Annotated in this window: 44 protein-coding genes, 1 tRNA gene and 1 pseudogene (1 of these 46 cut by a window edge); 21 read left to right on the forward strand and 25 right to left on the reverse strand. The window is 63.8% G+C overall.

Annotated elements, in window-relative coordinates; translation table 11 throughout:
• From VGN46_RS18865 to VGN46_RS18880, 4 genes are all read right to left on the reverse strand, one after another.
• Window positions 1–483, reverse strand: partial view of an AAA family ATPase gene (locus VGN46_RS18865; RefSeq protein ID WP_331646096.1) — the beginning only. It extends 873 nt beyond the left edge of the window; the window shows 483 of its 1,356 coding nt (coding positions 1–483); it begins with the start codon at window positions 481–483; its stop codon lies off the left edge, out of view.
• The gene (locus VGN46_RS18870) at window positions 480–1,352 is read right to left on the reverse strand and encodes a hypothetical protein (RefSeq protein ID WP_331646098.1); all 873 of its coding nucleotides are present in this window, start codon (window positions 1,350–1,352) and stop codon (window positions 480–482) included. Before VGN46_RS18870 ends, VGN46_RS18865 begins: the two co-directional genes overlap by 4 nt.
• 79 nt (window positions 1,353–1,431) lie before the next feature.
• Window positions 1,432–4,410, reverse strand: coding sequence for a MobF family relaxase (gene mobF, locus VGN46_RS18875; RefSeq protein ID WP_331646100.1), 2,979 nt, complete (start codon window positions 4,408–4,410; stop codon window positions 1,432–1,434).
• Window positions 4,407–4,814: a hypothetical protein gene (locus tag VGN46_RS18880; RefSeq protein WP_331646101.1), complete on the reverse strand. Its 408-nt coding sequence runs from the start codon at window positions 4,812–4,814 to the stop codon at window positions 4,407–4,409. Before VGN46_RS18880 ends, mobF begins: the two co-directional genes overlap by 4 nt.
• Window positions 4,815–7,995: 3,181 nt before the next feature.
• Here VGN46_RS18880 and VGN46_RS18885 point away from each other — a divergent pair.
• Window positions 7,996–8,334 carry a hypothetical protein gene (locus tag VGN46_RS18885; protein ID WP_331646103.1) on the forward strand — a complete coding sequence of 113 codons (339 nt, stop codon included), beginning with the start codon at window positions 7,996–7,998 and terminating at the stop codon, window positions 8,332–8,334.
• A gap of 643 nt (window positions 8,335–8,977) precedes the next feature.
• Window positions 8,978–9,256 (forward strand): BPSL0761 family protein, encoded by a 279-nt coding sequence (locus tag VGN46_RS18890; RefSeq protein WP_331646105.1) that lies wholly within the window; start codon window positions 8,978–8,980, stop codon window positions 9,254–9,256.
• A 396-nt stretch (window positions 9,257–9,652) separates the two neighbouring features.
• Here VGN46_RS18890 and VGN46_RS18895 read toward each other — a convergent pair whose 3' ends face one another.
• From VGN46_RS18895 to VGN46_RS18930, 9 genes and pseudogenes are all read right to left on the reverse strand, one after another.
• Window positions 9,653–9,928 carry a hypothetical protein gene (locus tag VGN46_RS18895; protein ID WP_331646107.1) on the reverse strand — a complete coding sequence of 92 codons (276 nt, stop codon included), beginning with the start codon at window positions 9,926–9,928 and terminating at the stop codon, window positions 9,653–9,655.
• Window positions 9,929–9,967: 39 nt separating this feature from the next.
• Window positions 9,968–10,186: pseudogene (locus VGN46_RS18900) on the reverse strand (transposase); the annotation flags it as partial.
• 58 nt (window positions 10,187–10,244) lie between these two features.
• Window positions 10,245–11,123, reverse strand: a complete 879-nt coding sequence (locus VGN46_RS20410; protein WP_414675276.1) for an HNH endonuclease — start codon at window positions 11,121–11,123, stop codon at window positions 10,245–10,247.
• Between the two features lie 54 nt (window positions 11,124–11,177).
• Window positions 11,178–11,624, reverse strand: coding sequence for a DNA mismatch endonuclease Vsr (locus tag VGN46_RS18905; RefSeq protein WP_331646109.1), 447 nt, complete (start codon window positions 11,622–11,624; stop codon window positions 11,178–11,180).
• Between the two features lie 9 nt (window positions 11,625–11,633).
• Entirely contained in the window at window positions 11,634–17,180 is a 5,547-nt protein-coding gene (locus tag VGN46_RS18910; RefSeq protein WP_331646111.1) for a hypothetical protein, read from the reverse strand.
• On the reverse strand, window positions 17,177–18,709 hold the full coding sequence (locus tag VGN46_RS18915; protein ID WP_331646113.1) for a hypothetical protein: 1,533 nt from the start codon (window positions 18,707–18,709) through the stop codon (window positions 17,177–17,179). Before VGN46_RS18915 ends, VGN46_RS18910 begins: the two co-directional genes overlap by 4 nt.
• A complete protein-coding gene (locus VGN46_RS18920; RefSeq protein ID WP_331646115.1) occupies window positions 18,706–20,838 on the reverse strand; it encodes a hypothetical protein in 2,133 nt (710 codons plus the stop codon). Before VGN46_RS18920 ends, VGN46_RS18915 begins: the two co-directional genes overlap by 4 nt.
• Before the next feature lie 25 nt (window positions 20,839–20,863).
• Complete coding sequence (locus tag VGN46_RS18925; RefSeq protein WP_331646117.1) at window positions 20,864–22,225, reverse strand: DNA cytosine methyltransferase; 1,362 nt, start codon at window positions 22,223–22,225, stop codon at window positions 20,864–20,866.
• A gap of 198 nt (window positions 22,226–22,423) precedes the next feature.
• On the reverse strand, window positions 22,424–23,020 hold the full coding sequence (locus tag VGN46_RS18930) for a DUF6088 family protein (RefSeq protein WP_331646119.1): 597 nt from the start codon (window positions 23,018–23,020) through the stop codon (window positions 22,424–22,426).
• A 560-nt stretch (window positions 23,021–23,580) separates the two neighbouring features.
• Here VGN46_RS18930 and VGN46_RS18935 point away from each other — a divergent pair.
• Both VGN46_RS18935 and VGN46_RS18940 read left to right on the forward strand, forming a co-directional pair.
• Window positions 23,581–24,711, forward strand: a complete 1,131-nt coding sequence (locus tag VGN46_RS18935; protein WP_331646121.1) for a PIN domain-containing protein — start codon at window positions 23,581–23,583, stop codon at window positions 24,709–24,711.
• A gap of 133 nt (window positions 24,712–24,844) precedes the next feature.
• Window positions 24,845–25,147 carry an antibiotic biosynthesis monooxygenase gene (locus VGN46_RS18940; RefSeq protein ID WP_331646123.1) on the forward strand — a complete coding sequence of 101 codons (303 nt, stop codon included), beginning with the start codon at window positions 24,845–24,847 and terminating at the stop codon, window positions 25,145–25,147.
• Between the two features lie 196 nt (window positions 25,148–25,343).
• Here the strand turns inward: VGN46_RS18940 and VGN46_RS18945 are convergent.
• Window positions 25,344–25,420, reverse strand: a tRNA-Pro gene (locus VGN46_RS18945).
• A 150-nt stretch (window positions 25,421–25,570) separates the two neighbouring features.
• Between VGN46_RS18945 and hisS the strand changes: the two genes are divergently transcribed.
• Both hisS and VGN46_RS18955 read left to right on the forward strand, forming a co-directional pair.
• Window positions 25,571–26,959, forward strand: a complete 1,389-nt coding sequence (gene hisS / locus VGN46_RS18950) for a histidine--tRNA ligase (protein WP_331646125.1) — start codon at window positions 25,571–25,573, stop codon at window positions 26,957–26,959.
• Window positions 26,960–27,067: 108 nt separating this feature from the next.
• Window positions 27,068–28,966, forward strand: coding sequence for an HAL/PAL/TAL family ammonia-lyase (locus tag VGN46_RS18955; protein ID WP_331646127.1), 1,899 nt, complete (start codon window positions 27,068–27,070; stop codon window positions 28,964–28,966).
• On the opposite strand, the gene VGN46_RS18960 is transcribed toward VGN46_RS18955, so the two are convergent.
• Window positions 28,963–29,754, reverse strand: a complete 792-nt coding sequence (locus tag VGN46_RS18960; protein WP_331646129.1) for a response regulator — start codon at window positions 29,752–29,754, stop codon at window positions 28,963–28,965. The two genes, VGN46_RS18955 and VGN46_RS18960, sit on opposite strands and share 4 nt — an antisense overlap.
• Before the next feature lie 164 nt (window positions 29,755–29,918).
• On the opposite strand from VGN46_RS18960, the gene VGN46_RS18965 reads away from it, so the two are divergent.
• From VGN46_RS18965 to hisIE, 9 genes are read left to right on the forward strand one after another with little or no spacing between them, the layout of a single operon-like run.
• The gene (locus VGN46_RS18965) at window positions 29,919–30,236 is read left to right on the forward strand and encodes a YerC/YecD family TrpR-related protein (protein WP_331646131.1); all 318 of its coding nucleotides are present in this window, start codon (window positions 29,919–29,921) and stop codon (window positions 30,234–30,236) included.
• Window positions 30,233–31,126 carry an ATP phosphoribosyltransferase gene (hisG, locus tag VGN46_RS18970; RefSeq protein ID WP_331646133.1) on the forward strand — a complete coding sequence of 298 codons (894 nt, stop codon included), beginning with the start codon at window positions 30,233–30,235 and terminating at the stop codon, window positions 31,124–31,126. Before VGN46_RS18965 ends, hisG begins: the two co-directional genes overlap by 4 nt.
• Window positions 31,123–32,430, forward strand: a complete 1,308-nt coding sequence (gene hisD / locus VGN46_RS18975; protein ID WP_331646135.1) for a histidinol dehydrogenase — start codon at window positions 31,123–31,125, stop codon at window positions 32,428–32,430. The genes hisG and hisD overlap by 4 nt, the downstream gene beginning before the upstream one ends.
• Window positions 32,427–33,491 (forward strand): histidinol-phosphate transaminase, encoded by a 1,065-nt coding sequence (gene hisC / locus VGN46_RS18980; protein ID WP_331646137.1) that lies wholly within the window; start codon window positions 32,427–32,429, stop codon window positions 33,489–33,491. The genes hisD and hisC overlap by 4 nt, the downstream gene beginning before the upstream one ends.
• Complete coding sequence (gene hisB, locus VGN46_RS18985; protein WP_331646139.1) at window positions 33,488–34,552, forward strand: bifunctional histidinol-phosphatase/imidazoleglycerol-phosphate dehydratase HisB; 1,065 nt, start codon at window positions 33,488–33,490, stop codon at window positions 34,550–34,552. The genes hisC and hisB overlap by 4 nt, the downstream gene beginning before the upstream one ends.
• Window positions 34,552–35,142, forward strand: a complete 591-nt coding sequence (gene hisH / locus VGN46_RS18990) for an imidazole glycerol phosphate synthase subunit HisH (protein WP_331646142.1) — start codon at window positions 34,552–34,554, stop codon at window positions 35,140–35,142. The genes hisB and hisH overlap by 1 nt, the downstream gene beginning before the upstream one ends.
• Window positions 35,139–35,891 carry a 1-(5-phosphoribosyl)-5-[(5-phosphoribosylamino)methylideneamino]imidazole-4-carboxamide isomerase gene (gene hisA, locus VGN46_RS18995; RefSeq protein ID WP_331646144.1) on the forward strand — a complete coding sequence of 251 codons (753 nt, stop codon included), beginning with the start codon at window positions 35,139–35,141 and terminating at the stop codon, window positions 35,889–35,891. Before hisH ends, hisA begins: the two co-directional genes overlap by 4 nt.
• Entirely contained in the window at window positions 35,885–36,655 is a 771-nt protein-coding gene (gene hisF / locus VGN46_RS19000; RefSeq protein WP_331646146.1) for an imidazole glycerol phosphate synthase subunit HisF, read from the forward strand. Before hisA ends, hisF begins: the two co-directional genes overlap by 7 nt.
• On the forward strand, window positions 36,652–37,245 hold the full coding sequence (hisIE, locus tag VGN46_RS19005) for a bifunctional phosphoribosyl-AMP cyclohydrolase/phosphoribosyl-ATP diphosphatase HisIE (RefSeq protein WP_331646148.1): 594 nt from the start codon (window positions 36,652–36,654) through the stop codon (window positions 37,243–37,245). The genes hisF and hisIE overlap by 4 nt, the downstream gene beginning before the upstream one ends.
• An 18-nt stretch (window positions 37,246–37,263) precedes the next feature.
• Here the strand turns inward: hisIE and arsC are convergent, their stop codons facing one another.
• The 4 genes from arsC to VGN46_RS19025 form a co-directional block, all read right to left on the reverse strand.
• On the reverse strand, window positions 37,264–37,605 hold the full coding sequence (gene arsC, locus VGN46_RS19010) for an arsenate reductase (glutaredoxin) (protein ID WP_331646179.1): 342 nt from the start codon (window positions 37,603–37,605) through the stop codon (window positions 37,264–37,266).
• Complete coding sequence (locus VGN46_RS19015) at window positions 37,602–39,203, reverse strand: pseudouridine synthase (protein ID WP_331646150.1); 1,602 nt, start codon at window positions 39,201–39,203, stop codon at window positions 37,602–37,604. Before VGN46_RS19015 ends, arsC begins: the two co-directional genes overlap by 4 nt.
• Window positions 39,200–39,958 carry an SMC-Scp complex subunit ScpB gene (gene scpB, locus VGN46_RS19020; protein WP_331646153.1) on the reverse strand — a complete coding sequence of 253 codons (759 nt, stop codon included), beginning with the start codon at window positions 39,956–39,958 and terminating at the stop codon, window positions 39,200–39,202. The genes VGN46_RS19015 and scpB overlap by 4 nt, the downstream gene beginning before the upstream one ends.
• 96 nt (window positions 39,959–40,054) lie before the next feature.
• The gene (locus VGN46_RS19025) at window positions 40,055–40,858 is read right to left on the reverse strand and encodes a ScpA family protein (protein WP_331646181.1); all 804 of its coding nucleotides are present in this window, start codon (window positions 40,856–40,858) and stop codon (window positions 40,055–40,057) included.
• Between the two features lie 401 nt (window positions 40,859–41,259).
• On the opposite strand from VGN46_RS19025, the gene dinB reads away from it, so the two are divergent.
• Both dinB and VGN46_RS19035 read left to right on the forward strand, forming a co-directional pair.
• On the forward strand, window positions 41,260–42,447 hold the full coding sequence (gene dinB / locus VGN46_RS19030; RefSeq protein ID WP_331646155.1) for a DNA polymerase IV: 1,188 nt from the start codon (window positions 41,260–41,262) through the stop codon (window positions 42,445–42,447).
• Between the two features lie 59 nt (window positions 42,448–42,506).
• Complete coding sequence (locus VGN46_RS19035) at window positions 42,507–42,911, forward strand: PilZ domain-containing protein (protein WP_331646157.1); 405 nt, start codon at window positions 42,507–42,509, stop codon at window positions 42,909–42,911.
• 134 nt (window positions 42,912–43,045) lie between these two features.
• Here the strand turns inward: VGN46_RS19035 and VGN46_RS19040 are convergent, their stop codons facing one another.
• Window positions 43,046–44,743 carry an AMP-binding protein gene (locus tag VGN46_RS19040; protein WP_331646159.1) on the reverse strand — a complete coding sequence of 566 codons (1,698 nt, stop codon included), beginning with the start codon at window positions 44,741–44,743 and terminating at the stop codon, window positions 43,046–43,048.
• A gap of 126 nt (window positions 44,744–44,869) precedes the next feature.
• On the opposite strand from VGN46_RS19040, the gene VGN46_RS19045 reads away from it, so the two are divergent.
• Complete coding sequence (locus VGN46_RS19045) at window positions 44,870–45,307, forward strand: hypothetical protein (RefSeq protein ID WP_331646161.1); 438 nt, start codon at window positions 44,870–44,872, stop codon at window positions 45,305–45,307.
• 119 nt (window positions 45,308–45,426) lie between these two features.
• On the opposite strand, the gene acnA is transcribed toward VGN46_RS19045, so the two are convergent.
• Window positions 45,427–48,171, reverse strand: a complete 2,745-nt coding sequence (acnA, locus tag VGN46_RS19050) for an aconitate hydratase AcnA (RefSeq protein WP_331646163.1) — start codon at window positions 48,169–48,171, stop codon at window positions 45,427–45,429.
• Between the two features lie 191 nt (window positions 48,172–48,362).
• Here acnA and VGN46_RS19055 point away from each other — a divergent pair, with 191 nt between their 5' ends.
• The gene (locus tag VGN46_RS19055; protein ID WP_331646165.1) at window positions 48,363–49,331 is read left to right on the forward strand and encodes a LysR family transcriptional regulator; all 969 of its coding nucleotides are present in this window, start codon (window positions 48,363–48,365) and stop codon (window positions 49,329–49,331) included.
• A gap of 70 nt (window positions 49,332–49,401) precedes the next feature.
• Here the strand turns inward: VGN46_RS19055 and hflD are convergent, their stop codons facing one another.
• The 3 genes from hflD to VGN46_RS19070 all read right to left on the reverse strand — a co-directional run bounded on the left by hflD (window position 49,402) and on the right by VGN46_RS19070 (window position 51,704).
• Window positions 49,402–50,028, reverse strand: coding sequence for a high frequency lysogenization protein HflD (hflD, locus tag VGN46_RS19060; RefSeq protein ID WP_331646167.1), 627 nt, complete (start codon window positions 50,026–50,028; stop codon window positions 49,402–49,404).
• Between the two features lie 96 nt (window positions 50,029–50,124).
• A complete protein-coding gene (mnmA, locus tag VGN46_RS19065) occupies window positions 50,125–51,219 on the reverse strand; it encodes a tRNA 2-thiouridine(34) synthase MnmA (protein WP_331646169.1) in 1,095 nt (364 codons plus the stop codon).
• On the reverse strand, window positions 51,216–51,704 hold the full coding sequence (locus VGN46_RS19070; RefSeq protein WP_331646171.1) for an NUDIX hydrolase: 489 nt from the start codon (window positions 51,702–51,704) through the stop codon (window positions 51,216–51,218). Before VGN46_RS19070 ends, mnmA begins: the two co-directional genes overlap by 4 nt.
• A 124-nt stretch (window positions 51,705–51,828) precedes the next feature.
• Between VGN46_RS19070 and clpS the strand changes: the two genes are divergently transcribed.
• The gene (clpS, locus tag VGN46_RS19075; protein ID WP_331646173.1) at window positions 51,829–52,161 is read left to right on the forward strand and encodes an ATP-dependent Clp protease adapter ClpS; all 333 of its coding nucleotides are present in this window, start codon (window positions 51,829–51,831) and stop codon (window positions 52,159–52,161) included.
• A gap of 78 nt (window positions 52,162–52,239) precedes the next feature.
• Window positions 52,240–54,507 (forward strand): ATP-dependent Clp protease ATP-binding subunit ClpA, encoded by a 2,268-nt coding sequence (gene clpA / locus VGN46_RS19080; RefSeq protein WP_331646175.1) that lies wholly within the window; start codon window positions 52,240–52,242, stop codon window positions 54,505–54,507.
• Between the two features lie 183 nt (window positions 54,508–54,690).
• Here the strand turns inward: clpA and infA are convergent, their stop codons facing one another.
• Window positions 54,691–54,909: a translation initiation factor IF-1 gene (infA, locus tag VGN46_RS19085; RefSeq protein WP_019466733.1), complete on the reverse strand. Its 219-nt coding sequence runs from the start codon at window positions 54,907–54,909 to the stop codon at window positions 54,691–54,693.
• Between the last annotated feature and the right edge of the window lie 4 nt (window positions 54,910–54,913).

Raw genomic sequence — 54,913 nt, forward strand, 5'->3', positions numbered from 1 at the left:
TTCGGTGACCTGTGCGGGGTCAAGCCCTGATAGATCGGGGACCGTGCCGGTGGCGGAAGATTGGTCGGTTCCGGAAAGAAACGAGTCCAACTTGTCGCGCTGGCCAGCAGGGATGAGTTCGAGAATGGAACGCATGATATGACCCTCGATGACGAGATAGGCGAGAAGGGAAGTGCTGATTGCGACGGAGCCCAGCGTGAGTGCGGCGCTGGTTTCGCCGGCCTTGGCGTTGGTGATTGCCCACCAACCAGCGGAGCCGGCGACAGCGAGCAAGGCTGTGAGCCACGCACCGCGAGAACGCAGGAAGTGGCTTAGTGGCAGGCGGTTCTTCCGCATCGCCCACGCTGTGCCAGCAACAGCGACTGGCAGTGCTGGGAGCATTGCGGGCAGCACGGCCATGACCGCAAGAAGAACCAGGAGGCCAAGCCCGATGGCGTAGACCGGACTGGCCGAGTGCGCCCGCCGGAATACTTCGGCGATCATTGTGACACCTGGAATGGGGTGTCATTGGACACCGGCGTGAACGGGACGATGGCGATGGGCACTGGATCGGCAGGGCCGCGCAAGTAGAGGTCGGCTCCGGTCGGCTCATCGACCGCCTTCTGAACGATCTGTACCGTGATTTGATGCCAGCCAGCGGCCAGATTGGTGTTGGCGACGCTGATGGTGTCCTGGTCACATGTGCTGAAACATGCCGCGCGTGCCGCATCAATTGCCGGTGATGCGGCGGCATCTATTGTCACCTTCGCACTGCGTGCCGGTCCTTCGATCTGGCGAAACACGAGGGTCTGCTTACCGGACCTCTCAACGTGTGCCCACATAGTCCAGGTATTGCTGACGAAGCCGCCACTCGGCACAAGTGACTGCACGTTTTTGCCCGCCTCGGTTGTCCAACTCGCGGTCGGGGTGTGTTCGATTAGCTCTGCGATGGGTATCCAATCCGTTGGCCAGGGCACCGAGTAGTTTGCCGGCGATGGTGCACCCGAAAGTGTGTGCGTGCTCGTGCCTCGCACTAGATTTGCGGGCGCGGGCTGGGCGGGCAGCATCAGGGATGCCGGGGTGATAGCTGCCAATGCGGCGCCTGTGGTCGACGCGGGTACCGTTGCTGGTGTCGGTACACCCCCGGACCGCGCGATCGCCGCCTCGGCTGCGCCTGCGGCGTTGGCCGCCAGCGGCGCAGCCGCGGGCATTAGGTGCGCAGCCGGGTCGACAGGTGGGGTCCGCGGACCGGTGGCGCGCATATGGGAGAAGAGCAGAAGTACAACGATGAGCGTGATGAACCCCGCAGCGCCGAAGCGCAGCGGCGATGGGATGGCGCGCAGATGGGTCCTGATCTGATTGAGGGTAAACATTGGGCATTCCTCGATGGAGTGAATTCGGGTGGCGCGTAGCAATGCAGCTGCTTTACGCAGGTTTCTGGGCAGCAGGCAGTCAGCCCCAGAACGGACTGTCCTCATGGGAGGGTTCGTGTCCGGGTCCGGATGCAGCCACCGTCGCAGACGTGTTTGTGGGTCCCGGGTGTTGTTCGGGAGGCAACGTTAGGGGTTCCTGCGCCGGCGCCGGCGAGCCAACGATCGTCGGGAGGGCTTCCGGCGGCGCGATTGTCGGCCCCGGGGCAGCCGTAGCCGCTAGCTCAGGCCGCAATTGGGTAAGCGTTTGCGATTCGTAGTACTTACAAAGCTTGCCTAGCTCATACGGGGCGGTGACGGCTCGCTCGCCCGGGCGCTCTAGCGCGGTCGCCTTCTGACCGGTGTTGCGCTCCAGGGTGGCAACCAGTGCCTCCCGGTTATCGGACACGACCGTGAATTGCTCACGGGCTCGTGAGAGCGCCACGTAAAGCTGCTTCAGCGACGCGAGGTTCTCGCGCGTGCTTTCGGCGTGTGCGATAGCGCGCTTATAATCCTGTCCCTGGGCCTGATGAACGGTTTGCGCGTAAGCATGATCGACGCGTTGCGCGTGCCGCCCGATGGCAAGTTCATTGCCTTCGCGGTCACGGACGATGACCGAGCGGTCGTTGACCGAAACAACGTCTAGCGGCGTGCCATTCTTGATTTTTGCAGCATCCCCCCCGCGCAACTCTTGAGCTTCCAGTGTTCCTTTGGCGACGAGCTTGTCACCCACTGCAACGGCCAGTGTGCGTTTGCCTTCGAACACCTCAATGCTGGTGGTCTTGCGTGGGTCGAAACGCCACGTGTGGCCGTCGGCAAGCTTCACTACGACCTTGCCCTTTTTTACGCCCACTACTTCGCCACGCTCACCCTTGTCGGGCCCGAGCGCGTACCGTCTGCCTGCTTCGACGAGCCAACCCGGCTGGTATCGTGCGGCTTGCTTCAGTTCTGTCCTGGTGAGATCAGGCTTTTTCAAGGCCTCAATGGTTGTCTCGCGGCCAAGTTCACCGCGCGCACGACGTGCGGCGCGAATCGCATCGTTGATCTGTTCGCGGTCGTCTTTGCCGGGCGCAAGAACAAGTGTTTCTTTACGTTCCTTGACGGTATGGGCCATGTATTGGCGCGTAATTTCTCTGACTCGCTCCGACCGCGTTTTAGCCTCCACCACCGGTACCTTCGACAGCGCTGCGCGTACCTCACCGCGGAGCGAGTCATAGACGGCACTGCGCAACAGCTCGTCGCGTTGCCGCTTGATGTCGGTCAAGTCAACGCTGCCCAGTTTCTCGCGCAGCTGCTCGAACGCCTCGCCGGCTTCAACGCTGCCGAGCTGCTTGGTGTCGCCCGCTAGTAGGACGGTGGCGCGCTCGTGCTCGGCCTTCTCCAGTAGGCGCTGCATGTCGCGAGCGGAAATCAGGCCTGCCTCGTCGACGATCCAGAGCTCGCGCTTATCAGATGGCTTACTTCCCTTGGAATGCGATTCCCGCATGAGGTGGCTAGCCACCGTGGCGTGGGAGGACTTGATCGAGTCGCCCAGCTTCTGGGCTGCGTCGTTCGTCGGCGCCAACGCACGAACCGCGTAGCCCTTCTGATCAGCGGTGGCCTGCACGCAGGCTAGGACGCTGGAGGTCTTCGCCGTCCCCGCGTGACCATGGAGAATGTGGATGCTCTTTGCGCTGGTCAGAATGGATGTGGTAGCAGCTCGCTGCTCGGGCGTGAACGTTCGCCCGCCTATCTGCTCCTGCTTTCGGATTGCTGCGTCGGCGAAGCGCTGTTGGGCTCCGCTCGTCGCGTTGACCGGGCCGATACCAGCCTTGCGATTTTGCAGCACCTGCGCAGCCCGGAACATCCCCGTTTCGCGGTCGATGCCGGCACGAGTCGTGAAGCCGGTCGTGGCTTCACGCCGGCCGCCGGCCGCACGTTCATGCACGTCGCGGTGCTGCAACTCGCCTTTTTCGGCAAGTTCGAAGATGGCTTCCCGGATCTGGGCGCCGCTCGCGCGGCCCTCAGCGAAAAGGCGTGCTTCATGTTCAAGCGTCCGCGCTGAGAAGCGGGCGTCGCGCTCGCCAAGATGCCCCGCCGCCTGTCGCACGGCGGCTATCGCTTCCTTTGCGGGGTCGCGAAGGGGCAGCAGGGGGAGCGGGCGCTGCGTTGGCTCGTAACCGCCAGCGCGGGCTTGGTCGCGCCAGTGCGCCCGCAACTCAGTGTGGTCGGCTGGCTTTTTGTCCGAGCGGGTTTGCAGCGCGGCCTCCTGCTTCTGCGCTGCCGTCGCCGTCTTACGGGTCAGGCCACGGTCGGCTAGACGTGCCTCGACCTGCTGTGCCCGGGAGGAAAACTGGTCGCGGATGCCTTGGGGTACGTCGCCCAATTCCATCTGCGGGTAGCCCTGGGCATCAATGCGGAACTGGACGGCGTATCCAAGGCGCCTTGCTTCGGCGGCAAGCTCGGTCGTATAGATCGCGCCCGCCTCGGCTTGCGAGCGGTACAGCTCGCGGCTGTCGAGTGCTCTCCATTCACCGGTGGCCGGATCCCGAGTGGTATTGGCGATCACTGTATGCGTGTGCAACTGGGGGTCTTGCTCCCGGCTCGTCGTATGGCGGAAGGTCGCGGCCACCATGCCGGCGCCGTGACGCCATTCGTAGCCCTCCCCATTCATCCCGCGCTGACGAGTAACGATTGCATGTCTCTCGACGTGTTCGAGCGCGCGCGCGACAGCGCGCTCATGCGCTGCGATAAGGCGATCGTCCCCGCCCACCAGCGCGAGCACGCTTACGGATTTGGGTGCAGAAAAGGTGATGTCCCAGCCCGGTGTATGCCTGCCAGCCTTGCCGCCACCGTTGGATAGAAGCTCGGCGAAAGCCCTCGCTTGGCGCTGGCTGGTCAGTGCACCAGAAAGGCCACGTTCGGCTGCACCACGCCCGGCGAACGCAGCAGGTGCGCCGCCCCCTTCACGGTAGTAATCGTCCTTCTCGCTGTAATAGCCCAGTGCAGCTCCGGCGTTGGCGATCTTGGACACGGTAATCATGGCGCCACCGAGGCGCCGTTTTTGGACGCACGTGCCAAGGCGGCCCGACGGACCTCGTGGTCGATGAACTGTGACAGCTGCTCCTTGGTCGGGCGCGCCTCCATCGCCGTGCTGAGGTCTACAAGACCCGATGACAGCGTCGCCAGGTCCGAGGCTAGGCGGTCACCCAGCTGGGCGATAGCGGCGCCGATGGCGACCTCGACGACGTTATGCAGCTGGCGTTCGATCTGGGTGGCGAGCGCTTCGACGTCACGCTGCTGGCGTACCAGGCTTAGAAAATATGCTGCGGGCGTAGTGGCACCAGCAGTCTTCGTGGCCTGCTGGATTTCTGCCACCTCGCGGGCAGCAAGGCGAAGGTGGAGGCGCCCGCGCGGTGACTTGGCGCGGGAATTATTAGCGGGCATGAAACGCTCCAAATCCGCGCCTCAATGGCACGGTTCTGGAGGGATGCGGGGGCGTTGCGCACATTTAGCTGACGCCGGTTCCCAAGTTTTTCGTGGCGCCATCCGCAAAGTGTGCGAATACGTGGCGCCGCGCTCTTTAGGTGACGGTCGCCCGGCCGCCTACAGCAACGGATTGCACTGGCGACATTGGTGGCACCTATGGACGTGGCGCCGGTGTATGGAACAGCGAGGTGTGACGCCGATGCTGGCACCGCTCCTGAACTAGGTGCAGCAACGGTTTACGGGCGTTGGCGGTGGTTCTTGGTGCCGCAGGCGTGCATGGTGTGTGAGCTTCAAGGGGCGGAGCCACTTGGAGCGCATGAGGGCGCGTGCGCCCGACCAAAATGGGCGCCCACCAAAGGTGGGCCATGGGTATTCGACGACGCTAGACGAGACGTCCGGGTTTCGCGGTTGGTCGGCGATCAGGAACTGCCGCCGTGCTGGTGACGATTAAATCCGAGCAAGCAAGGTGAGAATTGTTGCCGGTATAACCGCGAATTTTCGTGGACGATCGGTCTTGCTCGGCGGCCACGCAGTAGCCGCCGCTCTGGCCAGGAAGCGCCCGTCCAATGAACGTGGTGATGCGGCTCGGCGTGCTCGGTCGAGAAGCGGGGTGTCGGTCGGTACACGGTTGGTGAGTCGGGCGAACATCGCTCTCGACCTGACCATCCAGACGTTCGATGGCGTAGTCGCACGCGCTCTGAAAACGAGTACGGTGACGTCGTTTCTGGCGCCGAATTGACGGCACCTATAAGCGATAAATTTATACTATGTAGTATGTACTACATAGTACGTACTACATACTCTATGCCATGTACTACAAGACGGTGTTTTGGGGACTAAAACTCTCGTTAGCTGCTGACAGGAATTACGAGTCAGTGAGTATCGCTGATCGTCATCGCGAAGATGTGTTTTGAATAAGTGCCATAGAAAGCACATCAAAAATAACCAGAGAAAACGGACGAAGAAAATATTGTTTTTTCGGCGCATTGAGGTACAGTTTTGGCATGCTCTCGACGCGTAACGAAATCAGAAATGCCGCACTTGCTTCATCGCGGGCGGCTCTTCGTGCACGTGGGACATGGCGGAGACGCTTGCTTGCCACTGCTCGTGATGTAAGTGCCATCGCCGCAATTTGGACGGGGGTAATTTGCGCACGCGTTTTGCCCGGGGCCTTTCAAGCCTTAGCTCTTGTCGGAGCCATCGCGATGATCACGGTTTTGGTCGCGCCTGGCGTGACGCGTCGTCGCGTCGTCGCGAGCGTCGGCGGCTGGCTGTGTGCGAAACTCGGATTGGATGCGTCGTCTATGGCTCGCGCCCGACGTTCGCAAACCGCGAGCTCGCGCGCGCAGGGTGCATGTGAGGTTTTCTCCCGTATTGCATTTTCGCTAGCGGTCGACGTGACGCAGCGAGTGTCCGCAATTCGTCTTTCGACGGTGGGCGCGATTTCGACTACCACCCAACCTCGTGTCGCTACCACGCTTGTGGTTGGTTTCGCTGTGCCTTGCGCAGCGTAAACCAGTAGATCCCATTCTCTGGCCGCTGCGCGTGATGCGCCGCGGCCTTTTTGCGAGCGCTCCGCGCGGCGGCCTCCAAGCGAGGCCAGACCATGCATGTTACGTCGACCCCGGCGCCGGCGCGCCGCCTAGTTACACCGGCCGAGGCGCTGCACGCGCCCGAGTTCCTTGGCCTTCCGGCTCCCGGAAATCCAGAGAAAGCCGCTGCTCTTCGAATTGCTCGCCACCGCTTTCCGCTGCCAGTAGTAAAGGTAAACGGTCGGAACATGGTGCTCGTAGAGGACATCCACCGTTTTATCGATTCGCTACGTTCCGACGATCCTCTCCCGGTCCAGGCGCCACGTCGTCGCCGCGGGCGCCCCACCAATGCGGAAGTCGCGGCGCGGCGTGCTGCGGAGCGAACAGGGGAGCTGCGTCATGGCTGAACGCCGCTATCCGGTTGCCGTCCGGCGTATGTTGGACGTACTCCCTCCAGCCGCGCAGGCTGCGGCGATCGCGCAGCTGCCATTCGCTCGCGGGCTAGATGACCAACTCACCGTTGTGAGTGACGCGTGGCTACGCTGCGCTCTTGGTGACGACGCTGATGGTGCGGCGCGATGGGTGGCGAGCTCCCGGCGACGGGAGGGGCTTGATATGCGTCGCGCGGGCCACGCGGTAGACATCATGGATGACGCGGTGCCATCTGGCCTGGGCCAGTCGCAATGGGTCGAAGATGATCCATTGGCTTGCCTGCTAGCAGCTGAGGCCGTCCAGATCTACCAGGCGGGGCTGCTTGCAGCCGGAATTGCAGTGGACGCCGCTCCGTCGACTATCGGGACCGGACAAGGACTGGCTACTGCGGACGTGGCGCAGCGCGCGCACCGTGGGATACGCGCTGTGCAGACGCGGATGCGTCGCACGTGCCGGGCCGAACTCGATGGTCAGGGAGTACTGCCGGGCATGCCCGCGGCGGCCGAGGTGTACCGCGCTCGCTCGCTTGGAGATGCCGCATGACCCCGGCCGTACCGCGCGAGACGGGCCGCCGGGTCGGACCGGATGAGCAATATGCCCAAGTGCCACAGGAGGTCATCACCGATCCCGCTCTAGGGCACGCGGCGGTACGGGTCTGGGCATACTGCTGGTTGGTTACTGGGCGGAAGCACTGGATCCTCCGTAAGTCGGACATATGCGCACGCGTGGGGGTGGGCGATAACGCGTGGACCAAGGCCATTCGGGAGCTGACCCGGGCTGGGCTGTATGAGCTTCGACGGGATCGGTTTCCGGCCGGCAGCGTAGACGCCGACGGTGACAGTTGCGGTGGACAGACTCGAATCGAACACGTGATCTACTGGCCGGGTTTTGGGCCAACGGGTCCATCGCATTCGATTCCGACCGCCCCCCCGAAAACGGGGAGGCGGCGAACCGCTTCCCCTAAAGCCGGGGGGCGGCGTTCCACTCCCGGGAACACCGCCGTCAGGCGAGAGGGGGGCCTTAGTACATATAAAGAAATAAACATTAACCAAGAAGCAGAAGCACCCCGCGCGCGTGACGTTGTTGCCAATGCTGCTGCCAGCGGCATGCAACAAATAGTGAGGCCCAGAAAAGTCACGCGCCCTAGCGGAATCGTCTGCTGGAACGAGGATGACTTGACGGCTGCGCCGGGAATCGAGGCGATCTACCGTCCAGAAGAGGTAACAGCCGGCGTGGCCGCTGCAAAGAAAAAAATGACTAAGACCGGTAAGCCGCAGTCCCCAACTCCTGGTGTCGTCGAGAATGAAATATTGCTAGCCCGCGCGGCCCATGAGAAGGCCAAGCGGGCCAAGGCGCAAGAGGAGGTGGGGGCGCTGGCGGAGCTCCGCCGGCACAAAGATGAGATGGCACAACGTTACGCAGACCCGGTGGCGCGGCAGGCCGCTGACAATGCCGCGCGAAGGTCCGCCGAGGATCTGGGTTTTAAAGAGCCGGGTGTCGGTCTGGTAACGTAAGACATCCACAGCCCATGCCCGGTGATTCCCATGACGGTAGAAGAAGACACAGACACATGTCCTATGTGCGGCGGTGAAGGGGGTTGGCCCCATCCACTGAGGCCTAGTGGCCGCGAGACCTGCAAGCCATGTAGGGGGACAGGTAGGTGCCCGCCGTCAGAAGATGACACGCTTAAGCATTCGCCGTCGGGACCAACCCTTCACTAATAGGGTGGATCACCGATGGCACACAATTGAGTGTGACCGCGCACGCGCGCTAAGGGTCTGGTCGAATACCGCGGACGCGATGAGCAACACCCCAAGCTCGGCTGCTGCCATCAGCGCCGCGCGTGGAAGGCATGCCATAGGCAGAACACCGATAGCAAATAGGATGAGCAACCCGCTGGCGACCATTGGCGCAATGTGAATGCACAGTTCTTTGGTCTTACGCATAAGTACCTCCGCGGTGATGATGACGAGTATTCTAATTCTTATCCGCGAAGATAATACGTTGATCCTTATGAGGAACGTCGCCTGTTTTGCTAGGTCGATTCCAAGGCATTCGGTTTAGATAGCAAAACATCGCAGGGATGATAATAGAAGTTATCATCCCTTATAGGGCCGATACCTCGCATATGACGTTAGTAACCGAGGGTGCAACGACATGACAACGCCAAGCGAGAGAGCTAGGGCACTGGTTTGGGCTGGTGGACTGCTAGTCGAGTTAGCGCAGGATAAGCGCTTGCCTGTCGATGTGCGGAATAGCGCGATAGCAATCGCTCGGCATTTCCCAACGGTCCGCGATGTTTCATTAGCTGGTCTGCATTCAGTGGCGCTCAGTCTGGAGGTCCAATCGTCAGGCGACATTGCCGCCTGGAGCGCGGAGTACCCATTAGGACTACTCCGTGAATCGACGCATCTTCTTCCGAGACAGGAAGAGTAGGCGATACACGCGACTGACATTTTTCTCGCAGCGCGGGCCGAGTCGGGCTGGCCTGCCACGATGTCGCCGAAGAGGTGTTCCGGGCCGGAACATCGCCACGCATCTTACAGGAGAGGTTTGATGGCTTTAGCAGTTGTTGGCCTATGTCTCGCGGTGTTCGGCCTTTGCCTACAGTGGTACATGGGAAAAAAGGCCGACGAGGAAGAGTCGCGGGCAAGGAAGAAGCCAAGATTGCGCAGATGATCGCTTCAAGCAGCAGTGGCCGGCGATACCGTCAATCTTGTAGCCAAGATTGAGTGTTCCGGCCCGGAACGCCTCACGGAGTGCGTGGGCTAACGTGTAGTGTGTAGTATTTCGTATACACCCTACTACGCACTACATTTTAATTCAGTCCAGTCAAGGATTATCGTCGACTTTGGCGCAATACGTGTTCGTGCCTTCCGTGTAGAAAACGGTACATGGCGACTTTGCCGGTTGTGGCGTCGTCGGCGCCCATGGCTTGGTAATGGCCGTCAGCGCGGCACGCTGCGCCGCCAGGCTGTGCTCGTAAATACGAAACAGATAGCTTCCGCCCGCGAGCATCGCTGAAATCAACAGCAGGGCCAAGAGTTCGCGCGCATAGCTGCGAACGAAATCGGCAGCGTCGGAAAGGGAGTTTGCGATGGTGTTCATGTAGGTCCTGTTGGTGGTCACCATCTATGCTGCTGGATTGCGCAGTTCGGCCACCCCGAGGCTGGCGTAGTTCTTCTTCCAGACGTAGAACGTGGCCTCGCTGATGCCCCGCTGTCGGCAGACATCCGTGACCACCGTGCCCGACTCGGCCAGGCGCAACGCGTAGATGACCTGCTCTTCGGTAAATCGCGACTTCTTCGTCGCTCCTCCTGGCCCTGCCGGGCCTGTGGATGAGGCGACCTTAACTCCAGATTTCAGCTGTGTCGAAATAGTGGGCCGACGTGAGCGGATCGCTGATTCGGTTCCTCGAGCACGGCTAAGGTATAGACCCGTGCCCAGACACCACTGCCTCTTTTTCAGTGATTGCTTCTGCAAGCGCCATGTTGAGCGTCAACCGATTCATGGCGTAGTGAACGGCACGATGACAATTAGGGCATATTGCAGCAACGTTTCCTGGGGCATCAGGGCCGTCGTCGGCAAGACGATGAAGATGGTGGACTTCTAGGTAGGGGAGCCCGCCGTCACAGGTAAACGGCGCGGGGTTTTGGCAAAGTTCGCAAATCCCACATGCGCGCAGTAACGCATATTGGCGTACTTCAGTGCTGCGTTTCCTGTACTCCGCCAATCCCATGCGTACTGCTGGGACCCTTTGGTCTTGCATGTTTAGCCGATGCTGCAATTCGGGGAGGCTGGCCTGGGTCACCTGTGTTGCAATCTCCCGGATCGCCTCCAGAGATGTGTGTTCCTCCACGCGTACGAAATGAAATCTCAGCAGGTGATTGCCTTTGCGAGGCCCGGAGTCAGGGATGGCCGTTTCTACGGCTGCAACACTGTACGATCCTTGGAACTTAAATCGCTTTCCATAACCACCTTGTGCTGCGATCTCCTTTGCAGTGGATTCCCGGGTTGTAAACAGAAGGACTGACCTGCTGCCCGAAGCTAATCTCGAGTTGGCTGCGTTCGAGGGGCTTTGGTCGCCACTTCCCCCTTGCCCAAAATAGAGCCAGCTACCGTCGCTTAGGGGTTCATCAAAGTAGCCTGCTTTCTTCCCGTGCCTACCGCCGGATGTGCAAATGACACATCCTGGTTCCAGCGGACCCCAGATTACGCCGGACTGAGCTTGCTTGCTTCCGACGAAATCGAGTAGGGCTTGACGGTGATACTCCTTGCCGACAACAAAATGGTGAGAATCCATTTCCGACTCCTTGTTCAAACCCTTGCAGCAGTAAAATCCGCGCGCACAGGCCTGCTATGGACGATTGCCTTTGCTAATTGGCGATGCTTTGACTTGGATCGCAATCTTCTCTCCGACCTGTATGGCCTTTGTGGGCGTGGAGAGCTCGCATTCCCAGGCGACAAGGACCCTCCAGCCTTGTTCCTCCAGTTGTGCTGCCACGCGTGCATCCCTCGCCACGTTCTTCTCGAACTTCTCCACCCAGAAGGCGGTGTTGCTCTTCGGCGTCGTGGCGATGCTGCATCCCGGATGCCGATGCCAGAAGCAGCCGTGGACGAATACGACCGCCTGATAGCGGGGGAACACGAGGTCCGGCTTGCCAGGGAGCACCGTGCCATGAAGCCGGTAGCGGAGTCCCAGGCGGTGTAGCACCTTGCGGAGTGCGAGTTCGGGTCGGGTGTCCTTGCCCCGGATCCGGGACATCCGCTCTGAGCGCTCGCTAGGGGAGAGGAAGTCGACCATGCAGCATCCCTAGGTTTCCCGGGGCCGGTCCCTTTCCAGCTCGTAGAACGGGAGGCCCCGGATCACCTCTCCAGCGACACCCGATGTCTTGTAGAGGCAATGGTGGTTGGGCAAGGTCTTCACCCGCTCGGACAGGTCCCCAAGGTCCGACGTGAAGCCGAGGGCCCCCAGCTCCGCCGGGGTAACGTTGGGTACCTTGTGGATGAACCAGGTCAGCAACGGATCCCGGTAGTCGGTCGTGCTTGTCTTGAAGTGCCTCAGGTATTGCGAGGCCAGGACTACGCCGGTGCCGAACTCCCGTCCCTGCAGGAGTAGCTTGCGCAGTACGTCGAACTCGTAGCGCATGATGTTGTCGGCCTCGTCGACTAGCAGGTACGAGTCGACCACCCGCAGTTGCGGGTCAGTGCCAAGGAAGGGGCGCTTGGGTGTCCTTAGCATGTTCTCGTAGAACATGTTTAGCATGATGGCAACCAGCATGTTCTTGCTTCGGTCATCCTGGCCCATCGCGTCAAGCGACACGACGACGATGCCATCGAGGAATTCGTCGAACGGCTTGGTCTTGGCAGGGTCCTTCTCGAATACCTCCATGTCCACGAGGTCGTCGATGATCGCCATCGGCGAATCGGACTTCCCACCCAGTAGCTCGCGGTACTCCGTATGGATGTCGTAGATGGTGGGTTGGCGCCCTTGCGTCGCGCACGCAACGTACGCATTCCGGACTGCTCCCTTGAGCTTGTCGCGCTGCACGGGACCGATGCCGGAATACACCTTGTCGAGGACGTCGGCGAAGAAACGGAACCTATCCAGCCAGGGAACCATGGATTCGCCCATCGACGAGGTATCGAATAGGTTGAGAGGCAGGTGTGCGGGCTTGACTACGCGTGCCCCGGTCGCCTCGACGAATTCGGGGCTGCTGTAGTCGCGCTTGTAGTCGAATACCAGGAACCTTGGCTTGATGCCGCGATTCTCCCGCCTTGCCGTGGCGACCTGGAATATGAGCGACTTCAGCAGCTGCGTCTTGCCGGTGCCAAGGTCGCCCACGACGCCAATGTTGAGGTGGTTGAGCCGCGTGTCCGATATATTCAGGGCGAGCGGGCGAGGCTCGAAGCCATCCACGGTCCTGCCGATGGACAGCACGATACCCGTGCTGTCCTCGCCGACCGGTGCAATCGTCGCTGCAGGCTCCGCGGGCAGGGGATGCTGGCCTCGAACGACGGGCTCCGACGCAATGTCCGCCATGCCGGGCACTGCCGAGGGCGCCCCGCCGCTCCCCTCGCTTCCCGGCGTGGCCCCGGGTGTGGATGGTTGGTATGGTTGGTCGGGCGTCGCGTCACTGCGAAGAGTGCCAGCGGCGGCGGGAGGAGGAGGCAATAGTCGCCATTCGCCGACCTTGGCGCGCACGACATCGTAGAGTCCTTGGGCATCGCCACCCACGATACGCCCGGCATCCTTGGGGGAGATGGATATGCTCTCGTGAAAGCCGTCCCCATCGTGGTCATGCGCATCGCTTAGCGGGGATCCATCCACTACTACGAGCCGGCCATGGTCGTCTATGGTGATCTCGGGGGCAGGCCCCAGTATCGCGGCGGCGATGCGCTCGTGGTAGCCGGCCCAGCGTCCGGCCTGCTCCTTGACGAGCTCGTGCTGGCTATAGACGCGCAACCCGAACCCAACCATCGACAACAAGAGGTGCTGGTACGCGAGCTTCCAGGCCAGGGACTTGGTGGCACGTTCTTCCATCGCCTTGAGCAGCGAGGAGAGTGCCCTGGCCTGGCCAAGTGCGTCCTTGGCATCGTTCTGGCTGAGCGTGCTGCCTTGTTGCCGGCATTTCACCTCGATCGGGGTGAGGTGGATGCGAGTCGAGCCCTCGCTGACGCGGAAGCCGACGACTAGGAGGTCCGGACGCGAGAGCGACGTATCCTTGCGCTCCTTGCCGAGCGACCGGGCCAGGTCCGCAAGGTAGCCGCGGAAGGGATCGACGGGGATGATGATCGCGATGGATGCATCGCCTGGCGAACCGGACAGCACGGGGAGGATGCTGTCCAGGTTGCCGGATGTACGGAACTGGTCCTGCAGGAGCCGGACTGCGAGGAACAGGCCAAGGTCGCCGGTAGCACCGGAATCATCGCCGGAGAGGCCGCGTATCGTCGGGATGCCCCGCCGCGCTACTTCGAGCAGGACTTGCTCGATCTGGCCGTCGCCTAGCTCGCCGCAACCTGGCAGGGGGCGAAGGACTCTCCCCAGGGCATCGCGGTCGGCATCCCTTACCTGGGATAGCAGGTAGTAGCCGCTGGTATCGCCAGCCCGGTGGGAGTAGGACGGCAAGTCGTAGTCCCATAGGTACGTGCCCCTAATCCATCCTCCCAGAAAGCAAGCTGGGTCGATGGCGGAGGATGACACCGCGACGAAGCCAGCCTTCTTATCCTCGAGCATGCTGGCGACGGCATGGACGTTGGGCGCGAACTGGAGCCCAGTCGCGTCGTCGTGCCCGCCTTCCAGAGCGCTGATACAGTGGGCCACCTTGTCCGCGAACATCTCGCCCGATGGAGCCACGGGTAGGGCTTGTCGCGACTCGCTGAGGAAGGCCCCGTGCAGTTGGCGCCTGATCCTATGCCGGATCAGGCCTCCAGTCCCCAATGGGGAACGCATGCCAACTGCAGCGGACTCGGGTTGTGCCGCGTCTAGCTGGGCAATGATGCCTAGGTCCGGCTTGGTCCCCGGCGGTTGCTTGTCGAACCAGCGGACATGGTTGCCGGTGTCCTCGGACAGGTTCGCGATCGTGGCCTGGTCTGGACGCGACTCGGCAGGCCTGGTATCGAAGACCTCAAGTATTCTCGGGCCTACGCCTTGCCTAGGTGAAGGAGCCTCGCGATTGCCAAACCGCCTGGTGCACCAGGTCGCCAGTCCTTCGTTGCAGGCATCGGTAGCACCGCCGCCACTGGATACCACGAGGCTGACGATAGGCTTGGCGGCCAGAAGGTCTGAGACATCCCCGAGCGCACGTGCGACCTGAGCAGGGCTGAAGCCACTCGATATGCCTCCTACGACCAGCCCGAAGGTATTGTCGAATGGCGGTTGCCGCGACTTGTCGGCAATCTGGCCGAGGCGCGACCCGTTCCACAGCACCGACCAGTAGTCGGAATTGCACTCGACGGACAGGAAGGGGACCGGGTCGACACCGGTCGGTCCCCCGGGGGACTGCAGGCACATGACTAGCAGGTCGGGTACGCAGTCGGGATCGAGGATACTGGCCGCAGGACAGGGTAGCGGGTCATCGCCCTCCACCGCGTCATATAGCACCCCTTGTGCGAGGCAATGCCAGGCCAGGCGCAACGGATGCAATGGGGAAAGCATGATCGCGTCGGGCACGCGTGCAAGCGTGCGGCCATCGGCTTCCCTCGGGCATACGGCGACGACGTCCACCCAGCAAGCGATATCGCGGTCGGCGGCGAGCCACGCGGTGTACGTATCGAGGTATTTCTCCACCAAGGTGCGGAAGCCAGGGTCTCGTGCAAGCCACTTGCCGAGTGGGGCGGACTCGAGGAGGCCTGCGTGGTCGCTGGTCTCCCTTACCCGGCGGGCGATCTCCTGCCGCGCATCCACGAACCCAGGCGGGGGCACGAACAACGCGGCCTCGGGCCTCGGGTCGTGGAGGAAGCGCGCCTGTGAAAGGATCGGTCCGGCAGGCGCCTCCCAGTCCGGCGACGTCCACTTGGTCGCGTAGTCATCGGAGAGCACCAAGGGGATGAAGGACCTGCCCGCGTTCTGCTCCTCGAGCATCCATGCCTGCAGGCTGGATGAACGGGCATGGCGGTCAAGCTGCACGACGGCCTTGGTGTCGAACTTCTCAAGGTGGCGACGGTTGAGCTTGATGAGGCGCTCGAACTCGCTCCTGCATCCTTCCTCCTTGGCTTCCTCGCAGGTGACATAGACCCTGCAGGTCTCCGCGCCGCGGCCTGGCATCTGGAAGGAGACATCAAGTTGGTAGTTGCCGTCGGCTTCTATCTCTACCTGGTAGCTCCCGTCCTTGGCCGGGTGTAGCTGGAGTGGTTGCCTGGCCTCCGTGGCTTGCTCGGTCGCGTCGTCGGGTACCCCCTCTACTTGCGTGATGGCGACACCGGGCGACACGAGGAGGAGGAGCTCGTAGCGACCCGAGCCGGGAACCGAGAGCGCCGCTTCCCAATCGGCCCGGGCATTACCCTTGCGTGGCTTCTTCGGCAGCGACAGCTTGGTTGCCATCCGGGAGGTGACGACAATGCCTGGAAGCCAGCTCGCAAGCGAGATGACCCTAGCCGTGGCGCTCTTCCGCCCGATGGCGGTGATCTTGTAGCTAGCCGGGGAGCGTTGCCCGCTCGAGGGCAGCTTATCCTGATGCGATACCGTTCCCTTGACCTGAATCGATACGGCGGTCTTGCCGTGCGATCCGCCCGTGAGGGACACCTCCACGGGGCCATCTTCCCCCGTTGGGCCGACGGACATGGAAAGCTCGACCCCCGAGCGCACGATCGCCGGCATTCCGCGGGTAACCGGGAGGATGGCGTTTGCGCAGGCGATCGAGAGGTCGCCGGCTGGCCCGTCGGGCTCCTCCGCGAGAAGTTCGGCCCAGCACTCGCTCGTCAAGGTCGACCACCATGAGGGTGGCGGCTCGAGCTCGAGGGTATCCGATGGTAGGTAGAAGGCGGGCGCAGCGCGGTCGAAGGCCGTTGGCACGTCGCAATTCGCCTGCACGTGCGCCAGGAAGGCAGGGAGCGCCTGCTTGGACGGCTCGGTCGTGGCCACGGCTGCCAGCCGGTCGATGCTGGTCTTGAAGCCATCGGCCATCTCGTCCGCGACCTTTTCCAGGATGCCAAGCTGCGTCCTGGCGACAACGCCGCCGTCCTGCAGGGGCGGCAGGCCGCAGGCGAGCGCCACGGCCGAACCTGGTGGCAATCCCCGTGCATCGTCGCGGATCGAGTAGATGCGCGACAACAACCGCCACGTACCCCCACTAGGAGCTACCTCGTCGACTGCTGCTGCCGCTCGCCCGACGAGCAGCCTTGCATCGTCGAGCGAGTCCTCGCCGATGCCAGCGTCCGTGAGCCCCTGAGTGACCAGCTGCTGGATGAAACCGTCTTCCCACCATGCCTCGAACGTCGCGTGGCCGGTATTGTTGGAGGCGTTCATGCCGAACTCCTCCGTCGTCGACGCCACCGACCTGTTGCTGTGCTGCCCCGGCGGCATGAGCGCCACGAAGCTGGCCATGTTGGGATCGTTGCGGATGTGCAGGAGGTGGCTTTCGTCGCACTTGCCGGATACGCCGATGCCCGGGTTGCGACCGGCAGCGTGGCCAGGCGGGAGCTGTAGCAATACGGGCAGGACGGCCCCGGTGCTACCTGGGCCGTGCACCACGCTTATCCCACCAGGAGTGGCAAGTTCGTCGAAGACCTTCTCGAGGATCTCCAGCGGCGGCCCGTGGAAGACGAAGCGGGACTCGTGCTGGTCGCCCCCTTGCTCGCGTGCCGCGCCCTGGACCTTGTCGCGGACGATGCGGGCGAGGGTATTTATGAGTCTATTCATTCTTCCTTGTCCGTGGCCAGGTTGGCTGGGAAGGGCGGCAACAGCAGCATCCCGCTCTCGGCATCCGGGCTGTCTAGCACCAGGCCAAGCATCCTGAGCTGGTGGCCGAGGTCGTTCCGTGCAATGTCTTGCCGGTCCACGACGATCCCGTAGGAAGCCAGATGCTGGCCTAGCCTATGGATCGAGCGAGGTCCGCCCATGCCAGACAGGGCACAGTGGACGAGCGCGAGCACGGCGACTGGCCCCAGGGACACGACCCAAGGGCTGGAAGGGCTGTTGCCCTTCTTCTTGAGTACATAGCCTTGGTCGTATCCCCTGAGCAACTGGATGGCGGTTTGGCGCTGGCCCAGGGCGTGCCGTGCGAACTCGAGCAGGTTGGCGCCTATGCCTTTCCTGCAGTTCAGCGCTCGGGCCTCCTGTTCCCGGATGTCCGCGAGCGCCGCCAGGATCCCGGCCTCCGCCAGCGCTTGCCGGTTGTCACGGATGTGCTGGCAAAGGCTGGCGATGCCCTCGCTCGAGGAAATGTCCCCGGGATAGGGGACGCTTGCATCCGACAGCGACCATAGGAGTGCATTTATCCCCAGGCGTGCCGACAAGTAGCTGGATGCCTTGTCCTTCAATCCATGCAGGGCCTTGCCGCCATAGGTCATGTACTGGGCCTTGTCCGGGAAGGCTGCCGCCCGCGTGGCATCGGTCCCGATGGGCCCACCGCCGGCGAGGGCCTCCGACAGGGATCGCCAGGTCCGTGCCTGTACGTCGCACAGCCATGTCACGTGGGCCACGGCGGCAAGCCGGAGGACTGCCTCCAGCAGGCTCGTCCATTGCCTGCGGGTCATGGCTTGCTTGGCCTGGATAAGCGCGTGCAGGTCCCTGACGAATTGCCTGGCAGGCATGAACCGGACGTTGTCGAAGTCATCGTTCGAGAGATTGGCAACCTCCGACTTGGGTACCGGTGCGAGTTGCCAGGGCGTGTGGTTCCCCCACGCAGCGGTTTCTTGCTCGAGCCAACGGGCGAAGACGTCGTCCTGCCCATCGACGCCCAGTGCAGCGAAGAGGTCTTCCCACAGGGCTTGTGCAGCCTCGTGGTCCCGGGAGCCAAGCCAGACCATGCGACGCACGAAGCTACCGGCAGGCCACGAGTTGCTGCTCAGCCGGGCCGAGCCGGAAAAGTGTGCCAGGGACGGGATCAGCGGTGTTACCTGAAGGAATCGCTTGGCGGATTGGTTGGGTAGCTTCGGGCTCTCGAGTACCCCGTGCAGGACAGCGTTCCAGTCCTCCACGCCTAGCGTTGTGCCATCCGGCGGGCGTTGTCGCTTGTCCCGCCGCTTTTGTAGCCTTTGCTCGAGGTCGCGACCGGCTTGCGGGACGCTACCTTCGCTGACGGACTCGAATCCGATGATGCGGTAGAGCGATGCCACCAGTACCTCGGAGCTTGCGTATTCCGGCGCCGGGCTTATGGCGAGCGAGGAATCCTTGTACACCCGATGGGAGTTCTTCCAGGGTGCCTGCCTGTATTCGGCCAACGTCATGGTTGCTTCCCTCCCTCGATCGAGACGAAGCTGCCGTCCCAGGAACTCCCGACCTCGGTGCCATCCGCGCCTATCCTGATCCTTGCGTCCATGAGCACGTCGGGATCCCTCACGATCGGGCCGGACAACCTAGCCTTGGTCGTATCAAGCAAGGCGACGACGGTACGGGGTAGCGACGCCGGGGACAGCCCGCGCTCCAGTTCCTTGACGGCCTTGAACAGCTCGTATGTCAGGGCAATGGGCTGCAGGGATTGGCCGCTTCCCACCTCGAGGAAGCAGATGGGGGATCGTGGCCGCCCAGCCGTAGGAAGGCGGCGCATCCTGACCTGACGGACTGGTACGACGAGGATTGTCTGCCTCTGTTGCGGCGGGAGTGGTTGCCCGAACGTGGTCGTGAGGGATACCTCGAAGTCCTGGCCATTGTTCAACAGGTTCTTTACCTGCTTGGCCACCTCGAAGAGCCGCTGGCCCTTGTCGTCGTCCTCGGCTACTTGCTGGAAGGCCTCCAATATCTGGACGTCCGCCACGACGGCGGAGCGTGTGCAGGCACTGCGCCGGACCAGCCGGCAGGCGAAGTCGCGGAGGACCCGCTGGAGGCGACTGGCCGCGGCGGGATTCCCCCGGCGGGTAGCAGGCGAGGAAAGCAAGTCGTCCGCCTTGGCCAGCTTGCGTAGCAAGTCGAGCTCGACCTTCGCCAGCACTTGGTACTTGCGGACGAAGTCGATGCCTCCCGTGATGGACCGGCTGAACCTCGTGTCCAGCTCGCCCAGTAGCACCTTGCTCCGCCCGCTGACCGCTACCTCGATGTCCGGGCTGGCCATGGCTGGGTCCAAGAGGTCCACCAGGCTTTCCAGCAGCGACGCGATCGTCGCAGGCAGGTACGAGTCCTTGCGTTCCTGGAGGAAGTGCTGGAGTCCGAGCAGGACGCGTGCCTCGCTCGTCTCTTTGCCAAGCCCGAGGTCCTTGATGCCCTGTCGCAACGTGCTGGCGGCTTCCGGGTCCCAGCGGTGGAAAAGCGCGTGTTGGTAGCTGGACATCGCGAGGTGGAACGGGGCGCTCAACTGCTGTCGTCGCGGATTGCTGGCCTGCTCCCCTGCCTTGTCCTGCGCTACCAGGTACGCGGCCCACTGGCATGGATCGCCTTGCTGGTCCTGCCCGGATGACTGGTTGCCCGCTAGCAAGTAGGAGACTAGGGAGAACAGGTCCCGGAAGCTCCAGCGCTTGCCACTGGCCAGCTCGTACCAGCGAAGGATTCGTAGCAATGCCGCACGGTTTTCCTCGCGGGCCAGCAGGGCCTGGCTATGGCAGAAGGGACAGTCATCGCCGGCGGGACATTCGCCTGGGCCGGGCCAATGCACGGGGCTCGTGGCGTACGCCAGGAGGGTAGAGGCAGGGCAGGGTTGCCCATCGCCTGGGCTTACCAGCAACGACTCGGCGTCCATGGGCCAGACGGCGATTTCCGGGAACCCGTCGAGCGGCCAGCATGAGGGGGCCGTGGATGAAAGACTGACGGCCCGGGTAATCGCCTCGAGCAAGTCGCGTGCTGGGCCAAGGCCGTGGTCTAGCGCATGGATCAACGCGTCGTCGAGGACACCACGGTTGACGCAGCAGAGGTAGTAGCGCTCACCGGGGCCGCCCAGCAGTGCAAGCAGTTCCTCGACCAGTAGCTCGGGGGCCGTGCGTCCTTCCTGTCCGGCCGTGGCGGACGCGTCCTGCACGATGGACAGTTCCATCGGTCGTGGCACGGAGGCAAGGCTACCCGCGTCGACATCGACGACTCTGGCGACGGCTTGTCCAGCAGGTGGGTGGAACGAGACGGACAACGTCTCCAGCAGCCTGCCCCCGGCCGCCAGCCCCTGATCCAGACAGTTGATGGTGTGCTCGATTGCCTCGGTCTTACCGTTCCCGGGGCCGCCGACAAGCAGCAGTATCCGGGGCGTGCCGGGGTTCCCGGAGGCTACTTCCCCGGCCCAGGACTCGAGCCGCGAGATCAGGTGGGTCCGCAGCAACTCCTTGCCAGGCCGGCCGCTGCCGGGGTCGAATAGGCGCTTGACCCCGCCGGAGTGGTGTCCTGCCCATCCAAGGAGGTCCTTTGGGAACCTGGGGCTTGGCCCCGGCACGTTTTCCATGATCTTCCCCTTCTTCCTTCGTCCTTCACAATGCCATGGCGGCTACGGGCTCTGGCCGGTTGGCCTTGCTGGCTTGCGCATGCCGTCTGGACACCTGCTCATCCAGTTCTTCGAGGACGGACGTGACGGCAAGGCCGATGGCCTCGGCGAGCAGGGGCGGGACTGCATTGCCTACCTGCGTATACCGCGGGCATTCCTTAGTGCGTAGCTTGCCGCCGGTCGTGAACTTGCCCCGGAAGCGGAACCAGTCCGGGAAGCCCTGTAGACGGGCGCTCTCCCTCACGGTGAGGATCCTGGGTTCCGAGTAGTGCAGGACATCGTCCGGCAAGGTCGTGATCGTAGGCGCCGGTTCCCAAGGTGACATTACATAGATCCGGTGCTTCTTAAGGCCGAACCTTGCGCGGTTCTTCTCGTTCATCGTGACACCTTGCGTGCATTCCTTGATGATCTTCTTGAAGCGTGCCCGGACATCGTCCCTGTGCCGGGCCAGGCGCATGCTGTCCATGGAGTCGGTGCGGCAATGCTTGTGCATCAACCGCTGGTAGTTGGTTAGTGGCCCAAGGTAGTAGGCTTCCTCGAACCCCCCTCGCGAGAAGGGGTCGGTACAAGGCTGGGTGGACGTTTGGTGGACCAGGAGGTCCGATATCGCATCCTCCGCGGAGACTGGCTTGGTCTTGGGCAGGCCATGCCTGGAAAGCATCTCGACTCGCATGGACTCGAGCGCCTCGAAGGCATGCATGACACCGCCCTCTAGCTGGGAGGCCAAGTGCTTCTGGACGCCGATGACGATCAGCCGCGAGCGGCGCTGGGGTACGCCGAAGCGGGACGCGTCAACGATCTCGCCATGGACCTCGTAGCCGATGGCCTCGAGGCTTTTCTTGAGCTTGTCGTAATACGATTCGGCTGCTTGCCCGCATGCTCCTTCTTCCCCTTGCTTGCTGGAGTGCGCGACCTTCATTCCCGGCACGTTCTCGAGTACCAGGATGGATGGCCTAATGGTGTCTACGACCTGGACGTATCTCTCGAAGAGCTGGTTGCGTGGATCGTCCTCTCGTCGCCGACCGGCGAAGCTAAATCCCTGGCATGGAGGGCCTCCAGCAAGGACTTGGATCCCGCCTTTCAACCTGGCGAGGTCGCCATGGTGCTTGTCCAGCAGGTCATCGATGCCCCAAGCCCGTTTCTCCAGCCAGGATGGCCAGTCGAACTTATCGACGGGAACCTTGCGATCGCCGAGGAGGTTGCCGGAGAACGTATCGAATGCCATGGGATCCCGCTCCACGGCGAACCTCCCCTGAAGCCCGGCCATGGAGAGGCCCAGCGAAAGGCCACCACAGCCTGAGAAGAGATCTACGAATTTGTACTTGGACATGTTCTGGGCTGTTTCCATGGCTTCTGGTCGCATAACGCGTTCGGGCAGGACGCAGTCGTCACGCTGCCGCCCCGGGGCGTGGCCAGGGTCGGGGGTGTCTCGACGTGACTGGCGCATCGATCTCGCTGCGCCGGTGCCGTGGATATGCGCGTTCAATTGGGCACCCCTGCCGGGTGCCCTGGGCAGTCACCCGGGAGTGCCTTGGTTCCCATGGGATCAGTCACGTGCGGACTCTCTTCCGATTGCCTGTGCCATCCAGGATGGGAACATCGCGCGCGTGGCAGTCAGTGCACGCCACTCGGGCGCTGGCAAGGAACGTCGTAGTGCTACCAGTGCCTTGCCGGCATGTGCCGGCCCCATCCAGGCCAGGGCTCTAACCGCGGCGCCTGCTGGGCTGCTACCTAGCGCCAGCATCCAATGGGGTGCGTGCTTCATGAGTACTTCCGCGCGCCCCAGTTTCAATTTTCTGGTGCGCCCGGAGGTCAGGTAGACTGACCTTGCGGGCACCTGCCTCGTCAACCCAAGGAGGTTGGCTGCATTGGCTCCATGCGGCGTGACCATCTCGCCGTTTTGCTCGGCCATCGCCTTGATGACCTTATCGGGAGCGGGCGCGCGCGTACCATGCTGGCCAGCAACAGGGGCAACGTATGTACCTCGTGCTACACGTAGTAGCTCGCCTTCCTTCGCGAGACGAGAGAAGGCCTGGTCGACTGCCGCCCGGCTTCCAAGGTGGAGGAATTCCTTGGGCGAAAGTATGCCTCCCTCCGCAAGGGACTGCGCATGCAACAGGATCGACTCTGGCAACGTTTTCATGTCGGCTTCTCGCGATGTAAGAATCTTACGCTAGTTTCTGACATTCATGTGCTTGGACCTTCCAGGCACCGTATCTGTAGGCTTGTCCATAACGACTTGGCGGGCGAAGCCTGCGCCTTTGCTTTCTCACGCGATGCGACTTGGCCCAATTGGCATGCGCGGCACGAACAGCCGGTACGCCGCGTTGTACTCACGCCAATAGCGCGGGATGTCCTCGGACCTTCCTGTGGCGTCGCTCGAAGACATGTATGGTGGTAAGCCGGTCGCGGCGATGGACCGCCACCTGTCTCACCGCTTCGATCTTGAACTCGTCCGTATATCGTTTGCCAGTCATAACGACCTCCTCGGTTACCAGAAATTATGGCTCCAAGGTGTCTACGAAAGTCTGGGCGGTCCATATCTCGTGTTGGGGCTCACCATCTATGCAGCTCGCTTGCGCAGTTCGCGGAGCGTTTTGAAGAGACGACTGGGACGTTCAGACCTCTCTTCTTCCGGGCTCTCACCGATTTAGATTGCAATACTCACCCGCTGCATCCATAAGACTTCGCAGGACACTGGCAATGCCCCTCATCGACGGTAACGACCTCGCCGGTCAAATGCTGGCTCATGGCATCGGCGCTATTTGTATTGACACGAGCACGTACGAGAAGAACGCCTTTGCGTTCGACAAGGGCTTATTGGCTCAGTGCCCCGGCATACGGGAGTCGGGACTTCGGCTCCTCATGGTCGACGTCGTCGAGCGGGAGGTGCGAGCTCATCTCGCGAGCAAAACGGAAGAGCAGGTAAAGACGCTCAGGAAGGAGCTTCGCTCCGCCCGACAAAGCGGCCTAGTGGATGACGTCGCAGTTGATTTGATGGCGTTCCAGGAGTTTGACGGGTGCCGCCACGCGATAGCTCGGCTGGATGAATTCAAGGGTTCTGCGGGTGTCGAGGTCGTCGTGGTTGCAGAACATTGCGATCTACAGAGATTAGTCGACGACTACTTTTCCTCTCAGCCGCCCTTTGCAGCCAACAGCAAGAAGAAATCCGAGTTCCCTGACGCCTTGACGCTCTTAGCGCTGGAGGCGTTCGGTGATGGGATGCAGCGTGGCATCCTTGTGGTATCCGAAGATAAGGGCTGGCATGACTATGCGGCGAACAGCCGGACAGTTTTTGCCGGGCCGGATTTGGCCACGGTTCTGCGCTCGCTGCCGGACAAAGAGGATGTCCACCTGCGAGATGCGGCGCTGGCTGTGAGCGGCGATGATTTCGTCGCGTTAAAAGGCCGGATCGAGTTCGAACTAAACGGCCTTCCTATATATGCCGAGGTTGATGCCGGTTACCCGGCTGAAGCCGAGGTTGACTCCGTAAGTCTCACATATCTCCCCGAGCCAGCAGCCGATGGCTCCGACTTCAGGGCCATTAGAATCACTGACGGGAGCCTGGTCGTAAGCTGGACGGCTCAGGCCAAGATCCATTACGACGCGAGTCTCAGCGTGAGTATTCGAGATCCAATCGATCGTGACTATGTGGATCTTCCGGGTATGTCGGTTGAGGGCGAGGAGGAAGTCGAGCTTGAAATCCTGATCACATTCGATAGGAGGGGGGGCGTGGCCCACCCTAGGATTACCTTTGATACGGCTGACATTGTGGAAAAGGATTTGTGGCTGGATTTGGGCTATGTCGAGTACAGCCTGGCAGGGGAGGATTGATCTTTAGACGGCCCTGCTAACGACCGATAGGGGCATCGGCCTCGAGCAACGCGACGATCTTCCCGCCTTAACATTACCCTGCCGATCCTCGGTGCAGTATCCGATCGTCCCGCACCCACCATCGGAGATAGCCATGACCACCAAGAGCCTCTACGTCGAACTGCACGCGAAGCCCGGCCGCGAAGAAGACGTCGCCGCGTTCCTCGAAAGCGCCAAAGGTCTCGTCGATGCCGAACCCGGCACCACCGCCTGGTTCGCCGTGCGTTTCGACAAGAGCACGTTCGCCATTTTCGATGCATTCGGCGACGACGCAGGCCGCGACGCCCATCTGAACGGCAAGGTCGCCGCGGCGTTGATGGCCAATGCGAGCGAGCTGCTCGCCAGTGCGCCCCAGATCCGCAAGGCGGACGTCCTGGCCGACAAGCTGCCGGGCTGACTGCTCCACGGTGTGAGGCACGCGCGCCGGCCGACCTGGATTCGAAGGCGCGCCCGTCCAAATTTCGTCCGAACGCGTAGACATACCGGAGATATCGCCGAGATATTCCCCGGCCATTTTCCGGCCATCTAGAACGAAAAAAGGTCCGCTTTGAGGGCGGACCTTTCATCGTCAAGCGACGTAACTACTTGAATATTGGTCGGGGAGACAGGATTCGAACCTGCGACTTCTACGTCCCGAACGTAGCGCTCTACCAGGCTGAGCTACACCCCGACGGGAGCCGCGTATATTAGCGACGACCGGGTCCCCTTGCAACAGGTTGTCTCACTTTTTTTACAAATCGCCCGCAGGGCGGTCCGTGGCCATCTGATACTCTATGGGGCTGCCGCTTGGCGCCCCACGTACTGCCCGAAGAGGATTTGCATGGCACTCACCCCGGCCCGCACGATGCCTGGTGTCCTCGAGCTCCTGCCGCTCGACCAGATCGCGTTCCAGCGCATGCTCGATACCATCCGCCGCAACTACGAGCGGTTCGGTTTCCTGCCTATCGAAACGCCGGTGATCGAGCATAGCGACGTCCTGCTGACCAAGACCGGCGGCGAGACCGAGCGCCAGGTCTACTTCGTACAGTCCACCGGCGCGCTCAACGCGGCCGACAAGGAGCAGGGCGGCGTTCCCGAGCTGGCCTTGCGCTTCGACCTCACCGTGCCGCTGGCGCGCTACGTCGCCGAGCACGAGCACGACCTGAGCTTCCCGTTCCGCCGTTACCAGATGCAGCGGGTCTACCGCGGCGAGCGCGCCCAGCGCGGGCGCTTCCGCGAGTTCTACCAGTGCGACATCGATGTGATCGGCAAGGATTCGCTATCGGTGCGTTACGACGCCGAGATCCCGGCGGTCATCTATAGCGTGTTCCGTGAGTTGAACATCGGCGCGTTTACGATCCAGCTCAACAACCGCAAGCTGATGCGCGGTTACTTCGAGAACCTGGGCGTGGCTGACCCCGAGCAGCAGATGCTCGTGCTGCGCGAAGTGGACAAGCTCGACAAGCGCGGCCCCGATTACGTGCGCGATACCTTGACCGGCGAGGCCTTCGGCCTGTCGGCGGAAGTCGCGGAGAAGATCCTCGCCTTCGTCCAGGTGCGTTCCACCAGCGTCGACGACGCGTTCGCCAGGCTCGACGCCCTGGGCTCCGGTTCGGAAACCTTCGAACAGGGCAGGGCGGAGCTGAAAGAGGTCCTGGCGCTGATCCGCGATTTCGGCGTGCCCGAGACGCACTTCGCGCTGAACCTTTCGATCGCCCGCGGCCTCGATTACTACACGGGCACGGTCTACGAGACCACGCTCAACGATCACCTCGGCATTGGTTCGATCTGCTCGGGTGGCCGTTACGAAAACCTGGCCGGCCAGTACACCAAGTCGCACCTGCCGGGCGTCGGCATTTCCATTGGCCTGACCCGTCTTTACTGGCAACTGCGCGACGCGGGCCTCATCTCGACCGCGCAGAGCACGGTGGATGTGCTCGTGACCCAGATGGATGCGGCGCAGATGCCGGCCTACCTGGCTGTCGCCAACGAGCTGCGCACCGCTGGCATCGCCACGGAGGTGGTGCTGGAAGGCGGCAAGCTCGGCAAGCAGTTCAAGTACGCCGACCGGGCAGGTATCCGTTTCGTGATCGTGCTGGGCGAGGATGAAATCGCCAAGGGCGTGGTCACGGTGAAGGACCTGCGCCGCGAAGATCAGTTCGAAGTGGCTCGCGTGGACCTGGTGAAGACCTTGCGCGTCGAGCTTGCCCAAGCCGAGATCGGCCGTTAATCCAACAAGACCTGTAGGAGCGCGCTTGCGCGCGATGGCACTTGCGGTAACCCCCATCGCGCGCAAGCGCGCTCCTACATTCCTAGCTCATTGCACGGTACGTACGCCATGACCAGCAGCATCCTCCTCGACGGACGCAGCCTTACGCGCGCCCAGGTTGTCGCCATTGCCCGCCAGGGCGTCAGCATCCACCTCGACGAGCCGCAACTGCTCAAGGTGAAGCGCGCCGCGGATTTCCTTGCGGAAAAAGTCGGTGGGGGCGAGCCGATCTATGGCGTGACCACCGGCTTCGGCAGCAATGCCGACAAGCTGCTCGGTGCCCACCGTGTGCGCGATGAGCTTCCCGGTGGCAACCCCGAGGCGCGCGAAGGCACGCTGATGGAGGAGCTGCAGCACAACCTGATCATTACCCACGCGGTTTGTGTCGGTAAGCCGTTCGCCGTGGATGTCGTTCGCGCGATGCTCGCGATCCGCGTGAATACGCTGATGCGCGGCCACTCGGGTATCCGCGTGGAAACCCTGCGCGCGCTGGCGGAGCTGCTCAACCGCAACGTCATCCCGGTCATCCCGGAAAAAGGTTCGGTCGGTGCGAGCGGCGACCTTGCACCGCTGTCGCACCTGGCGATCGTGCTGCTTGGTGGCGGCGAAGCCTTCTACGAGGGCGAGCGCGTATCGGGTGCCGAAGCGCTGAAGCGCGCCGGCCTCGCACCGGTCCGCCTGTCCTTCAAGGAAGGCCTGGCGCTGAATAACGGCACCACGCAGATGCTGGCGACCGGCGTGCTGGCGCTGGCCTCGATCGAAACCCTCATCAAGACCGCCGACATCGCGCTGGCCATGACGCTCGACGCGTTCGCCGGCCGCACGGGCGCGTATGCAGAGCAGGTCCACGCCCTGCGTCCGCATCCGGGCCAGGTGGCGTCGGCCGCCGAGTTCCGCCGTCTGCTCGAAGGCTCCACGCTGGCCGATATCGCTTACCACATGGTTCCGCGTTTCCGCTCGTGGCAGGCCGATTCGTGGACGGCGCCGGCCGAGCAGGCCTACCGCTTCGACATTAGCTGGGACTGGGTGCCGGCTACCCAGCGCCACGGCAAAGAGGCGTTCTATTCGCGCTTCCTGCCGTTCAAGGGTGGCAAGAAACACCAGCCGCAGGACGCCTACTGCCTGCGCTGTGCCCCCCAGGTGCACGGCGCGGTGCGCGATGCGTGGGAGCAGGCCTGCCGCGTATTCGATGTGGAGCTCAACGCGGTGACCGATAACCCGCTGGTGTTCCCGGATGCGGAAAACGCCGAGGTCATCGAAGATCAGGTGATTTCCGCCGGCCACTTCCATGGCATGCCGCTGGCGCTAGCGATGAGCTACGTCAAGGCGGCGATTCCCGTGCTGGCCTCGATCTCGGAGCGGCGCACTGCCAAGCTGGTGGATCCGGCCAATAACGATGGCCTGCCGGCCTTCCTTATCGGTAACGAGGACGCCACCGACTCGGGCTTCATGATCGTGCAGTACACCGCTGCCGCACTGGTGAATGATCTCGCCACACGCGCGCACCCGGCATCGGTGTACTCGGTGCCGACCAGTGCGAACGCCGAAGACCATGTGTCGATGGGCGCCAACGAGGCGCGTCATGTGCTGGAGATGACCGAAGACCTCGGCCACGTGCTGGCGATGGAGCTCTATACCGCGGCACAGGCACTGGAATACCGCCAGGACATGCTCAACGCAGCGCGCACGCTGGCGCTACGCGGCGATTGGCAGGCGCTGGCGTCGAAGATTAATGGTGCGCCGCGCGCCGATTCACCGCATTACCCGCGCTTTGAAGAGGAAGTGCGTGCCCTCATGGCCGCGCTGGCCTCGGCCGAGGACTTCCATGCGGGTGTATCGGTGCGTCAGGCGCTGGCGACCCTCCGCGAACACATCGCTTTCATGCAGCGCGATCGCGCGATGGACGGTGATGTGCGCGCCGTGTGCGAGCTGGTCGCCTCCGGCCGCCTGGTGTCGGCCGACACCTAAGTGCGCCCTTTGCGGGAAGCGCGGGCTTTTCGCGCCGCGCCTCCCCGCCGTTTCGTCGCGACATAGGCCTCATCGTCGTCGTCGTCTTCTTCGAGCAAGGTCGGGACGTCTGGGTCGTCGTCGTACCCCGCTGACATGAAGTCATCGACCAGACCCGCCCGTACGTTGGCGAGGTATTGGTAGAACTGCGCATCGTTCTTCAACCCGAGCTTGGCCATGGCCGTGCGCTTTTGCCGGCTGATGGTCTTGATGCTGCGCTCCATGAGGCGGCTGATGTCGATGAGCGACATCCCTTGCGCATACGCGCGCAGCACATCGAGCTCGCGCTGGGTTAGCGGATTCGACGTACCGCCTAGCCCATTTCCGTAATCCATGTCGCGAAGTGCGCGCCGCACCGCGGGGCTCAGGAACGTGCGCCCGATGTGGGCTGCATACACGGCGGTGGGCATGTCGCGCAGGCTCGCACGTTTGTCGAAAAGCGCCGACACGCCGAGATCGAGCATCAGACGCAGGGAGGGCAGGTTGCCCAACCGGGACATGACGACGATGCCGACGTCCGGGCGCATGTCGCGGATGCGGCGCACGAGCCCCACGCCATCGGGATGGCGGCCGTACGGCATGAACGGGTCGGCGACCAGGACCTCGCAGTCGGCCTCGGCCATGGTCTGGATGAGGGTGTCGGTATCGTTCACGCGGGCGACGACGTTAAAGCGATGCGTGTTGAGGGCGGCTTCGACGCCGGCGACGACGACTGGCTGGTCGTCGGCGATGACAACAGGGCTCGTCATGCGGGCGGCTCGTGGCTCCAGGGGATGTGCTGCCATCTTGGCGACCGCTAGCCCCGCGGTATATGGAACAAAAGCGCAATCTTCTGTCGGCGCTTTCCCCAAATAGTTGCCACTGTGTAGTTGCCAGCCTACAATGACCTATCGTATTAACGCATTAGTACATTATGAAGCGACGCTCCCTTGACCCTGAAACGCCGGCCGACTCGGCCGAAACCAGCCTCTGCGAGGCCCTGCTGGGGCTCTCATCGGTGGATGAGATGCGGGCGTTCCTGCACGACCTGTGCACCCCGGCTGAGCTCGAGGTCATGGTCGATCGGTGGCGCGTGGTGCCTTACCTGCTCGATGGGCGTTCCTACCGGGAGATCCACGAGCGCACAGCGGTCAGCATCACCACGATCGGGCGCGTCGCGCGCTACCTGAACCAGGGAGCGGGCGGCTACATGGCCGCCGCCGCCCGCCGGACCAAGGAACCCAGCGCATGAAGCCGCGTGACCGCCTGCGTATCGCCATGCAGAAATCCGGCCGCCTGACCGAGCCCGCGCAAGAGCTGCTGGCCCGCTGCGGCCTCAAATTCCGGCAGAGCCGCGACAAGCTGTTCTGCTTTGGCGAGGGCGAGCCTGTCGACCTGCTGCTGGTTCGCGACGACGACATCCCCGGACTGATCGCCGAGGGCGTCTGCGATCTCGGCATCGTCGGCCGCAATGTCCTGCGTGAATTCCAGCTCGCCAACCCGGAAGCGGGGACGGGCCTCGACGAGCTGCGTCCGCTGGGCTTCGGCAGCTGCCGCCTTTCCATCGCGATGCCGCAGGAAGAAGGCTACGACGATCCCTCGCAACTCAACGGCCAGCGTATCGCGACCTCATATCCCGGGTTGCTCGGCGACTGGCTGCGCACGCACAACGTCGATGCGAAAGTGGTGTATCTCGCCGGTTCGGTAGAGATCGCCCCTCGTCTCGGCACCGCCGATGCCATCTGCGATCTTGTCTCCAGTGGCGCCACCCTGGTCGCCAACCAGTTGCGCGAAGCGGCGGTCGTGGTGGAAAGCGAAGCCGTGCTTGCTGGCCACCGCGTGCTGCCCAGCGATGAGCGTGGCGAGATCGCCGAACTGCTGCTGCGTCGCCTGGATGGCGTGATCCAGGTGCGTGATTCGCGGCTGATCCTGATGCAGGCCTCGCGCGACGCGTTGCCTGCGATTACCCGGCTGCTGCCCGGCTTGCCGGTTCCCACGTTGACCGCGGTCGACGGCGCGCCCGACCAGGTGGTGCTGCAGGCCCTGTGCGCCGGCAGCGTGAGCTGGCGGCAACTGGAAGATATGAAGCGTGCCGGTGCGCGCGACATGCTGGTGCTGCCGGTGGAGAAGATGCTGGCATGAAGCGGATCGACTGGAACACCCTGGATGAGGCGGGCCGCGCCGCCGCGTTGGCCCGACCCGCACAGTCGCGCTCGCCGGCGCTGCGCCGTAGCGTGGAAGCGATCATCGCCGAGGTTCGCGCGCGCGGAGACGTGGCGCTGCGTGAACTGACCGCGCGCTACGACGGCGCGACGTTGAAAGCGCTCAACGTGACCGAGGAGGAGTTCGACGCCGCGGAAGCGCGCCTGGCCCCGGACCTCAAGGCGGCGGTGCGCGAAGCCGCCGAACGGATCGAACGGTTCCACCGTGCCGCGGCGCCCGTGGCGGTCAGCGTCGACACGGCGCCGGGCGTTCGCGTGGAGCGCGTGCTGCGGCCGATCCACCGCGTGGGCCTGTACGTGCCCGCCGGTGGCGCGCCGTTACCCTCTACCGCGATCATGCTGGGCGTCCCTGCCAGCATCGCCGGTTGCCAGGAGGTGGTGTTGTGCACCCCGGTGCAGGCGAATGGCCGCTGCGACGACGCGGTGTTGTTTGCCGCGCGAGCCACGGGTGTGCACACGGTCTTCAAGCTCGGCGGCGCGCAGGCGATCGCCGCGATGGCTTACGGCACCGCATCGATCCCGCGTTGCGACAAACTGTTTGGCCCAGGCAATGCGTGGGTCACCGAAGCCAAGCTGCAGGTCTCGGGTGACCCTGATGGTACGGCGATCGATATGCCGGCGGGGCCGTCGGAAGTCCTGGTGATCGCCGATGCCGCCGCGAACCCACGATTCATCGCCGCCGACCTGCTCTCGCAGGCCGAACACGGTCCGGATTCGCAGGTCTTGCTGGTGAGTCCTTCCGCTGCGCTGATCGACCAGGTGGCGCTCGACGTCGAGCGTCAGCGCCTTGAGCTACCGCGTGCCGAAGTGGCCGCCAGCGCGCTGGCCGAAAGCCGCCTTGTGCTCGTGAAAGACCTCGACCAGGCACTGGCGGTGAGCAATCGTTACGCCCCGGAGCACCTGATCATCCAGACCGCGCGTCCGCGCGACTTGCTCGATGGTGTCGAGTCCGCCGGCTCGGTCTTCCTTGGCGAATGGACGCCCGAATCGCTCGGCGACTACTGCAGCGGAAGCAACCACGTACTGCCCACCTATGGCTACGCGCGCAGCTATAGCGGCGTCTCCGTCGCCAGTTTCCAGAAGCAGGTGACCGTGCAGGAGGCGACCGCCGACGGCCTGCGTGCGATCGGCCCCTGCGCTGCGACGCTCGCCGCGGCGGAGCAGCTGGACGCTCATCGCCGCGCCGTGACCTTGCGCCTGGAGTCGATGGAGGATGCGCCATGAGCGTGCTGGATCTCGCCCGTGCCGACATCCTCGCACTTGCGCCGTACTCAAGCGCGCGGATGGAAGCCTCCGGTGGCACCGTGCTGCTCAACGCCAATGAATCCGCGCGCGCGCCGAGCATTCCCGGTGGGGATGGCCTGAATCGTTATCCCGATCCACAACCGCGCGGCCTCGTCGAGACCCTGGCCGACCTTTACGGCACAACACCCGATCGTGTGTTGGCCACGCGTGGCAGCGACGAAGCGATCGACCTGCTGACCCGCGCGTTTTGCCGTGCGGGTCAGGACGGCATCGTGATCTCACCGCCTACCTTCGGCATGTACGCGGTCTCGGCGCGGATCCAGGGCGCGGCGGTGGTAGAAGCACCGCTGGAGGCGGATGGCTCGCTCGATGCCGGGAAACTCCAGGCCGCGGTCACGGAAAGCACGAAGCTCGTCTACGTCTGCACACCGAACAACCCCACCGGTAACCTGGTGACGCTCGACACGCTGACACGCATCGCGGAGGCCTTGCAGGGCAGGGCGCTGCTGATCGTCGACGAGGCCTACGCCGAGTTCGCCGGTGCGCCCAGCGCGACCCAGCTTATCGATACCTATGACCATGTCGCTGTGTTGCGCACGCTATCAAAGGCATGGTCGCTCGCTGGTGCCCGTGTCGGAACCCTGGTCGCCCGCGCCGAGGTGATCGGTTTGTTGCGCCGGATCATCGCGCCGTATCCCTTGCCATCGCCTTGCGTGGATGCCGCGCTCGCCGCGCTGTCATACGCGGGCCAACGGGTGCAGCGCCACCACGTGCATGAACTGCTGAACGAGCGCGCGCGAATGACCACGGCCCTAGCCCGTTCGCCCGGCGTGCGCGAGGTGCTTCCCTCGCACGCCAACTTCCTCGCGGTGCGTTTCGACGATGCCGCTGGCACCTACAAACGGCTGCTCGCCGCCGGTGTGGTCGTGCGTGATATCACCCGGTATCCGGGTCTCGGCGATGCCTTGCGCATCACCGTCGGCACGGGTAACGAGAACGATCGTGTCCTCGCCGTGTTGCGCGCGGAGGCATCCGCATGAGCCGGAAGATCCTCTTCGTCGACCGCGACGGCTGCCTCATCGAAGAGCCGGCCGACCAGCAGATCGATAGCTACGAGAAGCTGGCGCTCGTGCCAGGCGTCGTGGCGGCGCTGCAACGCTTCGTGGGCGCTGGCTACGAGCTGGTCCTGGTCAGCAATCAGGATGGTCTGGGCACGCCGTCGTTCCCGCAGGAAGCGTTCGATGGCCCGCACGATCTGCTCCTGCGCATCCTTGCGTCGCAGGGCATCACCTTCCGTGAACAGCTGATTGACCGGACCTTTCCGCACGAACAGCGCGACACGCGCAAGCCAAACACCGGCCTGGCCCGGCATTGGCTTGCTGATGACAGTTGGAGCCGGGCGCAATCGGCCATGGTCGGTGATCGCGAGACGGATACCGCTTTCGCCGCGAACATGGGCGTGCGTGGTTACCGTGTCGGCGGGCAGGGGCTGGGCTGGGCCGAGGTGGCCCATGCCATACTCGATGCGCCGCGGGTCGCCGAGGTCACCCGAAAGACGAAGGAGACCGCCATCCACGTGCAGGTCGACCTGGACAGGGTGGCCGAGCCGGTCATCCACACCGGCCTGGGCTTCTTCGATCACATGCTGGAGCAGATCGGGAAGCACGGTGGCTTTGCGCTGAGCCTGCGCTGCGACGGCGACACGCATATCGACGAGCACCACACGATCGAGGATTGCGCGCTTGCGCTTGGCCAGGCCTTGCGCCTGGCGCTGGGCGACAAGCGAGGCATCGGCCGCTACGGCTTTGCGCTGCCGATGGACGAGAGCGCTGCGCGTGCCGAACTGGATCTTTCAGGTCGGCCGTACTTCGTGTTCGAAGGCACGTTCCCGCGCGAGCGCGTTGGCGATGTACCCACTGAACTCGTGCCGCACTTTTTCCGCTCGCTCTGCGAGACGCTGGGTGCGAACCTGCACCTGACCGTCCACGGTGAGAATGCCCACCACATGGTCGAAGGGTGTTTCAAAGTCGTGGCGCGTACCCTGCGCCAGGCCATACGTCGCGAGGGTGCGGAGCTGCCCAGTACCAAGGGAAGCCTGTGATGCGTGTCGTCCTGGTCGATGCCGGTGGCACCAACATCGGCTCCGTTCGCTATGCCTTGCAGCGGTTGGGCACGGATGCCGAGCTCACGGCGGATCCGGCGCGCATCCGCGCGGCCTCGCACGTCATTCTCCCAGGTGTGGGTGCGGCCGGCCCAGGTATGCGCCGCCTGCGCGAAGCGGGGCTTGTCGAGGTACTGCGTGGCCTGACCCAGCCCGTGCTCGGCGTATGCCTTGGCATGCAACTGCTCTGCGAGCGTTCCGAGGAAGGCGATACCGAATGCCTCGGCGTGGTGTCGGCGCGTGTTCGGCACATGCCCACGTCGCCGGGCTTACGCGTGCCGCACATGGGCTGGAATACGCTGCAAGTCAGTACCGACCATGCACTTACCGCAGGCCTGCGCGAGGGCGATACGGCGTACTTCGTGCACAGCTACGCGGTGCCGGTCGGCGATTACACCTTGGCGAGGAGTGAGCACGGCTCAACGTTCTCCGCCGTCGTTGCCAGCGGCAACTTCATGGGCATGCAGTTCCATCCCGAGCGCTCCGCCGGCGTGGGCGCGCAGCTCCTTCGGAATTTCCTTTCGCTATGACGCTACCTATTCCCGCCATCGACCTGCGCGACGGTAAGGTCGTGCGCCTGTTCAAAGGCGACTACGAACAGCAGACCACGTTCGCGTTCGATCCGGTGGGGCTCGCCCAGCGCTACGCCCAGGAGGGCGCCACGTGGCTGCATGTCGTCGACCTTGACGGTGCGCGCTCGGGCCATTTCGAAAACCTGCCCACGTTGATGGCGATCGCATCGGTGGCGGGGCTGGCCGTGCAGGCGGGCGGCGGCATCCGTGACGAGGACGGCGTGCGACGCTTGCTCGATGCCGGTGTGGCGCGCGTGGTCGTCGGCAGTATCGCCATCCGTGAGCCGGACTCCGTCGCGGCGTGGATCCGCCGTTATGGTCACGAGAAGATCGTGCTGGCCTTGGATACACGTCTCCGCGGCGGAGAGTGGCGTTTGCCAAGCGCGGGCTGGACAGCCGATGAGGATCGCACACTGGATGACCTGCTGCCGTTCTACGAAGCAGCGGGTGCGCGCCACCTGCTGTGCACCGATATCGACCGCGATGGCACGATGACCGGCCCGAATACGGCGCTCTATCGGCACGTTGCCGCCATCGCGCCGACCCTCGATGTGCAGGCCTCTGGCGGCGTGCGCTCGCTGCACGATGTGGCCGGTCTGGCCTTCCAGGGCGTCGCCGGGGTGATCCTCGGGCGCTCGCTGTTGCAGGGTGAATTCAGCATGGCCGAGGCATTGGCTGTCACGACGAAGGCAGGCGCCTCATGCTGAGCCGACGTATCATTCCGTGCCTTGACGTGCGCGATGGCCAGGTCGTGAAGGGCGTGCGTTTCCGTGACCACGTAGTGGTCGGCGAGATTGTTGAACTGGCCCTGCGCTACCGCGATGAAGGCGCCGACGAGCTCGTGTTTTATGACATCACCGCGAGCCCCGAGGGGCGTCGTGTCGATCGCGACTGGGTGGAACGCGTCGCCCGCGAGATCGATATTCCGTTCTGTGTCGCAGGCGGCATTCGTTCCGTCGAGGATGCGCGCGAGGTGCTACACGCCGGGGCGGACAAGATCTCGATCAATTCGCCCGCGCTCGAGCGGCCTGCACTCGTGGGTGAGATCGCCAAGGCGTTCGGTGTGCAATGCGTGGTCGTCGGCATCGATAGCCTGCGCGACGAGGATGGCGAATGGCGCGTGCGCCAGTACACCGGCGACCCTTCGCGCACGAAGGCCTTGCGCAAGCGCACGCTCGACTGGGTCCGTGAAGTGCAGGACCTCGGTGCGGGCGAGATCGTGCTCAACTGCATGGGAACGGATGGCGTGCGACGCGGCTATGACATCGAGCAATTGCGTGCCGCGCGCGAGCTGGCGCATGTGCCGCTGGTGGCTTCCGGTGGTGCAGGGACGCCTGCGCATTTCGCCGAGGTGTTCCATGACGCCGACGTGGATGCCGCACTGGCGGCCAGTGTGTTCCATTCTGGCGATATCGCCATTCCTGCCCTGAAACGCGAACTGCGCGCGCAGGGCATCGAGGTGCGTCTATGAATCCCGACTTCGCCAAGGGTGATGGCCTGGTGCCCGCGATCGTGCAGCACGCCCGCACGGGCGAGGTGTTGATGCTGGGTTACATGGATGAGGCGGCGCTGGCGAAGACCCGCGAGACGGGCCTCGTCACCTTCTTCAGCCGCAGCAAACAGCGCTTATGGACGAAGGGCGAGACCTCGGGCGATACGCTTTCCCTGGTCGACCTGAAGATTGATTGCGATGCGGATACGTTGCTGGTGCGTGCGTTGCCGGCGGGGCCGACCTGCCATACCGGTACGACGAGCTGCTTTGGTAATGACGTGGCGCCTTCGCTGGGCTTTCTTGCCGAACTCGATGCGCTGGTGGCATCACGCCAGGCCGAGCGGCCCGAAGGCAGCTACACGACGACGTTGTTCGAAGGCGGGATTCGTCGCATGGCGCAGAAGGTGGGCGAGGAGGGCGTGGAAACCGCGCTCGCCGCCGTGGCCCAGGATGACGATGCGCTGATCGGTGAGGCGGCCGACCTGGTGTTTCACCTGATGGTCGTGTTGCGTGCGCGTGGGCTGGGGTTCGAGCAGGTGGTCGCGAAGCTCGCTTCTCGGCACACGTAGAGCCTGCGCAGCGATGCCTTACAGAATCCCGAGAACCGCTTCCGGCGGCCGACCCACAGCCGCCTTCTTGCCGTTGATGAACACCGGCCGCTCAATGAGCTTCGGGTGTTCAACCATGTAAGCGATAAGCTCAGCGCGATGGTTACCGGCGGGCACGCCAGCGTAATCATCCTCACCCTTGCGCATCAGCTCGCGCGGCTCGAGGCCGAGCAGCTTCAGCACGCGGTCCAGTTCCGCCGCGGAAGGCGGCGCCTGCAGATACTCGACGATCGTGGGTTCGACGCCGTGCTGCCGGAGCAGCGCCAGCGTCTCCCGCGATTTTGAGCATCGCGGGTTATGCCATAGCGTGGGCGTGCTCAGAAGTTGCCGCCGCGGTTACCACCGCCGCCACTGCCGCCGCGATTGCCGCCGCGCGGACCACGGTTACCGCCGCCCTGGCCACCACGGCTGGCGCCGCCACCGCCACCGGGGCCGCGCGGGCCACGGTTGCCGCCTGCGCCGCCACTGTTGCCACCGCCGGACCCACGGTTACCACCGGAACGGCTCGGGCCGCCCTGGCCACCCGCAGCACGGTTGCCGCCGCCCTGGCCGCCGTAACCGCCACCACCCTGGCCGCCGCCGTAGGAACGGTTACCACCGCCCTGGCCGCTGCCCTGGGCGCGGTTGCCGCCACCCTGGCCGCCACCCGCGGCGCGGTTACCACCGCCCTGACCGCCAGCACGCGGGCCACGGCTACCGCCGCGGTTGCCCGGTGCGTTGCCAGCGACGTTGCCATTGGCATTGCCACCGCCACCGCCACCGGTGCGGCTATCGCCAGCGAACCAGGTGCGCATGGCGGGAAGTTCCTGACCCGGGGCTACACGGCGCGAGGAAGGCTTGCGCGGACCCGAGGCGCGATCCGGACGAGCGACGTTGCCGTTCACTTCACGACCGCCACCGCCGCCCTGGCCACCACGCCCGCCGCGGCCACCCTTGCCGCCACGGCCCGGGCTGTCGTCGCGCAGGCGATCGAAGGCGGTCAGTTCGCGCGCTTCGTCATGGCGTGCCGAGCTCCAGGCACCCGTGGTGCCCTTGTCCGGGCGGTATTCGGTCACGTGGCGCGGCGCGCGGCGCTGATGCACCACGGCGCTGAGGGTCAGCACCGCGTTCGGCGCACCCAGGCCAGCGCGCTCGCGCAGGGTCTTGATCGCCGTTTCATCGAGCGTTTCGCAATCGCCACGACGCAAAGCGCGCGGCAGTTCGACCGTGCCGTAGCGGATGCGCTTCAGGCGGCTCACCAGGAAACCCTGGGAATCCCACAGGCGGCGCACTTCGCGGTTACGGCCCTCGCGGATCGTCACGCGGAACCAGCTATGGCTGCCACCGCGGCTGATCACCGCGATTTCGTCGAAGCGGGCGGGGCCGTCTTCCAGCTCCACGCCGGCTTTCAGGCGCTCGATGATTTCATCGGGCACTTCGCCATGCACGCGGCACAGGTATTCACGTTCCAGGCCGCTCTTCGGGTGCATCAGCGCGTTGGCGAGTTCGCCATCGGTGGTGAGCAGGAGCAGGCCGGTGGTGTTGATATCGAGGCGGCCCACGGCGACCCAGCGCGCACCCTTCAGGCGCGGCAACTGTTCGAACACGGTGGGGCGGCCTTCAGTGTCTTCGCGGGTGGTCACCACGCCTTCCGGCTTGTGGTAGACCAGCACTTCGGCATCGCTGCGGTTATCGGTGGCGACGACGAACTGCTTGCCGTCGAGCACGACGCGATCGCCGGCATGGACACTGGCACCAATGCTGGCGACGGTGCCGTTGACCTCGACCTCACCAGCCTGGATGCGCTGTTCGAGCATCCGGCGCGAGCCGAGGCCGGCGTTGGCCAGCACCTTGTGCAGGCGTTCTTCAAGCTGCGCAGCCTCACCCACGGGGGTGTCATTGCGTTTCAGGCTAAGTACGTTACGTTGCGGCGCATTCATGCGCGTGACTCCTCGGAATTCTGCTCGGTGCCTTCGTCTTCGGCGGCACCGTCGGGGTTCTCTGCCTCGTCGGCAGTGTGGGAAGCCGCGGCGATGTCATCATCGCCGGCGGGCGGTTCGTTGGCGGGCTCGTCACCGTCGTCGCCTTCGACGCTGAGGTCGGGCAGGGCGGCACGGGCCGGTACGCCATCCGCATCGCCTTCGAGGCGTAGCTGCGGGTTGAGCTCTTCAAGGTCGCGGATCTCCGACAATGGCGGCAGGTTGTCCAGCGACTTGAGGTTGAAGTAATCCAGGAACATGCGGGTGGTGCCGAACAGGGCCGGGCGGCCCGGTACGTCGCGATAACCCACGACGCGGATCCATTCGCGTTCCTCGAGCGTCTTGATGATGTTCGAAGAGACCACCACGCCTCGGATCTGTTCGATCTCCGGGCGGGTGATCGGCTGGCGGTAAGCGATGAGTGCCAGCGTTTCCAGCAGGGCGCGGGAGTAGCGGCTGGGCTTTTCCGCCCACATCCGCGAGACCCAGCCATGCACCTCGCGCTTGACCTGGTAGCGCCAGCCGGAGGCGACTTCCAGCAGTTCCACGCCGCGGCCGTCGCAATCGGCGGCAAGCAGGTCGAGCGCCTGTTTCAGCTCGTCCGTGCCGACTTCCTCTTCCTCGCCGAAGATCGCCTTGAGCTGCACGATCGTCATCGGCTGGGTCGACGCCATGAGCGCCGCTTCCACGATGGGTTTGAGCTGTTCGGGTTGCATAGGCCTTGGGGTGTGCCGTGCCCTTGGGGCGCGGTTCGGTTCGTGCGCAGGAGCGGCCGCGGTCGCGGCACCCCTCGTTCGTGGCCCGGCTGGGCCTTAGGCGAGCGCTTCGTCGCGCGCGGCCTCCGTCTGTACCTTGGTCTTCAGGTAGATCGGACCCAGGGTTTCTTCCTGGATGATTTCGACGAGCATTTCCTTCGCGAGCTCGAGCATGGCCAGGAAGGTGACCACTACACCGAGCCGGCCTTCGCTGACGTCGAACAGCGTTTCAAACCGGTGGAACCCACCCGTGCCCAGCGAGCTGAGCAGGTCGCCCATGCGCTGGCGGACGCTGAGCGGTTCACGTTGGATCGCATGGTGCGTGAACAGATCGGCACGCTTCAGCACATCCTTGAGCGCGAGCAGCAACTCCTTCAGGTCCAGCGGGGGCGGGACGCGGACCACGTTGTGTTCGCCGACGAAGGCGTGCACTACGGTGGTATCGCGTTCCAGGCGCGGCAGCTCTTCGATATCCAGCGCCGCTTTCTTGAACCGTTCGTACTCCTGCAGGCGACGTACCAACTCAGCTCGCGGATCGTCCTCCAGGCCTTCCTCGGCCGGCGGGCGGGGCAACAGCAGCCTGGACTTGATCTCCGCCAGGATCGCGGCCATCAGCAGGTATTCCGCAGCGAGCTCCAGTCGCATGACCTCGCGCATCATGTCGATGTAATCCATGTACTGCCGGGTGATTTCGGCGACAGGGATGTCGAGGATGTCCAGGTTTTGCCTGCGGATCAGGTAAAGCAGCAGGTCCAGCGGGCCTTCAAACGATTCGAGGATGACTTCCAGCGCATCCGGCGGGATGTACAGATCCTGCGGCATCTGCAGCACGGCTTGCCCGCGCACCAGTGCGAGAGGCATTTCCTGCTGCTGGGGAACGCCGGCAAAGGCATTCCGCGTTTGTTCGACCACCTGGACTTCGGTTGTCTCGTTAGTCATCGGCACACGTCAGAGGGGCCGCATTCAAGCGGCCAGGAACGCAAGCAACAAATCGATGCCGTCCGGCGGCTACACCGCCACCTTGCGGGGCATGCCGCGCATCGTCGCCGACGAGCGGAAGGCATGGCCGCTGAACGCCCCAGGAGGGTCATCGTCTGTGAGATATCGCCGGGAACATAGACCACCGCCGGCCTTTACCACAGGCCGGGAGGGCGGTACGCCCGAATAAGTTCACCCGATTGACATACAGGGTATAGCGTGTGCCGTCGCAAGTCCAGCGGCGGCCCCTCTGTTGGGCCTGCTGTTACGGCAAAATACAGCCTATGCCCCTCGACCCGCGCGCCATCATCCATGTCGACATGGACGCCTTCTATGCGTCCGTGGAGGAGCTGGACGACCCCTCGCTGGTTGGCAAGCCGGTGATCATTGGCGGCCTGGGGCGGCGCGGGGTGGTCTCCACGGCCAATTATGAGGCACGCAAGTACGGCGTGCGCTCGGCGATGCCCACCTCGGAAGCCCGCCGGCGTTGCCCCCAGGCGGTCTATATCCACCCCAGGCACGATCGTTATGCGGCCATCTCGGCCGTGGTCTTCGAGGTGTTCGCCGAGGTAACCCCCATGATCGAAGGCCTGTCGCTCGACGAGGCTTTCCTCGATGTGACCGCGAGCCTGCGTCTTTTCTCATCGATCGAGGCCATCGGTCTTAAGGTGAAAGAGACGATCCGCGAGCGCACCGGGCTGAACGCGTCGGTCGGCATGGCGCATAACAAGCTGTTGGCCAAGCTCGGCAGCGAACTCTCCAAGCCCAACGGCTTCCTGTTTATCCGACCGGATGAGGTCCAGGGATACTTGGACCCCCTGCCGATCGGCCGGATGTGGACCGTGGGGAAGGTCGCGGAAGAGGCCTTGCACAAGGTCGGTATCCGGACCATCGGCGACCTCCTGCGTGCGGATGCATGGCGGCTCAACAAAGCCGTGGGCGAACGGCACGCGGCCATGCTGCGCACGCTGTGCCTGGGCGAGGACCAGCGCCCGGTGGTCACGGATGCACCCGAGATATCTATTGGCTCCGAATGGACCTTCGACATCGATGTGGAGGACCTGGCGATCGCCGAGGCCTGGCTCCTGCGCCAGTGCGAGCGGGTAGGGGCCCGGGCCCGCGGGCGCGAGGTCAAGGCACGCACGGTGTCGGTGAAGTTGCGCGAGCCACCCTTCGTCACCCACAGCCGGCAGGCACAATTGCCCGTTCCCGGCAACGCTACCCCGGATATCTATGCGGTGGCACGGCGCTTGCTAAATGTCTGGTGGCAACAGCATCCGCGACCCCGGTTACGGCTGCTCGGTGTCACGCTATCGGGCTTTGATGCGCGGCAGGGCGATGAACAACAGGACATGTTCGCCGCGCCCGTCGAGGAAAAACGCTCCGATGGCGTGCAGGACCGCATCAACGAGCGCTTCGGAGCCGGGGCGCTAGTGAGGGCGGGCGTGCTAAAAACGCGCGGACGAAAATGACCCGACTGCGCTAATGTGTCCGTTTGTGACACGGAAGGTAAGTTTCGTGGGGTGCGGTCATGCCGACCGTGATAGTTAACCGCCGGCAGGCAGGATGGGTGGAACAGCTGATGGCTGACAAGGAAGGCCCGAACGTGCGCTATCGCCACGCAAGGATGAAAGTTCAGACAGCGGTGCTCTTGAGCCGCGGTGGCGAAGCACACTCGACCGACCTGGTGGACATTTCGGCCACCGGCGCCTTGCTGCGCCGCCCCGCTGGCTGGCGTGGCGAAAATGGCCAGACCTGGATCCTGGACATGGTGTTCGGCCATGACCTGCATATCAACATGGAGGCACGCGTCGTGCGCGTGGGTGCCCGGCAGATCGGGATGGAATATTCACTGATACCCGAGGATAAGCAGGCTCCGCTGTGGGAGTTGCTCGGGGGGTATGCCGATACCCTTGAAACCTGGGTGGACGAATAGTTGTAGGAGCCGACCCTGTGGGCGACGCTGTTCGCGCAAGAGCAACAGGGCCTGCGCGGTGAGGCGAAAGATGGCGCGCGCAAGCGCGCTCCTACAAAGCCTGTAGGAGCGCGCTTGCGCGCGATGCTTCCGTATCAGGCCTGCTTGGCCTTGTGCTTGGCGCGGTCTTCGTCGCGCAGTTCGCGGCGGAGGATCTTGCCCACGTTGGTCTTGGGCAGGGAATCGCGGAACTCGATCTGCTTGGGGCGCTTGTAGCCCGTGAGTTTCTCGCGACAGAACTCGCGCAGCGCGTCTTCCGTCAGCGACGGATCCTTACGCACCACGAAGATCTTCACGACCTCGCCCGAGTGCTCGTCATCAATGCCCACCGCAGCCACTTCGGCCACGCCAGGATGGCTCATGACGATATCTTCGATCTCGTTCGGGTACACGTTGAAGCCCGAGACCAGGATCATGTCCTTCTTGCGATCCACGATGTACAGGTAGCCGCTGGCATCCATCTTCGCGATGTCGCCGGTGCGCAGCCAGCCGTTGGCATCGAGCACCTTGGCCGTTTCGTCCGGGCGGTTCCAGTAGCCCTTCATCACCTGCGGGCCCTTGATGCAGAGCTCGCCCACTTCGCCGATCGGCAACACGGTGCCATCGTCGGACCAGATCTGCACATAGGTCGAAGGAATGGGCAGGCCGATCGAGCCGTTGTATTCCTTGATATCCAGCGGGTTGATGCACGCGGCCGGCGAGGTTTCGGTCAGGCCGTAGGCCTCGGCCAGGGTCACGCCCGTGGTCTTCTTCCAGCGCTCGGCCACCGTGCGCTGCACGGCCATGCCGCCACCGAGCGAAAGGTGCAGGCGCGAGAAATCCAGTTCGGCGAAACCCGGGGTATTCAGCAGGCCGTTGAATAGCGTGTTGACGCCGGTGATCGCCGTGAACTTCTCCTTCGAGAGTTCCTTGACGAAGCCCTTCATGTCGCGCGGGTTGGTGATCAGCAGGTTCATCGCACCCATGCGGGTGAAGACCAGGCCGTTCGCCGTGAGCGAGAAGATGTGGTACAGCGGCAGGGCCGTGACGATGATTTCCTCGCCCGCGGTGGCCGCCCCACTGATCCACGCATCCGCCTGCAGCATGTTCGCGATCATGTTGCGGTGGGTGAGCATGGCGCCCTTCGCCACGCCGGTCGTGCCGCCGGTGTATTGCAGGAAGGCGATATCGTCGTGCTCCACGTCGACCTGGGGCAGGGGGTGCGCCTTGCCACGCGAGATCGCGTCGTTGAAGCGGGTTTCCTTAGGCAGCTTGAACGCGGGCACTTCCTTGCGGAGGTGCTTCACCACGAAGTTGATGATGCTGCCCTTGGGGAAGCCGACCAGGTCGCCGACCGCCGTGGTGACGACATGCTGGACCCGTGTGCCGGGCAGGGCTTCTTGCACGGTGTGCGCGAAGTTATCCAGCACGACCAGCGCCTTGGCGCCGGAATCCTCAAGCTGGTGGTGCAGCTCGCGGGTGGTGTAGAGCGGGTTGGTGTTGACCACCGTGAGGCCAAGGCGCAGGGCGCCGAACAGGACCACCGGGTACTGCAGCAGGTTCGGCAGCATGATCGCCAGGCGGTCGCCCTTCTTCAGGCCGAGTTCGCCTGAGAGGAAGCCGGCGAAGGCGGCGGAGAGCTGGTCGATCTCGCCGTAGGTCAGTACCTTGCCGAAGTTCTTGTACGCTGGCCGCCCACGAAATTTCTGAAAAGATTCCTCGAAGACCGCCGCAACGGAGCGGTACGCGTTGACATCGATGTCGGCGGGTACGCCGGCCGGATAGTGGGCAAGCCACGGGCGCTCGTTGCTCATGTACGGGACGGACTCCTGGATTTGTGACGCTCGCACGGCGGGCGCGTCGTGCGAGCGGGAGGATTGGAGCATACGCGCGCGTATAGCGGCAAGCCGCATCGCAGCGAGACACAAAAAGGGAAAAACATGCAGCGACGTACGATGTGGGTCACCTTACTCCTGATCGCGCTCGCCGTGCTCGGGGGCTGCCATCGCACCCCGGATGACGAGCAGGTGCGCAAGGCGATTTCCGCTGCGGCGGCTGGCGCCGAGGCGGGCAGCGGCGGCGATACCGTGGCCGGGATGTCGGAGGATTTCGACGGGAACTCGGGGCAACTCAACAAGCGCGACCTGGCCAACCTGGTGCGTGTATTCGCGCTGCGCGGGCAGAAGGTGCATGTGTTGCTTGGGCCGGTGTCGGTCGAGACCCGCGGGGAGCGGAAGGTGGCGACGTTTACGGTCACGCTTGCCGCGGGCGCGGGCGTGTTGCCGGATAACGCGGGTGCGTATGAGGTGGAGACCGGCTGGCGCAAGGATGGCAGCGTATGGCACTGCTTCACCGCCAGTTGGAAACGCGCGCTCTAACGCTCTTTGGTAGGAGCGCGCTTGCGCGCGATGGCTCTTGCCGCAAGACCGGTCGCGCGCAAGCGCGCTCCTACAGGGGATCTGCGAAAAAAAAGGCCCGGTTTCCCGGGCCTTTTCCGTTACGCCGCCTTGGCGAGCTGGCGGAGTACGTACTGCAGGATGCCGCCGTGGCGGAAGAACTCGCGCTCCTTCGGGGTCAGCAGGAGCACCTTCACGTTGAATTCCTTGGCCGAACCGTCCGGACGCACGGCCTTCACCGTGGCCGTCTTCGACTCGCCGCCGTTGAGGCCGGTGATGTCGAACACTTCATCGCCCTTCAGGCCGAGCGTCTGCGCATTCTCGCCATCCTGGAACTGGCAGGGCAGGACGCCCATGCCGACCAGGTTGGAGCGGTGGATGCGCTCGAAGCTCTCGGTGATCACAGCCTTCACGCCGAGCAGCAGGGTGCCCTTGGCCGCCCAGTCACGCGACGAACCGGTACCGTATTCCTTACCGGCCAGCACGACCAGCGGGGTGCCGCTGGCCTTGTACTTCATGGCGGCATCGTAGATGGCCATCTGTTCGCCGGTCGGGATGTACTTGGTGTAGCCACCCTCGACGCCGTCGAGCATCAGGTTCTTGATGCGGATGTTGGCGAACGTGCCACGGACCATGACGTCATCGTTGCCGCGACGCGAACCGTAGGAGTTGAAGTCCTTCGGCTCCACGCCCTTTTCGATCAGGAAACGGCCCGCCGGGCTGTCCTTCTTGATCGAACCGGCCGGCGAGATGTGGTCGGTGGTAATCGAGTCACCGAAGATGCCCATGGCGCGCGCGCCGTGGATGTCTTCGATCGTGCCGGCTTCCGCGGACATGCCGTCGAAGTAGGGCGGGTTCTTGATGTAGGTCGAATCGTCCCAGGCGTAGGTCTGGCCATCCGGCGAGGCGATCTGGTTCCAGCGGCTGTCGCCCTTGAAGACGTCGGCGTAGCTGGCCTTGAACATCTCGGGGCTGATGGCGCCGGCGATGAGGTCGGAGATTTCCTGGTTGCTCGGCCAGATGTCCTTCAGGTACACCGGCTGGCCATCGCTGCCCGTGCCGAGCGCATCCTTGGTCAGGTCAATGTTGAGCGTGCCGGCCAGGGCGTAGGCGACCACCAGCGGCGGCGAGGCCAGGTAGTTCATCTTCACTTCCGGATGCACGCGGCCTTCGAAGTTACGGTTGCCCGAGAGCACCGATGCCACGGCCAGGTCGCCTTCGGCGATGCCCTTGCTGATTTCAGCCGGCAGCGGACCGGAGTTACCGATACAGGTGGTGCAGCCGTAGCCGACCACGTAGAAGTTCACCTTTTCGAGCTCTTTGAGCAGGCCGGTCTTCTTCAGGTATTCGGTCACGACGAGCGAGCCTGGGCCAAGCGAGGGCTTCACCCACGGCTTGCTGGTCAGGCCACGCGCGGCGGCCTTCTTCGCCACCAGGCCGGCGGCGAGCATGACAGCCGGGTTCGAGGTGTTGGTGCACGAGGTGATCGCCGCGATCACGACCGAGCCATCGTTGATGCGGAAGTTCTGGCCATCCTTGTGGACGAGCACGCCCTCTTCATTGATGCCGTTCGCTTCGTTGCCGATAGCCGTGCCACCGCCTTCATTGCTGAAGCGCGAGGTGTCGCCGTTCTTGGTCTTGCGGTTGGCGGTGAGCGGGCCGACCACGTCGAGGAAGCTCTGCTTCACACCTTCGAGCAGCACGCGATCCTGCGGGCGCTTCGGGCCTGCCAGCGACGGCTTGACGTCGGCCATGTCGAGCTCGAGCACGGTGGTGAACTCGGCTTCGGCCGTGTTCGCGTCGTGCCACAGGCCCTGGGCCTTGGCGTAGGTTTCCACCAGGGCGATCTGACCCTCATCGCGGCCCGAGAGGCGCATGTAGTTCAGTGCTTCCTGGTCGATCGGGAAGATGCCGCAGGTGGCACCGTATTCCGGGGCCATGTTGGCGATGGTGGCGCGATCGGCCAGCGGCAGGTTCTGCAGGCCGTTGCCGAAGAACTCGACGAACTTGCCGACGACGCCGAGCTTGCGCAGCATCTGGGTCACGGTGAGCACGAGATCGGTGGCCGTCACGCCCTCCGGCAGCTTGCCGGTGAGGCGGAAGCCGACGACCTGCGGGATCAGCATGGACGACGGCTGGCCAAGCATGGCAGCTTCGGCTTCGATACCGCCTACGCCCCAGCCCAGCACGCCGATGCCGTTGATCATGGTGGTGTGCGAGTCGGTACCGAACACGGTATCCGGGTAGGCGAACGACACACCATCCACTTCATTGGTGAACACCACGCGGGCCAGGTTCTCGAGGTTCACCTGGTGCACGATGCCGGTGCGCGGCGGCACGACCTTGAAGTTGTTGAAGGCCTTCTGGCCCCAGCGCAGGAACGAGTAACGCTCCTGGTTGCGCTCGAATTCGATTTCGACGTTCTGCTCAAGCGCGTTGGCCGAACCGAACGCGTCCACCTGCACCGAGTGGTCGATGACCAGTTCGGCCGGGACCAGCGGGTTGATCCGGTCCGGGTTGCCACCGAGCTTCTTCACGGCATCACGCATGGCGGCCAGGTCGACCACGCAGGGCACGCCGGTGAAATCCTGCAGGACCACGCGGGCCGGCATGAAGGAGATCTCGGTATCGGGCTCGGCCTTGGCGTCCCACTTGGCGACGGCTTCGATTTCCTTCGAAGTCACGTTCACGCCATCTTCCTGGCGGAGCAGGTTCTCCAGCAGGATCTTCATCGAGTAGGGCAGGCGCTTCAGGTCGAACTGCTGACCCAGCTTGGCCAGGCTGGCGATCTTGTGGCTCTTGCCGTTGACGACGATGGTGTCTGCGACTGAGAACGAGTCTTTCATGCTGTACTCCTGGCGTGGCGTGCTTTAGCTGGGGAGGCCTGGCGGCCCTGTGCGGGGGCTGCCAAAGCGTCGATTATCGCGCAGTCTGCGGTTCGTATGCGACCGCCGTGAGACCTTGGGTCCGCTACAATGCCCGGTCCGTGGCTCACGCCGCGCGAAATCTGGCGGCAAAAGGATGAGGGTGGCGGCGGATGGGCGCAAACGCATTTGATGGCACGCAGCGTTCGATGATTTCGATGGCCCTGTCATCGGTCTCCCTGCGCGACCTCGCCCTGGTCCAGGCCGTGGCCCGTGAAGGCAGCTTCAACAGCGCCGCCCGCGCCATGTACATCAGTGCCTCGGGGCTTTCCCACCAGGTGCAGAAGGTGGAGCAGGCGCTGGGTATGCCCCTGTTCGAACGGGGTGGCCGCCGGGTCGTGCCGACCTCTGCCGGTCAGCGTCTGTTGGGATACATCGAGGGCGTGCTGGCCGCCGCGGAACACCTCGAGCACGCGGCGCGTGCCGGTGATGTGGCTTTTGGTGGTGAGTTGCGCCTCGGTGTGCCATCCACGCTGGGGCCCTACCTGTTACCGCACGTGATCGAACCCTTTCCGCAGCGGTTCCCGGGGGCTCGGCTTACCATTTCCGAAGGTAAACCGCGCGGCCTCCTGCGCCGGCTGGCCGAAGGCGAACTCGACGCGGTGCTGGCGCCGCCGAGCGCCACCGCCACCGGGCTGGATTCCACCGCCCTGTTCTTCGAGCCGTACGAATTGATGCTACACAAGGGTCACCCGCTGGCCGGCCGTGTCGAAGTGGCACTGACCGAATTGGATGCGTCCGACGCGACCCTGATGGCGGAAAGTCACGGCAACGGGGTATCCGACCTCGGCATGCCCGGGGCCGCCCGTCCGGAACGCATCCAGGATCTTTCGATTGAAAGCCTGGCCACCCTGGTGGCCTTGCGTGGCGGCTACACCCTGGTCCCGATCCTGGCCCACGACCGCCTGCGGTCGATCCCAAACGTAGTCCTGGCCGGGGTCGCCGGCGCGCGGCCCGGCCGGCACATCGCCCTGTACTGGCGCAGCGCTACACCGTGGCGCGATGACCTCGTGGGCTTCGCCGAACTCCTCCGCGCCCTGGCCACCACTATCCCCGGCCTCGACGCCGCGACCCCCGTGTAGGAGCGCGCTTGCGCGCGATTCAAGGTTGCGGCAAGCACTCGTCGCGCGCAAGCGCGCTCCTACACAGTGCTTAGAAGCCGTTGTCGAGGGTGGAGCCGGTCAGCAGGCCGCGGGCGAGCATCGCGGTCTTTTTGGTCTGGAACAGCATGTGCCACTGGCGGCCGCCGAGCTGATGCCAGAGCACCGCGGAGCGTACCGAGGCCAGCAACGAAGCGCGCACGCGGTCCACGTTCGCCTTCTGCTGCAGATGGGTCGGGTTGCCGGTCACCATGACGCGCGGCTTCAGCGTCGAAAGGGTGGTGGCGTAGAGCTCGGCAAGACGTGCGGCAACGTTCGGGTGTGTCAGTCCGAAATGCTCAACCTGACGCTGTGCCGCGACGATGCCTTCATGGAGGCGATCGAGCAGGGCACGGTTGCGCGACAGCGAGCGTTCCAGGCGCAACACGGTGACGCCCATGCGCATAACCGCGACATCGCGCGTCTGTTCTTCGAACTGGTTCACCAGCGTGCGCAGGCCACTGCGTACGCCCGCGACGCTGCCATACACGCCCGCTACGGAATCCGCGTCGATACGGAACACGCTGGCGAGACTGGCCTCGAACGCTACCTCATCGCAGCGGCCCTCGTTGGCCAGTTGCTGGGCCAGGGCAGCGCCCTGGAAGACGCCGGCCAGGGCTAAAACGCGCTCTTCATTCATAACGACGATCTTTATTTGTAGGAGCGCGCTTGCGCGCGATGGGGGCTGCCGGGGCGTGGGTCGCGCGCAAGCGCGCTCCTACAGGGGGAATAGGGTTCATTCGAGGCCACCGTACACGGCGTCCGTTGAGGCAATGATCGCCCCACCGAGGCATGCGTCGCCGTCGTAAAGCACCACGGATTGGCCGGGGGTGACGGCGCGCTGGGGTTCGTCAAAGCTGACGTGAAGCGTATCGCCACGCACCTCCACCGTGCAGGCCTGGTCGGCCTGGCGGTAGCGCGTCTTGGCAGTGCAACGGAACGAGAGGGCAGGCGGCTCGCCAGCCACCCAGGTCGCGTCGGTGGCGAACAGCCGGGTGGACTGCAGCCAGCGGTTCTCACCGCCCTGGGCCACGATCAGGGTATTAGCCGTCACATCCTTGCCTACGACGTACCAGGGCTCATTGGGCGCATCCGCCCGGCCGCCGATACCCAGGCCGTTGCGCTGGCCCAGCGTGTAATACATCACGCCCTGGTGCTCGCCCACCGTACGGCCCTCCGGATCCCGCATGGGGCCGGGCTTTGCCGGAATGTACTGGGACAGGAACGTGCGGAAATCGCGCTCGCCGATGAAGCAGATGCCGGTGGAATCCTTCTTTGCCGCCGTCGGCAGGTTGGCTTCGCGGGCCATCTCGCGCACCGCCGGCTTTTCGATCTCGCCGACCGGGAACAGGGTGGCCGAAAGCTGGCGTTGGCCCAGGGCGTGCAGGAAGTAGGTCTGGTCCTTGGCCGCGTCCACGGCGCGGAGCAGGCGGTAACGCCCCTTATGAAAATCGACGCGCGCATAGTGACCCGTCGCGATCTTCTCCGCGCCGAGGGCCTGGGCGTGATCCAGGAAGGTCTTGAACTTGATTTCGCGGTTGCACAGGACGTCCGGGTTGGGCGTACGGCCTGCGGCATACTCCGCAAGAAAATGCTGGAAGACCCCATCCCAGTACTCGCCAGCGAAGTTGCGGGCGTGGAAGGGGATGCCCAGCCGGCCGCAAACCGCCACGGCATCGCGGCGGTCGTCGTCGCTGGTGCAGGGGCCGGAGCGGTCATCCTCCTCCCAGTTCTGCATGAACATGCCTTCCACCTCGTGGCCGGCTTCCTTCAGCAGGATGGCGGCGACGGACGAGTCCACGCCGCCGGAGACGCCCAGGATGACTTTCACCGGCGGGCTCCCGGCAGCAGGCTGGCCACGGTGTCCAGCGGATAGCGTCGGCCATCCAGCCAGGCATCGATGGTGTCGAGGATCAGCGGGCTGCGCAGGCGCTGCCCCATGGCTTCGATCTCGTCGCGGCGCAGCCACAGGGCGCGGCGGATGCCGGTATCGAGCGGGCGGGCGGCGTCATGGGCGACCGAGCGGCCGCTGAAGGCGAAGCGGAGCACCTGTTCGCCATGTTCGTGGCTCAGCCACTGCCAGACGCCCAGGAAGTGCTCCAGCACGACGCTATGCCCGGTTTCTTCCAGCGCTTCGCGCACGGCCGCGGCCTGCAGGGTCTCACCCGGGTCCAGATGACCCGCGGGCTGGTTGTACGCCAGTTCGCCGAAGATCTCCTCTTCAACGATCAGGTAGCGGTCACCCTCCGCGATGACGCAGGCCACGGTCACACGGGGGCACCACACGTTTTCGGCCGGAGCGTCGGTCTGGGTCATCTGACGAATGGGTGGGGGTGGCTCTGGAAAAAGACATATTGTGCCATCACCTACGGAAATCGACCCCGTGGGGGCTCGAAATCCGGTGTATATAATCGAATCGCGTACCGAAGGTTCTTAATTAATGTCCCAGGAACACGAACACGATCAGGAAAACGAGCGCGGACACGGCCTGGCCATTGAAACCGCTCGTCCCGAGACGGCACGGCCGCCACTGTTCCAGGTCGTCTTGCTGAACGACGACTTCACGCCGATGGATTTTGTGATTGAGGTGTTGCGTAGCTTTTTTGGCATGGACCAGGAGCGAGCGGTGCAGGTGATGCTCCACGTCCACACCCGTGGCAAGGGTGTGTGCGGTGTGTTCACCCGCGAGGTGGCAGAAACCAAGGTGACCCAGGTCAACGAATACTCACGGTCTCATCAGCACCCGTTGTTGTGCACTATGGAAAAGATGTAAGCGGCGCCCCATTTCGTGTTCATGCGGCACTAACAAGGGCTAAGAACCCGCCGCCCACAGCTATCGGAGACGGTCCGTATGTTCAGCAAGGATCTCGAAGTCACCATTGGGCACTGCTATAAGCAGGCCCGGGAGCAGCGCCACGAGTTCATGACCGTGGAGCATCTCCTGCTCGCCCTCACGGAAAACACCTCCGCCCTGGCCGCCCTGCGCGCCTGCGGCGTCGATCTGCCCCGGCTGGCGGCCGATCTGCAGCGGATCATCGCCGAAACGGTACCGGTCCTTCCTGCCGGTGACGAGCGCGACACCCAGCCCACCCTGGGGTTCCAGCGTGTGCTGCAGCGCGCCGTGTACCACGTCCAGTCCTCGGGCCGGAAGGAAGTGACGGGCGCCAACGTTCTCGTCGCGATCTTCGGCGAGAAGGACAGCCACGCCGTGTATTTCCTGCACCAGCAGGAGATCACCCGCCTGGATGTCGTCAACTACATCTCGCATGGCATCGCCAAGATCAGCGACGAGTCCGCCGCGGCCCCCTCCAGCGCCGATCGCGATAGCGAGGACGGTGGCGAGGGCAAGGGCAACCCGCTCAGCGAGTACGCCTCCAACCTCAACGAACTGGCGGCCCAGGGCAAGATCGATCCCCTGATCGGCCGGCAGGATGAAGTGGAGCGCACCATCCAGGTGCTCTGCCGCCGCCGCAAGAACAACCCGCTCTATGTCGGCGAGGCCGGTGTGGGCAAGACCGCCCTGGCCGAGGGTCTGGCCAAGCGCATTGTCGAAGGCCAGGTGCCTGAGGTGCTGGAAGACTGCACCATCTGGTCGCTGGACCTTGGCGCCCTGGTCGCCGGCACCAAGTACCGCGGCGATTTCGAGAAGCGCCTCAAGGCAGTGATCAACCAGCTGAAGAAGCAACCGAACGCCATCCTCTTCATCGACGAGATCCACACCATCATCGGTGCGGGCTCGGCGTCGGGTGGCACCATGGATGCGTCGAACCTGATCAAGCCCATGCTGGCTTCGGGTGAGCTGCGCTGCATCGGTTCCACCACGTTCCAGGAATTCCGCGGCATCTTCGAGAAGGATCGCGCCCTGGCGCGCCGCTTCCAGAAGATTGACGTGGTCGAGCCCACCGTGGCCGATTCCATCGAGATCCTGAAGGGCCTGAAGACCCGCTTCGAAGAGCATCATTCGGTGGAATACACCCATGAAGCCCTGCGCGCGGCGGTGGACCTCTCGGTCAAGCACATCCCGGATCGCCTGCTCCCGGACAAGGCCATCGACGTGATCGATGAAGCGGGTGCTCGCCAGCGCCTGTTGCCGGAAGACGAGCGCACCGGCAAGGTCGATGTACCCGAGATCGAGTACATCGTGGCCAAGATGGCGCGCATCCCGGCCAAGCAGGTGTCGGCCTCGGATCGTGACGTGCTGCGTAACCTCGAGCGCAATCTGAAGATGGTCGTGTTCGGCCAGGATGGTGCGATTGAAGCGCTGGCCTCGTCGATCAAGATGGCCCGCTCGGGCCTGGGCGATCCATCCAAGCCGATCGGTAGCTTCCTCCTCGCCGGCCCCACGGGCGTTGGCAAGACGGAAGTGACCCGCCAGCTCGCCATGCAGCTCGGTATCGAGATGGTCCGCTTCGACATGTCCGAGTACATGGAAGCGCACTCGGTGTCGCGCCTGGTCGGTGCGCCCCCGGGTTACGTGGGCTTCGACCAGGGTGGCCTGCTCACCGAGCAGATCACCAAGCACCCGCACTGCGTGCTGCTGCTGGATGAAATCGAGAAGGCGCATCCGGATGTGTACAACATCCTGCTGCAGGTGATGGATCGCGGCGTGCTGACCGATACCAACGGTCGCGAGGCGAACTTCAAGAACGTCATCGTGATCATGACGACGAACGCTGGCGCCCAGTTGGCCTCGCGTCGCGGTATTGGCTTCGTGAAGCAGAACCATTCGCCGGATGCCATGGAGACCCTGCGTCGCATGTTCACGCCGGAGTTCCGTAACCGCCTCGACGCGATCATCCAGTTCAATGCGCTGGACTTCGATCACATCCTGCGCGTGGTCGACAAGTTCCTCATCGAACTCGAGGCGCAGTTGACCGAGAAGAAGGTCAGTGTCGATGTGACCCCGGAGGCCCGCCGCTGGTTGGCGGAGCACGGCTTCGATCCGCAGATGGGCGCCCGCCCGATGGCCCGCGTTATCCAGGACAAGGTCAAGCGTGCCCTGGCCGACGAGCTGCTGTTTGGCAAGCTGGCCGAAGGCGGCAAGGTCACCTTGTCGGTCGATGGCGACGAGCTGCACGTGGAAACCGAGTCGGCCGAGCCGGCCACGGCCGAAGCGTAAGCCGTACAAAAAACGGGCCGCCCCAGGGCGGCCCGTTTTTTGTAGGAGCGCGCTTGCGCGCGATGGGTCTTGCGGTACCCCCCCATCGCGCGCAAGCACGCTCCTACAGGAATCCAGGCAACAAAAAAGCCGCGGTCTCGTGCCGCGGCTTTTCTTTTACCGGTGAAGCAGCGCGGTGCGCGCTTACTTCATACGGTACGTGATGCGACCCTTGGTCAGGTCGTAGGGGGTCATCTCGACCTTCACCTTGTCACCAGTGAGGATACGGATGTAATGCTTGCGCATACGGCCGGAGATGTGGGCAGTAATGACATGCCCGTTCTCGAGCTGCACGCGGAACATGGTGTTGGGCAGGGTCTCCTGGACCGTGCCTTCCATTTCGATGACGTCGTCTTTTGCCATGTGT

It is taken from the genome of Luteibacter sp., assembly GCF_036500425.1.
In the GTDB taxonomy this organism is placed as follows: domain Bacteria; phylum Pseudomonadota; class Gammaproteobacteria; order Xanthomonadales; family Rhodanobacteraceae; genus Luteibacter.

What these genes read in the sequence shown, in the direction of transcription:
- VGN46_RS18870 (WP_331646098.1), bottom strand. Translation starts at nt 1,352, where the DNA reads ATGTTTACCCTCAATCAGATCAGGACCCATCTGCGCGCCATCCCATCG.
- mobF (WP_331646100.1), bottom strand. Translation starts at nt 4,410, where the DNA reads ATGATTACCGTGTCCAAGATCGCCAACGCCGGAGCTGCACTGGGCTAT.
- VGN46_RS18880 (WP_331646101.1), bottom strand. Translation starts at nt 4,814, where the DNA reads ATGCCCGCTAATAATTCCCGCGCCAAGTCACCGCGCGGGCGCCTCCAC.
- VGN46_RS18890 (WP_331646105.1), top strand. Translation starts at nt 8,978, where the DNA reads ATGACAACGCCAAGCGAGAGAGCTAGGGCACTGGTTTGGGCTGGTGGA.
- VGN46_RS18895 (WP_331646107.1), bottom strand. Translation starts at nt 9,928, where the DNA reads ATGAACACCATCGCAAACTCCCTTTCCGACGCTGCCGATTTCGTTCGC.
- VGN46_RS20410 (WP_414675276.1), bottom strand. Translation starts at nt 11,123, where the DNA reads ATGGATTCTCACCATTTTGTTGTCGGCAAGGAGTATCACCGTCAAGCC.
- VGN46_RS18905 (WP_331646109.1), bottom strand. Translation starts at nt 11,624, where the DNA reads ATGGTCGACTTCCTCTCCCCTAGCGAGCGCTCAGAGCGGATGTCCCGG.
- VGN46_RS18910 (WP_331646111.1), bottom strand. Translation starts at nt 17,180, where the DNA reads ATGAATAGACTCATAAATACCCTCGCCCGCATCGTCCGCGACAAGGTC.
- VGN46_RS18915 (WP_331646113.1), bottom strand. Translation starts at nt 18,709, where the DNA reads ATGACGTTGGCCGAATACAGGCAGGCACCCTGGAAGAACTCCCATCGG.
- VGN46_RS18920 (WP_331646115.1), bottom strand. Translation starts at nt 20,838, where the DNA reads ATGGAAAACGTGCCGGGGCCAAGCCCCAGGTTCCCAAAGGACCTCCTT.
- VGN46_RS18925 (WP_331646117.1), bottom strand. Translation starts at nt 22,225, where the DNA reads ATGGAAACAGCCCAGAACATGTCCAAGTACAAATTCGTAGATCTCTTC.
- VGN46_RS18930 (WP_331646119.1), bottom strand. Translation starts at nt 23,020, where the DNA reads ATGAAAACGTTGCCAGAGTCGATCCTGTTGCATGCGCAGTCCCTTGCG.
- VGN46_RS18935 (WP_331646121.1), top strand. Translation starts at nt 23,581, where the DNA reads ATGCCCCTCATCGACGGTAACGACCTCGCCGGTCAAATGCTGGCTCAT.
- VGN46_RS18940 (WP_331646123.1), top strand. Translation starts at nt 24,845, where the DNA reads ATGACCACCAAGAGCCTCTACGTCGAACTGCACGCGAAGCCCGGCCGC.
- hisS (WP_331646125.1), top strand. Translation starts at nt 25,571, where the DNA reads ATGGCACTCACCCCGGCCCGCACGATGCCTGGTGTCCTCGAGCTCCTG.
- VGN46_RS18955 (WP_331646127.1), top strand. Translation starts at nt 27,068, where the DNA reads ATGACCAGCAGCATCCTCCTCGACGGACGCAGCCTTACGCGCGCCCAG.
- VGN46_RS18960 (WP_331646129.1), bottom strand. Translation starts at nt 29,754, where the DNA reads ATGACGAGCCCTGTTGTCATCGCCGACGACCAGCCAGTCGTCGTCGCC.
- VGN46_RS18965 (WP_331646131.1), top strand. Translation starts at nt 29,919, where the DNA reads ATGAAGCGACGCTCCCTTGACCCTGAAACGCCGGCCGACTCGGCCGAA.
- hisG (WP_331646133.1), top strand. Translation starts at nt 30,233, where the DNA reads ATGAAGCCGCGTGACCGCCTGCGTATCGCCATGCAGAAATCCGGCCGC.
- hisD (WP_331646135.1), top strand. Translation starts at nt 31,123, where the DNA reads ATGAAGCGGATCGACTGGAACACCCTGGATGAGGCGGGCCGCGCCGCC.
- hisC (WP_331646137.1), top strand. Translation starts at nt 32,427, where the DNA reads ATGAGCGTGCTGGATCTCGCCCGTGCCGACATCCTCGCACTTGCGCCG.
- hisB (WP_331646139.1), top strand. Translation starts at nt 33,488, where the DNA reads ATGAGCCGGAAGATCCTCTTCGTCGACCGCGACGGCTGCCTCATCGAA.
- hisH (WP_331646142.1), top strand. Translation starts at nt 34,552, where the DNA reads ATGCGTGTCGTCCTGGTCGATGCCGGTGGCACCAACATCGGCTCCGTT.
- hisA (WP_331646144.1), top strand. Translation starts at nt 35,139, where the DNA reads ATGACGCTACCTATTCCCGCCATCGACCTGCGCGACGGTAAGGTCGTG.
- hisF (WP_331646146.1), top strand. Translation starts at nt 35,885, where the DNA reads ATGCTGAGCCGACGTATCATTCCGTGCCTTGACGTGCGCGATGGCCAG.
- hisIE (WP_331646148.1), top strand. Translation starts at nt 36,652, where the DNA reads ATGAATCCCGACTTCGCCAAGGGTGATGGCCTGGTGCCCGCGATCGTG.
- VGN46_RS19015 (WP_331646150.1), bottom strand. Translation starts at nt 39,203, where the DNA reads ATGAATGCGCCGCAACGTAACGTACTTAGCCTGAAACGCAATGACACC.
- scpB (WP_331646153.1), bottom strand. Translation starts at nt 39,958, where the DNA reads ATGCAACCCGAACAGCTCAAACCCATCGTGGAAGCGGCGCTCATGGCG.
- VGN46_RS19025 (WP_331646181.1), bottom strand. Translation starts at nt 40,858, where the DNA reads ATGCCTCTCGCACTGGTGCGCGGGCAAGCCGTGCTGCAGATGCCGCAG.
- dinB (WP_331646155.1), top strand. Translation starts at nt 41,260, where the DNA reads ATGCCCCTCGACCCGCGCGCCATCATCCATGTCGACATGGACGCCTTC.
- VGN46_RS19035 (WP_331646157.1), top strand. Translation starts at nt 42,507, where the DNA reads ATGCCGACCGTGATAGTTAACCGCCGGCAGGCAGGATGGGTGGAACAG.
- VGN46_RS19040 (WP_331646159.1), bottom strand. Translation starts at nt 44,743, where the DNA reads ATGAGCAACGAGCGCCCGTGGCTTGCCCACTATCCGGCCGGCGTACCC.
- VGN46_RS19045 (WP_331646161.1), top strand. Translation starts at nt 44,870, where the DNA reads ATGCAGCGACGTACGATGTGGGTCACCTTACTCCTGATCGCGCTCGCC.
- acnA (WP_331646163.1), bottom strand. Translation starts at nt 48,171, where the DNA reads ATGAAAGACTCGTTCTCAGTCGCAGACACCATCGTCGTCAACGGCAAG.
- VGN46_RS19055 (WP_331646165.1), top strand. Translation starts at nt 48,363, where the DNA reads ATGGGCGCAAACGCATTTGATGGCACGCAGCGTTCGATGATTTCGATG.
- hflD (WP_331646167.1), bottom strand. Translation starts at nt 50,028, where the DNA reads ATGAATGAAGAGCGCGTTTTAGCCCTGGCCGGCGTCTTCCAGGGCGCT.
- VGN46_RS19070 (WP_331646171.1), bottom strand. Translation starts at nt 51,704, where the DNA reads ATGACCCAGACCGACGCTCCGGCCGAAAACGTGTGGTGCCCCCGTGTG.
- clpS (WP_331646173.1), top strand. Translation starts at nt 51,829, where the DNA reads ATGTCCCAGGAACACGAACACGATCAGGAAAACGAGCGCGGACACGGC.
- clpA (WP_331646175.1), top strand. Translation starts at nt 52,240, where the DNA reads ATGTTCAGCAAGGATCTCGAAGTCACCATTGGGCACTGCTATAAGCAG.
- infA (WP_019466733.1), bottom strand. Translation starts at nt 54,909, where the DNA reads ATGGCAAAAGACGACGTCATCGAAATGGAAGGCACGGTCCAGGAGACC.